The sequence below is a fragment of the Halostagnicola sp. A-GB9-2 genome (assembly GCF_030068615.1).
Lineage (GTDB): Archaea > Halobacteriota > Halobacteria > Halobacteriales > Natrialbaceae > Halostagnicola.
Genome location: NZ_JASJOC010000011.1, coordinates 57,672 through 100,721, shown reverse-complemented (window position 1 = coordinate 100,721; position 43,050 = coordinate 57,672). Strand labels below are relative to the sequence as shown.

Genomic DNA, 43,050 nt, shown 5'->3' with positions numbered 1-43,050 from the left:
ACACGGGGTGGTGCATCGGTTCGTTGCTTCGGATTAAATCAAAGCGCCGTCTCCCACTTAAGGGACACGGTTCGCGATTCAACCCGAGTCATGGATCCACAAAGGATCCAGATCGCTACTCACCCCGTGGCAGGTTACACGCTCATAGACAGCGAGCGTGATTATCGTCCCCCGCCTATCTTGCATAGGGGTTTTTGCTTCGTAACAAACCAAAACGACGGCTTCCATTTAAGGGACTCGATTCAGTTGCAGAAGGGGATTACGTACCACGGTTAAGGGTGACTGACAGCATCCGGGAGAGACCTGTTCTCTGGAACCTAATTCGATTACTCGGCTTTCCAGCTCTGAAACGGAGGCTAAGCGATTTCGGGTTCGTAGCCAGCAAACGGATCTACCACAAGAAGCCTACCTCAGACGGGGAGCTCAACTCTATACGTGTCGGCGTCGAACGTCTTCGCCCATGGGCGACGCTGCTGGCGAGCCGACTTACTACGTGATCAGCGACCTTCACATCGGCGGCGACGAACAGCTAGGAGAGATCGACTTCCTCGAGGAGCTGCTCGAGTTCCTCGAACGCCTCGAGACGACCGACGAGGACGCGGAGTTACTCATCAACGGAGATATGTTCGGGCTGTGGGAGTTCACGCAGGTCGACGGCCCTGCGAAATTCGACCTGCTAATCGAGCGCTACCCGGCGTTGTTCGAACAGTTACGTGCGACCGGAGAGTCGATCCCCATCACGCTGTTGCCTGGTAATCACGACAGCGAACTGGCGGCCTACGACGAGTACGTAAAGCGGTTAGCCGAGTACAACGTCGACCTGGTCCGATCCGAGTCGATCACCCGGCCGGTGGGGAACCGAACGATCTGGTTCGAACACGGCCATCAGCAAGATCCCAACAATCGGTTCGAAGATTTCGGCAACCCCTACGAGACGCCGCTGGGGTACTTCTACAACGCGCTCGTAACGAGTCGGGCGGGGCAACTCTCCGATCGAGGGCGGAACAACTGGTTGAAAGACGTGCAGGCGGTTACCCCGACCGATCGGGTGCCTCGCTGGCTCGTTTCGAAGTATTTGTACCGCGAAATGAATCCACTCTTGCGGTACGCCGTGATCCCGTTTCTGTTGTTGTTCAATATCAGCGCACTCATCGCGGTACTTGCCGGACTGGACGTAGCTGGCGTCTGGACGATGCCGGTCGAGCGGACGGATGCGGTTCTCGACCAGTTGGGAGTGGCCGGCGAGGCTGTTCACTTTCTCCTCGTTGTCAACACGGTGGTTACCGGCATGATCCTCCTTGTAAGCGTTCCTATCTACTTTATTCTCCGTGATGTCACGAAGACCGTCGATCGGTTCGGGATTTTCGAAACGGAACTCACCGTTGACCCCGATGAACCGTATAAAGAGGCCGCTCGAGAAGTGTTCGACGAACGGCCTGAAACAGCGGTTTTCTGCTACGGACACACCCACCGGCCGAAAGTGACCGAACTCGAGGGGAGATTGCTCGTTAACACCGGCACGTGGTTAAAACGACTGCACCGTCGGGAGGTCTTCGCCGGGATACTTCCGCCGGTCTTCTACCCGTCCTACCAGCTCTGTGCCGTTCGTATCAGCGCCGAATCCGACGGCGTGGCCGTCGAGTACGAAGAAATTCAAAAACCCGATCCCCACGGAGACGAAATTACACTCACCGAGCGACTGCTCACCCTCGGTCGCGCACCCGCACCGGATCTCCCCGAGCGATCGGTCGTCAACGACGGAATATCGGAACCAACCGATGATACAGGGGAGCAAGTGGACTGAACGGAGGCCGCCGAAAGCGGTCCGAGGCGGCATGTTTCGAACTGGTGCTCAAATTACACGGAAATTTGTATCTGTCAGAGAGGGTACCAACGGAAACAATAATATGTCGCCCCGATGGAGCGTATGCGCGAATGGGCGCAGATCATATCGACATCGAGAAGGGAGAAGAGGAAGTGGCCAGCGGAGTATCCGGAAGGCTATACACTGTATTCGCTCTCCTCTCGATGCTCGTGGCTGGGTTCGCAGCATCGATCCTCTTTGGCGTTCTCGGGTGAAACCCTGCCGTCGGCTTCGCTTGGGGGATCGGATTCGTTCTGTTCTACGGGTGAATGACCGGTTCTCGATGTCCCTGGAAATACTGGTGAACCGCCTCGAGGTCAAGTGGTTCGAGACGCAGAGTGTCTCGTCATCAAGCGAACGCTTCGCGTTCGCGGACATCGCGAATTCTGGCGGGACGAAGTCCCCGCTGACCTCGCGGGAGTTATGTTCCCGCTTCGCTCCGATCCGTTCAGTCACGGAAGAGTACCTCTTCTGTATGACCCCGAGGCACTCGGTCTACTCCGCCTGTAGAACGAACTCGTTTGAGACGCGTCTGTACTTATCCTCGCTCTTGTGAGGAGACACACCGCTGGCTCTGTTGAAATCCTCTTCTTTAGAGACTTATTTACATGAATCTACTGCACACTACATGTGTGAAGTGAGCAACGGGCTTATATCAGATAATCTCAAATAAACAGCTATGAGTCGCCTTCAGACTATCTCAGAGACACTCTCTGATGAAGTTTGGCGATATGCAATCATTGCTGGTCTCGCGTCCACTCTGTTTACAATCATCCTCTATTGGCAATCGTACCCCGACTTCAGCCACCCTGTTTCTCCTGTGTTTTTCGCAGGTTTACTCGTCGGATTCCTTGCCAATAGACGTGGGATAGAGGCCGGTCAAATTGGGAAACGAACTGGGCTTGTCGCTGCGCTGCCGGTATTATGGCCGTTCCTTGACCTACTTGTGTTCATCTCAGGATTGAGCCAGCCACTAGGATTCAGTGGTTTTCAAATCATGGCTGTTATTTTCATATCTGTCGTCAGTATTGGAGTTTCTGTACTGGTAGGGATGGTCGGTGCGATACTCGGAGATTGGCTCACTGGAAAAATAGGTGATTATCGTCTATTGAACGGACAACTCGCTACTTAGCGTGCTATATACTACCTGTACTGATCGTTAGAGGGCTCGGTCGAGATTGTGGACGATAGACGCAAGGGCGAGTTCACGAAACTGCATCCACCAGGGTCGTGAACGGACGAACGCACCGTATCTTCGCTTGAGTCGAGAGCTCACCGTTTCGCTCTGGCTCCGTTGGCCGTAGAGTTCAGTATCCAACCGAGCATTCCACGCTTTCTGAAGTGAGGACAACTCACGGTGTTTGATGAGTGGACGAATCCCGTTCTCGAGGGCCATCGCTCGAATCTGCTGATCGTCGTACCTCTTGTCTCCAAGCAAAGCTCAGATTTTAGATGGATTGCCGTTGATGAGCGATGGTGCGATCTGCGTATCGTGTTTTCGGGTCGTTGTGATGTGGAGATCAAGGATCGCGTTTGCTCTCGTATCGACTAAAAGCGCGACTTTCAGCTGCTGAATCGTCAACTTCGCCCGTTTCGTGTAGTGCTTCGAGGCGTGACTGCGGTCGAAGCCCAAGGCGTCGATCCCCGCAACATCGTTGGTCGGGAGCAGTGCAATAGAGTGATTGAGAGGCACTCACCAGACTGCCATATCGAGTCTATCGAACGCTTTGCACAGCGTTGACGGCGCAGGAAGTTCGGTGAGGTTGATCGACTCCGAATCCGAGGCATCTCAATACGTTCGTCGAGAAATGTTCGATAAGTCGTGTCCTTCCGAACGTTGAGACACAGGAGAACGATATGCTGATGGAGTGTGTAGCGTTGTTTCGAGAACTTCGATGAGTATCGAGCCACAGCACCTTGCGCTAACTGAAATGCTTCCTTGACAAACCGGAGTAACTGCGGTTTTGGGAGGGTCTGCATTACTCAAACTACCGACTGGATCCATAACTCACTAAGAATTTCAACAGAGACACACTGTTCAAATCGCAGTCCGGTCGTCGAATCGGATCCGCCTCACAGCCGTAGCGAGGCGATCGTTGTCGCCGGAAGTTCGTGCCGAAGAAGCCACGCTCGAACGCATGCGCGCTCGAGCAGGAGGGAGTTGAATCGTCGCACATCTCGACCAGCGCCAGGGAGCTCCTTTTGTACGTTCCCGTCGTGGATACCACCGTGAATGCGGGCGAACGACGACTCCTGATCTTGAATCCGGTCAGCGGGAGCGAGGATCACGTCGACACCGTCGTCGAACTGGCCGAAGACCACGGGTTCGAGGTGCGGACAACCGAGGGCGAGGGTGACGCAAAGCGGATCGCCCGCAAGGCGGCGGCGGAGACGGATCTCGTCGCCGCGGCGGGAGGAGATGGAACAGTAAACGAGGTTGTAAACGGGATGTACGCGGCTGATGCGCTTTCGACGACGACCGTCGCCGTCGTTCCAGCGGGGACGGGGAACAACTTCGCAACGAATATCGGCGTCGAGGGTATCGACCACGCCTTCGACGTCATCCGACGGGACCGCCGGCGGACGATCGACCTCGGAACGGCCGAGGAACGGGCGTTTGTCAACTCCTGTGTCGCCGGTGTTACCGCCGAGGCGAGCGGTGCGACGACATCCTCGGGAAAGCGCCAATTTGGCGTGCTCGCGTACGTGTTCCGCACGATTGAGAACGTCCGGTCGTTCGACTCTCTTCCGCTCAGGGTCGAAACTGACGCGGGGTCCGAATCGACGATCCCGCGTACGGATCCGAACGCAGAACCGCGCGACGAATCGGTGGCTCAAACCTGGGAGGGCGACGCCGCATTCGTCCTCGTCGGAAATGCCAGGCGGTTTACCAGCGCCCGAACCGCTCAGGGAAACGCGGAGGACGGGCTACTCGAAGTGACGGTAGTCGAGGACGCCTCAGCCGTCGACCTGCTCGGCGATGCGATGCTCGAGGGGATGTTCGGCCGCGACGCCGAACACATCGTCCGCCTCCGCGCGAGCGCGTTGACGATCGAGTCCCTCGACGACTCGCCGGTCACGTACAGTCTCGACGGCGAAACCCTCAAGTCCGAACGTGTGAACCTCGAGACGGATTGTGGCGCGCTTCGAGTGATCGTTGGTGATGGCTACGATCCGAACCCCGACAGCGACGAAGCGTAACGCGTTTCGACGTGGGTAGTCGCAGTCACCGTGTAGCAATCGTCTGCGAAATCGGCTCGAGACAACTGATGCGAGCGTCGACTGGCTCGAGTTCGGCGATTCTAGGCACCCGTCGTCCGGCCGAGCGTCTCGTTCAGCCAGTCGAACGTTCGCCGGTGAAACAGCGATTGGGCCATGCTCTCGCAGTGCCCGCCAGCACCTTCGGCGTCGGTGAACTCGACGTATCGCGTCGGGGCCGTAAGCATCTCCGCGAGTTCCTTCGATTGGACGGCGAGCCGATCGGACTCGTTGTCGGTAACGAGCGTGGGACACCGGATCGCATCGGTGCGCCCTTCGAGCGTGTACGCCTGCAACTCGCGGACGTACTCGCCGAGCGAATCGATGTCGTGGGCGGCCATCCGCGCCCCAAAGAATTCCAGTCCCTGTGGGTCCTCGAGCTGTTGGTCGAGCGCCTCGTCGGCGTCAAGATCTCCCTCGAGGACGGCCTCCCGTCGCTCCTCGGGGACCAGCTGTAGCGAGAGGGAGCCGAGATCGTGGATTCCGGGGTCGACGACGAGCGCGGCGAGGCGGTGTTCGCCCGTGGCCGCTCGCGCCGCGAGGTAACCTCCGAAGCTTCGTCCGACCAGCGCGACTCGAGACGAATCGACTTCCGGCCGCCGGACGGCGTAGTCGACGACGGGGGCGAGAACGGTTTCGTACTCCGGGCAGAAGAAGAGGCGTTTCTCGTACAGCGTACCTCCCTGTCCGGGTCCCTCGAAGATGAGGCAGTTGTAGCCCCGAGAGAGGGCCGCCTTCGCGAGCATCGGATAGGACTCCTCGACGGGCGAATCGTAGCCCGGAAAACCGATTATCGTGGGCCGTACTGCTCCCGTGGCGTCCGGCGCGAACAGATAGCCCGAGAGCGTCGTCCCCTCGAACGGGATATCAACGACTTCGGAAGGATGGTCGAGCAACGAAGCCGCCGCTCGGAAACACTCGCGCTGGCGACGCCAGGCCTCGTGCAGATCCGGATCGTCGAGATCGTGTCTGCGGAAGTAGTACGCCGATCGGTAGTACTCGGTCGCGCGAAGAAACGACTCTCGAGCGCTTACCAGATGGTTGTCCTCGCGCGAGCCGTGTGCGCGGTTCTCGACCGTTTCGGCCGTCGCGAACCACTCGTCGTACCAGCTGTCGTAGTCGCCCCCATCGATTCGATCGGCGGTCGCGAAACACTCGCCGACGTCCGCACAGCCGTAGTAGACTTTTCCGAGCGCACGCTCGAGTTGGCCCTCGAACTCACCCTCGAAGTAGTCGGGAGACATAGCAGTCGGACTACGACATTGACAATAAAGCCGACGTACCGACATCGGTTCCCCGTCTGGCAGTCATAACCGGGAGAGAGGTGAAGACGTTATCGCAAAATCTCGGCTCGAGCGCAGTCGTCAAACCGCGCAACGCAACTCGTGGTGGAACGTTTAAACCGTCTAAACAGTGTCCAATGAACACACAGTGGTACGTTCGGCAAAGACGGTATCGCCCTACCGGTGATTGGCGCGTATGTTCTTTCTAACGAACCGAGTTCCAACGCACTACCGAGGCCTGACGGTCGTCCCTGCAAGACTTATCAGCGAATAATGGGTATCAACGGTCGCGATAGTCCCGGTACAATCAAGTGTCGCACTTGTGGTTTCAACGTATGCCCAGTCAGCTGAGGGATATCCGGGAGAGTATCGCAACATCTCCGGATCCCTCTGATTCGTTCACCGATCTACCGCGAAACGAGTGGCGCGATCTGTTTTTCGCGCTCCCCGAAGACGTTCGGAAGAGAGTCGTTGCCGATATGAGCCGTTCGCAATTAAACACGTTTGTTACTCGGCTCGATCCGGACGAAGTGACGGATGTCCTCGAGCATGTCGATGAAGAGGCCCGCGAGACCGTACTCGCCACCCTCGATAGCGAGCGGCGCGAGAAAATCGATTTTCTGCTGTCGTTCAACCCTGAAAGTGCGGCAGGGTTGATGAACCTTGATTTCGTCACCGTCGACGGATCTCGAGAATTCGACGAAGTGACCGAGCGCGTTCGTCGCTTCGAAGATCGTACAGGTCGAGTACCGACGATTTTCATCACCGATGAGAACAAACTCCTCGGCGAACTCCCGGGCGCGGCGCTCTCGGTGGCTGACCGGGAAAGAGAGACGATTACCGACTACATTCAAGAGACACCACACATCCGGTATGACCGCGACGACGAAGCGGTGCTCGAGGTGTTCCGGGAGAACCGCGAGCGAACCGTCGCAGTCCTCGACGAGGAGGACGATATTCTCGGCGTGATCCACGCCGACGACCTGCTGATGATGATCGAAGAGGCGCGGGGCGAAACACTCTACGAGTTTTCCGGCGTCGCCGAGGAAGAGAGCGTACTCGACAGCCCCGCCGAGAAAGTGCGGAGGCGGTACAAATGGCTAATTCTCAACCTCGGTACAGCGTTTATGGCTGCAGCGGTCGTCGGGTTGTTCGAGTCGACCATCGCCGCCGTCGCCATACTGGCCGCGTACATGCCGGTCGTCGCAGGGATGGGGGGAAATGCCGGAACGCAGGCGATGGCAGTCACCGTTCGGGGGATCTCCCTGGACGAGGTTTCGCTCAACACCGGAAAGCGCGTCGTCGTCAACGAGGTTGTCGCAGGAGCCATCAACGGGCTCATTACGGGGGCGCTTGTCGCTATCATCGCTATCGCCTTCTCCTACGGAGAGTTCGGTATCCTACTCGGTGCAGTTATCGGTGTTTCGATGGTTGCAAACCTGGTGATCGCGGGCTTCTTCGGTGCGATCACCCCGCTATTACTCGACCGGATCGGGTACGATCCGGCCACTTCTGCGACGATCTTTATCACCACGGCGACTGACGTGTTGGGCTTTTTCGTATTCCTCGGATTAGCGCAGGCAATTCTGTTGTAAGCGCACAGGTCGTGGAAGCCCCAGTCGAACGCGACGCTCGCACGATCGGCCTCGACGGTGTCACCCGTGTCGTCGCGCTCTGGACCCGGATCACCGCGTTCGACGGTGCCGCACTCGACGTGGTCGATTCCGGTTTCCGAATTCGGGTCATTTATCACCACGAATCATTCGGATAAACGGACAACGTGCGAGATAGTATCGGCTCTAAGAGATTCACTCGAAGAGAACGGAGGTGGCTATAGACAGTGGAATTTGAAACGTCGAATCGAGACGGACTCGAGGTGGAAGAGCCAACTCCTGGACAAACTAACCAGTTCCGTCGAGCAATCGACGGGTGAGTGAAACGGAGGGGACGTGCGCACTGGCGCTTATGTAGCTTCCACAGGAACCCACCCCTATGACGGAGGCAACCCTGCTCAAACAGAAGGTCGATCCGAAAGAAGTCGATCAGCTAAAAGACTGGATGGAAACGGTGCGAGACCGAAGTGGAGCGGCCCTCGAAACGCTCCAAAATGAAGGAGTGTACACGGAGACGGCGTTTCTCGAGGAAACGCCCGACGGGACGTTCCTCGTGACATACATCGAGGCCGAAGACCTCGAACAGGTCTGGAAAACCTTCGAGGAATCGACCCACGAAATCGATACCAAACACAAAAAGGTCATGCGGAACTGTCTCGAGGACGGAGAGAACGCCGGTGATTTCGAACCGCTCTATCACCTGGCAAACCCGAACCGGTAGTTCGGACAAGAGAGAGTTCGTCGACGGAATTGTCCTGAACGGAGCAGGATCCGAGCAGTTCTTGATACTGTCGGCTGTCAGTCGTTCCGATTCTCGTCGCCTCGAGTGTACGAGAACCTTCATATAGTTACAGCCGGCAGTATACCACACAATCGTCCGAAACTCGTCGAATTCGAGGCCGCACCGATGACGGAAATCGACCGCCAGCCGGAAGCCGAAACGGAATACGAGGACCATTTAGCGCGCAGTGAATCCGTCTGGAACCGATGGAGTAACTGGTACGGGATGAGCGAACGCGATTTCGAGCCGATCCGCGAAGAACTGATCGCGGACCTCGAGATCAGCGAGGGAGATACCGTCCTCGAGGTCGGTTGTGGGCCGGGCGTCAATTTCGGTCTAATTCGGAACGCTATCGGCGAAGACGGCAGGCTACTGGCGATCGATTACAGCCCGGCGATGGTCGAGAAGGCGAACCGGCGAGTCCAAGAAAGCGGCTGGGAGAACGTCGAAGTGATCCACGCCGACGCGACGACCGCCGATCTGGGCGGCCCCTACGACGCGGTCGTTGCGACGCTCTCCCTGAGCGTCATGCCCGATGTCGAGCGAACGGTTCAAAACGTCTACGCGGCACTCGAACCGGGTGGAACGATGGGGGTCCTCGACCTGCAGGAGTTTCAGTCCGGACCCGCAAAAGCGCTCAATCCGTTGTTGCGACGATTCCTTCGGTGGTACGCGAATTGGAACTCGGACGAGCACGTCCCACAGGTGATAACTGACGTCTTCGGGGGATACGACCAGTTCAGTACGTACATGCACGGGACCGTGTTTACGCTCCGGGCGGAACGACCACGAACCGGTGAGGATAGTTTTATTTGAGCACCAACATATCATTGAATATGGACGCATCTTCGCTACGCCTGCAACGCCACCTGATCGGTGCTGGTATCGTCGTGCTCGTTCTCAGCGTGTTTCAGTACTGGCAGGGTGCCATCAACTGGGGCTTCATCTTCGCTGTTGCGATTCTCTATTTTATTGTCATGGTTGTTCTCGACTACGTAACATCCGATGCCGGGGATCGGTCGATATGACCGTCATCCGGACCCGACTCGAATTTCCCACGGCGGTTTCGCAACCGTCACGGTCGACATGTTCGCTCTTCGTGGAAGTGTCTATCGGTCGCGTCAGAGGCTGAATCGGCCGGTTTTCGGAACAGTCCACCGTCTTCTAACTACGGGTTTATCGCCGCCGCCGACGGATGAAAGAGCGTGGAACAAACTACCAAAGACATCGTGGATCGGTTTCTGCGGGCGATGAACAACCACGACCTCGAGACGTTGCTCTCGTGTTTCCACGAGGACTACCGGAGCGAAACGCCGGCACATCCCGAACGTTCGTTTACCGGCCGCGAACAGGTTCGAAAGAACTGGATACAGATGTTCGAGACGACCCCCGATCTGTCAGTCGAGTTTCCGCGAACGACGGTTGCTGGCGAGACGGCCTGGATCGAAATGCGGATGCAAGGGACCCAAACCGACGGCGACGAACTGAACGTCCGGGGCGTCGTTATCAAGAGTATCCCTGACGGCCGGATTCGACGGGGGAGGATCTACCTCGAGCCCGTTCAGCGATCCGCGGACGTGAGCTGGGAAGAAATTTACGCGGGTGAAGAGACTAACTAGCCGCTGGACAACCGTCAGGTGAGAAGTACGCTCCAGCGGTCCGGTTTATTTACACTACTTCCTTGATGATTTCTGCAGGATTGCCCTGAACGACGACGTTTTCGGGAACGTCCTCGGTGACGACCGCACCGGATCCTATTACTGCTCCGTCCCCGATGGTCACGCCGGGGTTGAGAACCGCTCGACCGCCGATCCAGACATTATCGCCGATCGTCACTGGTTTTCCGTATTCGGGGCCTTTCACTCGTTCGGCTGCCTCGAGTGGATGCGTCGCGGTGTAGATATGGACACCAGGACCGAGCATGCAGTCGTCCCCGATCGTAACCGGGCAGGCGTCCAAAATGACACACTCGAAATTCGTGTAGAAGTCGTCACCGACGTGAATGTTGAAGCCATAGTCACAGCGAAACGGCGGCTCGAGGTACACATCGTCCCCGACGGAGCCGAACAGTTCGTTCACAAGCGCCGTACGTTGTGCTTCGTCGGACACTGGCGTTTCATTGTATTCCTCGGTAAGCTCTCTTGTCTCCCGCCGGCGGGCAACTAATTGCGGATCATCAGGATCGTACAACTCCCCGTTCACCATTTTCTCTCGTTCACTCGCCATAGTTTCGAGAGTAGTCGCCACTCTAATACGGGTTCTGTTGCGAGCATCTCGAGTACTCCGAGGCTTTTGTGTCGCTATCAGAACCGAGGAGCAACCGTCAGCTGTCACGAAAGAATCGTACAGGTCCGGAGATTCCTGCAGTCTCGCCCGTCCGAGGGGCTAAAAATAAAAGCGACCGACACTCCAAACGTCAGGGATTACGGTTCGACGAACTCGAGCACTTCGAGCGTATCCGTCGACTCATGGTACCAGGCGAGATGAGCGCGAAGCGGTGGCACCTCGGTCGCAGATGGACTGTAGGAGAGTAATTCTCCCTCCTCAGTTAGCGCCCAGATTCGATCACCGTCGGGGCTGAGGTCGCTCCCGGAGCCGATCGTCTCCTCACCGTTCGAAATTGTCGCCGTCAGGCCGCCATCGGATTCGTCGACGATCCGTAATGTCCCAGTCTCTTCGTCGACCGAGAGTTCGTACCAGGGATGGTCGTCCGTGGGATCACTCGAGCTCGTGATCTCGCGTCGTTCGACGTTCATGATAGACCAACTGCGACCCATTGGGCGTCCGGCGCGGCGAACGAATTACTCTGGTAGACCATCCATCGGGATTCGAACCCGTGCTCCGTCACGTCGATCGCCCGGAAAATCCCGATGGTAGTGTAGCTGGTCGAGCCGATGAAGACGATTGGCGGGGCCTCGAAGGAGTCCTCGAAATTCACCGACTGCTGGTCGACTTCGTACGTGTTCCAGGTGCCGTCGTCTGCCGCACCCGGACTCTCGTGGGAGACGATTCCCCTTTTGACGTCGATATCGCCCTGTCCACGCCCCTGGCCCTGTCCATTTCCTTGTCCGTTGTTTCCGTGTCTGGCCTGAGCGCTGCCCACGCTGGCGATACCGAGCGCTGCGAGAGCGCTCGCGATCACATGACGTCGTTCGAGAGGGAGACCGAATCCCGATTCGGCTGTCGGGGCGATTGCCGAAGTCGGCGACTGGACGCCGTTCGGGGATCGGCTCTGATCGCTCGAGCCAGGCTTGCCTGTGATCTCAGCCAATCGCGGATCGAATGGAGGGCGACCTTCCGTGGCCTCCCTGAGGTCGCCAGCCGGTTGTGGTTCGTCCGTCGTCGATTCAGTGGTGGTAGTCGGACGTTCTGAGGGGGTAGCCGTATGTTCAGTGTCGTTAGTCATGGTAGTTAGCAGGTACACTCGAAATGGTCATCGTCCAGTTCGGTTTCCGATTCCTCGAGTTCGGCGGCCAGTTCTTCGGACGGGTGGAACGTCCGTTGATGTCGTTCGCCGCGTTCGGGAATCTCCTCGACCGCGGCCGGATCGACGTCGAAGACGGACTCATCGGCGGTTCGCTCGAGCATGCTCACCGCCATCTCGTAAGCGGTCCTGATGAGTTGGCCACCGGATTTCTGGCCGAACTCGTCAGTCTGGCCGCGCATCTCGATCAGCACGCAGCCGATTCCCCGTTCGCCGTAACTGTTGCGGGCGATCCCGCGAGTGTCGCCGCCGGGGAACTGGGTGAGCGTCGTGTTGCCCTGCGAGTCGACATCATCGTAGATACCACGGCAGAGCTGTTTCGAAAGGTCCTGTGCGTCGGGGTCGGCCCCCGAAGCCGTCGGCCAGTAAATCGAACCGGTGATGTTCTCGCCCTCGTCGCTGACGTAGTGGTACTGATTGTGGAAGTCGGCGACCCAGAGCGGGTCAATTGCCTCGATCGTGTCCACGAGGATCTGCGCTTCGGGGACGGGATTTTCGGGATACTCCTCAGGATAGTTCTGATACAGTTCGCTCTCGGTCCAGTCAAACCAGTGGTATCGGTTGACATCCCAGCCAACTCCCGCGCCGTCGTAATCGGTGTAGATTCCGGCTGATTCGTCCCTGGCGGGTGCGTCCGGATCGACGTTGAACCGGTGGCGAAGCTCCCCGTACTCGACGCCGTCCGGGTTCGCCCGCGGCATCACGTGGAGGGTGAGCTCCTCGAGCAGGTCACTCCACTGTCCGCCTGCGGCGAGCTCCTCGAGCAGATTCAACAAGGCCTCGCAGCCGGTCGCCTCGTCGGCGTGTTGCTCGGCGAAGAGGAAGACATCCGTGTCACCGTTGCCGACGGTCGCGAGATAAAGGTCTCGACCCTCGTTCGACTCGCCCGCTGACTCGACGGTCACCCGGCCGTTCCCCTTGCGTTCGATCCGCTCGAGTGTGCGCTCGAGTTGCTCGTAATCGTGCAGCGAGTTGATGTTCAGCTGCTGGGTTTCGGTCGGCCATGGACCGCCCGGCCTAACGTGTATCTCGCTCGCACTTGGTTCGTGACCGCGACTCTGACCGGCCTCGCCGAACGCCGCCCAGTGACCGTCGACGGCAGTCGATTCGGTGCCGTAGACCATCCACCGGGTCTCGAAGCCGGTCGCGGAGACGTTGATCGCCCGGTGGAGGCCGACCGATGTTTCTTCGGTGGGTTCGATAACGACCGCTGGCGGTTCCTCGAAGCCCCAGTCGAACGCGACCGTCGCGCTGTCCGCCTCAACGGTGTCCCACGTGTCGTCGCTCGCCGAACCCGGATCGGCGTGCTCGACGGTTCCGTACTCAACGTGATCGACTTCCGCGTCACGCTTCGAGTTATCTGTTGACATTTGCCATCATTGGATCAACACATCGATCCTCATCATGTCGTTTTCGACGAGATTCACCGAGGGAGAACAAAGGTGGATATGCACAGTGTTCGCGGCGGATCACCGTGCGCGAGGACTGCGAAGCACGAGTCGTATCGTTCGAACGGTGCCACGGAGAGCGCTCGGGACGATCAGTCTCGATCGTAACTCGCGATCCGACCCCACGTCGACTTTTTTCCCCAGAGCCCCGATCGCATGCACTCGAGTTCGACGATCTGGGAGTTGTCGACGAAGAGGTTCACCTTCGGGCCGAACTGCTTTAGGTACCACTCGAATACCTCGGGGTCGGCCGCTTCGAAGACGCAGTTTTCGACCCCGAGCCCGTCCGCGATTTCGAACGCGACATCGGTCCGCCACTCGCGGACCCGCTCGGTGATCCCCTCGGATTCGACCATGACCTTGTACGCTCCGGCCTCGAGGTGGCGTTCGCCCTCCTCGATCGCGCTCGTCGGATCGATCGCCGACTCGGACTCGAGTTCTTCGACGCTCGAGGCGCCGCCGGCTCCGAACTGCACGTTTATTTCAGGTTTGGCCTTCATCCCGTGATCCTGGACGAGTTCGGTCAGCGCGACCATGTCCTCGACGTCGATCGCGAGGAAACCGCTCGATACCTCAACGACGTCGAACCCGAGGTCTCCCGCCTCCTCGACGTACCGCTCGACCTGATCGTAATCTCGGATCAGGACGTGCTCGACGAACCCACCCGTCGAAACCAACACGTCGTGTTCGTGACAGACTTCGATCAGCTCCGTCACGGCCGTTTCGGGCATCAGCGCGAACGAACCGCCGGAGAACTTGTAGATGTCAACGTACTCTCCCATGGTCTCGAGAATGTCCCGTAGTTCGCGCGATCCCATCGGATCGTAGTACGGCCCGCGGATTTCGGTGATACCGCTCTTGCGGGGCTTTTCCTCGCGTTCGTTGACGTGCAGGAAGTCGAATGCGCGATCGGACATACGACCGGTCTCCACGAGCAGGGCCAAAATGCTAACACGCCCTCGGATTCGTTCGAGTATGGCCGACCAGCGGATCGATCCTGCGGTGGACGACCGAGAACGGGTCCTACGGCAAGGTGCTCAGCTCGTGCAACCGGTTCGGCAGGTCACGCAAGCAGGGCCGTCAGCTCCGAGACGTCGCGAGATTCGAGCGTTTCGATCGTCTCGACGAGGTCGTCGCGGCGCTCGTCCGTGAGGTTCCCGTCCGTAATCGCGTCGAACTTCTCCTCCAGATCGTCCCAACCGAGGGGATCGAGCGGATGACCCCGGAACGCCTCCTTTTCGACCCGATACGTGGTTCCGTCGTCCATCGCGACATCGATCACCGCCGGCATTTCGCCGTCTTCGAACCGGTCGGTGAGGTCCCGGTCCTCGCTCACGTCAACGATGCGCAGCAGCTGCTGGACGTCGTCGCGCCGGATGCGCTCCGGTTCGTACTGCTCGAGCGACAGTTCGCGATCGATCAGCGCCGCCGCGAGCATGTACGGGAGCGAGTGGTCCGCCTGTGCCCTATTTTCGACCTCGTACCGGTTCCCTTCGCCGCCGCCGATGATGAGCTTCGCGCCGCCGAAGGTCTCGAGTTTGATCCCCGCGACGTCGTCCGGGTCGAGATCCTCGCGCTCGGCCAGTTCGATTACCCCTTCGACGGCGGACTGGGCGTACGTCTCCGCGACGTAACGTTTGCTCATCGCGTCGTGAACGCGTTCGCCCGGCGTCAGCTCGAGGTCGAACGGTCCCGATATCACGTCCTTCCACCCCTTCTGACCCTCGAAGAGGTTTCGAGGTCCGTCCATCCCGTTTTTCGCGAGCACCGCGGCGTAAACCGCGTTTCGCGCCGCGTTCGCCGACGCTATTCCTTTCCACTCGTTGATGCCGCCCGTTCGAGTCACCCGCAGGGCGTTGTGGCCGGTCCCCGCGATACCGATTGCGTCGCGGGTCTCCTCGAGATCGAGGTCGAGGAGTTTCGCTGCGCCGGCCGCCGCCGAAACGACGGTGTGGGTGACGTGGTCGAATCCCCGGTCTCGAACGGGGGCCTTCCACGCGAGTTCGGCCTGAATCTCGTAGGCGATCGCAAGCGCGGAGAGCAACGCCTCGCCCGATCGATCGGCGTACTCCCCGGCGGCGATGACGGCTCCCAGGTTGTCGCTCGGGTGCGGGGTCTCCCTCGGCGCCAGAAACGAATCCATATAATCGAGATAGCGAACCAGCGCCGTGTTGTGCATCGCCGCCTGTACCGGCGAGGCGCTGGCGTCGCGACCCCAGAGCGTGCACTCGCCGCCCGCCTCGAGTTCCCGGACGGTTCGAAACACCACCTGCGTGGGGTTGGCGGCCTCGGCGGCGACGGCGATACCGACCGAATCGAGGACGCGACGTTTCAGCGCATCCCGCGTTTCCGCCGAGAGGTCGTCGTATTCGGTCTCCTGGACGAATTCCGCGATCTCGAGCGTCGTCATAGGAATCCGCTTCCACCGGTAGCGCCAAACGTTTTGGCGTAGTCGGTGCAACCGATCGAAGACGATTCGGACGGTGGACGTGAACCAGCGAGAGGCGAATATCCTCGAGATCCGATAGCGAGTCGGCGCCGCTTCGCGAGTCGACCGCCCGGCTACGACCCCTGCCGTCGCAGGCTGGGACCATTTCGGCCCGGTCGGTGACGACCGACACGAAGTCCCATGAGCACGGAAACGATTCAGGACCTCTTCGAGCACGGCCTCGAGGACATCTACCACGCAGAGCACGAGCTACTCGACGCACTCGAGGACCTCGAAGAACACACGGAAGACGACGAAATCGCACAGGCGTTCGCCGAGCACCGTCAGGAGACCGAAGACCAGATCGATCGTCTCGAGCAGGTCTTCGAGGAGTTCGGGGCGCCGCCGGAGAAAGAAGAATGCGAGGGGATCGAGGGACTGATCTCGGAGTACGAAGGGTTCCTCGAAACGGATCCCGACCAGAACGTCCTCGATTACCACAACATGGCCGCAGCCGAGAAGACGGAGCACTACGAAATCGCCGCTTACGGGAACCTCATTCCGTTGGCCGGTCAACTCGGGCTTGACGACGCCGCGGACATGCTCGAGGATAACCTCCGCGAGGAGCAAGACGCCCTCGAGAAACTGAAAGAACTGACCGAGAGCTACGACATGGAATCGATTCCGTCGCAGTGAGGCGTTACGATGTGCATCGTCACGTCGCCCAGGTTCGGCATCTCGAGGTTCCGTTCCTGAAGGCCGACACCGGCGTCCTCCAGGGTCGTACCGCCCCGTATCGTCGCTTCTTTGGCATCCGCGTCGTGGCTAACGATCCCTGTCATCTTCTCGAGCGAGGCGATGACATCGTCCGTCCGGACGACCGGCGTCCACGAGTGGCCCCGTCCGGCGACGCAGACGTTCTTGTTTTCCTCCCGACAGCGACGGACGATCGTCTGAAGCTCAGATTCGGTTTCGGGTGCGACGATTCAGTCCGGCTCGGCCGAGACGCTCCCCGACCAGTTCGTTCCGCCGGAACCATCTCCTCGTACGGACCGGCCGGTTCGCGATCGGTGAAATACCGTGATCTCGGCCGTCGCATCCGCTTCGCCGGTGTTCAGGATGTAGACTGTTTCGTGGCTGATCGGCTCGGGTTCGGGTCTGTGCTCTTTTCGGGGATGTGTCCCTCCGGAATGACCCACGTTTGTTTCCCGGACATCGTACTCACTCCTCAGTGATGAGCAAGAACGGGTGGATAATAGAACGGCTTGTCCCTTCAGGGGAGATCTCGTAAACCCGTATTAGCTATATCGTTTGGGGGAGTTTCCGTGCCCGAGCTGCCTGTAGTACGCTGCTGGACTAGATTCAAACGAAGCGTCTCGGCACACACCCAGAGCGTCACTGCTTTCGAACACCATGAACGACGAGGAAGTCCTCGAGACCGTTCGCCAAAATGGACCGTTCGAATCGACAGACGAGGCGCGAGCCGTAACGACCGCGACGTTGTACACGTTCGGCGATCGGATGCGTCCGAGAAGGCGATCACCGACTCGGAGAAAGAACCCACCGCGGACTACTCGTTCGACGAATTCGTCCAGCGGGCCTCCCAACGCGAGAGCGTCCCCAGAGACGTTGCTGAGATTCACACCCGGGCCGTCGGAAGCACCCTCGCCGAGAGGATGAGCGAACGCATATCGACGCGTCTCGAGAAACACAACACGGAGTTTTTCGCCACACACTGCAGTTGCACCCCAAACAACCAAGAGCCACGTTGGCGCGATACCAGACCGAGGCTCGTTATTGCTATGTCACTGAAAGCCGCCTTCGAAACCGGTGAAGATGGTGCGATGATCGGCGCCGCTACCGAACCCCCACAATGGAGGCGAATCGCCTCCGCGGCGATCGGTGGCGGGCTCGTCCTGTTCGGACTCAAAAACCGCTCAGTGACCGGGTCGATAGCCGCGATCGCCGGCGGATGGCTCGTCTACCGTGGAGTCACGGGCCGGGACCGGCCCGAGCCAAAATACGATGCCGATGCCGAGACGGATATGGAAATCGGTCACGACGCAGGGTCCGGCACCGATTCAGAAGCCCAAGCGGACTCCCAACCGGGCATCAGTTCCGAAATGCTCCCCCGCTCTAGCGTCGATACGAGTGCGATCGTCGACCGTATTCGTTCCGAGATCGACACGAATACGCCCCGAATAGAGCGGTCGATTACCATCGGGGCGTCGCCCGAGGAGCTTTACGAACTCTGGTCCGAGCCGGACACGCTCGAACAGATTGTCGGCCCCGGCGGGAAGATCGAGACCGTCGACGCAGACGAGGGGCGCTGGCGGTGGACGATCCCCGGACCACTCGAGCAGGCCGTGGCCTGGGAGACCGAACTCGTCGACGAAGAGCCCGGGGAGTACATTCGCTGGGAAACACTCGAGGGGGAACGTCTCTCGAGCGACGGATCGGTCGAGTTTCAGCAGGCACCCGCCGATCGAGGAACGGAAGTAACCCTCCAGTTGGAGTTCCATCCACCCGGCGGCCCGTTCGGAAACGCGGTGATGAACGGAATCGATATCGTTCCCGGCACGCTCGCGGAGAAAACGCTCAATCGGTTCAAAAGCCTCGCGGAGACGGGAGAAATTCCCTCGCTCGAGACGAACCCGTCCGGACGCGGGACGGGCGATCTGATGTAAGTCGGTGTGAGTCGCCGACTCGATCCCTGCGAATCGAGGTTGTTCAGACCTCTTACTTCGGGTCGTAGATCCGTTACTTCGGGTCGTTGTAGGTTCGCGGATCCGGTTCGGGGGCGGCCACCTCGCCGTCGCCCGGTTGTTCGGCGAGATAGGAGAATTCGCCCTTGCTGTCCGGTGAGGAGCCCTCCGTCCACGGCAGGTTCGGATCCTCTTGTGGATCCCTGCGCGTCGACATGAACGCGTAGTTGACGTCCTGATTTTCTTCTTTCTGGGGAAAACTCGCGGGAATCGGTATCGGATCGTCGAGCGCCTCGATCGCCTCGATCCACTGGTTCTGGTGCATGGTGTCTCGAGCGATGAGATACGAGAGCATGTCCTCCATCCCGGGATCGTCGGTCATCTCGTACAGCCGCGTCGCGAGCAGACGACCGGTCGATTCGGCCATGACGTTCGCGTAGAGGTCCGCCGCGAGGTTCCCCGAGGCGACGACGTAACCGCCGTTGAACGGAACGCCGTTGCTGTCGACGGGCATCGCCGAGAGTCCGGCCGAAAGGAAGTGCCGCGGATTCTGACCCGTCATCGCCGCGTTGACGGCCGAGGTCTGCTTCGCCTCATCGCGGAGTTCGTCGGGCGCACCCCGGAGATTTTCCGTCACCGCGGTCGCGAGCATTTCGATGTGACCCAACTCTTCCGCTGCGGTTTCCATCAACAGGTTTCGAAACTCGCTGTACTCGCGCGGGAGCGCCCACGCCTGAAACATGTACTGCATCGCGACGCGAATTTCGCCTTCAGCGCCGCCGATGGCCTGCTGGAGAAGTTTCGCGAAGTGCGGATCCGGCTCTTCGACCGTAACCTCGTACTGGAGTTCTGGTTCTTGGAAGAACATACTTCACGCTCCTGACACTGATTCGACGGATAAATATTCCACTTGCAGTAGTTGGAAATATACTCTGCAGAGAGATACCGGTGTTCGGGAAGGGATCGCCTTGGAGAAGGTCTCTTTCAGGCCTCACGAAGCTTTTTTGCGGATCGAGTGGTCCGGTTGAGAGACTGATTTCAGATGACGAGCGACAACCCCTCCACGAGCGCGGGACCGTCGCGGCGACGGCTAATAAAACACGGACTGCTCGCGACCACCGGCGTCCTTCTCGGCGGACCACACGCCGTCGGTGCGTCCGCCTCCCCCGACGAGACCGCCCAGGTTGAGGTGGAGAACGCGCGAGGAATGATGTTTCCCTATCAATTCACGCCGAACGCGCGGTTCACGATAATCGAGAGCGACCTCGACTGGCGGCCCGGACGGATAGATAGCGCCTACGAAACGCACGTTATCCAGTACGAGTACGCCCGATCGCTTCGGGCCTTTCTCTTTACCGAAGCATCTCTGCCCGCCGAGGAGAACCGAACGTTCGAATTCGGGCCCCCACAGCACGCGTTGTCGGCCGATTCCGGACGGCGCCTCGTCGGTGTGACCGCCGAATCGGACGCTCGATAATCGACTCTACTCACCACCAACAAAATTATCCCTCCCTGTGGTACGTCGGCTGATGGACGTTCGAGAATTCCCCGTGCTTACGGAGGCCGACCGGGAGCTGATCGACGTGTTCGCGATCGGTCTCGGCGACGACGCCGCCCGAGTGCTCGCCTACCTCCAGCGTCGGCGCGAGGACGACGAGTTTTCGGACACGTCGACGGAAACGGCGGTTCACGTCGGAACGAACGTTAGCAAGAGCGCCGCCAAACGCTCTCTCACCGAACTGACCTCGGCGGCGATCATCGAAGAAACCACGGTGCAAACGACCGATCCCGGTCGCCCGCCCAAAGCGTGGCGCGCGGTCTCGACTCGAGACGAGACAGCTCGTCGGCTGTACGCACACCACGCGAAGCGGTTGCTCGAGCAAAGCAAGCGCGTCGAAGCTCGGTTGCCGGAGACTCGAGCCGCCGACGGGACGGGCGGTGACGATTCGGACGATGAAGCGGATCGCTTGGCCCGGCCGGACCTGGTTTCGATCGGTCTCAACTGGCAGCCAAACGGACTTCACCTCCCGCTGTTTGCCGCTCGGGCGAGCGACGATTCCCGCTCTTCGGTCGAGTTCGCGTTTCGAGAATACACCGGGTCCCGACGAGTGATCGACGGCGTGGAATCGGGCGAGAGCGACGTCGGAATCGCGGGCGCGGCGACGGTCGTTCGAGAACGGGAACGAGGGCGGCCGATCGTCCCGATCGCCGTCCTCTTCCAGCGCTCGACGGTCGTGCTTTTTACGACGCGTGAGCAATTTGGCGGATCGTTCGACTCGCTCGAGTGTCTTCGCGGGCGACGAGTTGGAATGCCGACCGGCACGGAGACGGGGTTGCTCGGTCGGTTGCTCCTCGAGCAGGCGGGGATTCGCGAGGCCGTCGAAGTCGTCGACGTCGAGGGGGAAGAGCGTGACGCGCTCGAATCGGGTTCGGTCGACGTCGTGACGGGAATGGGACCGGATCCCCATCGTGTCGAGTCGTCGACGCGGACGGTCGAGGTTCTCACGATGACCGACCAGTTCCCCGTCTACGGACCCGTCGTTATCGCGAACGAATCGACGCTCGAGACCCGACCGACGATGCTCGAAGGGGTGTTGGCGGCGATCGTCGACGGTTGGGCGAGCGCGGTCGAAGATCCCGAGCCTGCGGCGGCCGATATCGCCGCCGACTCCGACGAATCCGCCGACCGGATCGTCAACACGTTCGAACGGGCGCGGGAGGCGTTTGGAACCAGCGACGCCGTGCGAAAACACGGTTGGGGGTGGCACGCACCGAAGCCGTGGAGTAACCTCCGCGCGGCGCTCGCGGAGGGTGGAGCGTTCGACGAAAGTCGGGGAGGCACGCAGAATGGAGTATCCAACGATGATTGAAGTCGACGGGGTGACGGTCGCCTTCGACAATGGTATGGCGGTCGAAGACGTCGACATTTCGATCGATTCCGGCGAGTTCGTCACGATCAGCGGTCCGTCCGGTTGCGGGAAGACCACGCTGTTGCGTGCGATCTGCGACCTGCAAGAACCCACGAGCGGACGGGTGTTGGTCGACGGGGACGATCCGTCGGCTGCGCGAGCGGCGGCGAACCTAGGGTGCGTCTTTCAGCAGCTCAGCCTCTTTCCCCCGGAAGACAGCGCTTCAGAACGTCACCTTCCTCCGGCGGGTCGCGGGGAAGACGCCGCGGCCCGAACGGACATGAAACCTACCCAACGTGTTCGGGTCCGGCTGCGTGGCAGAAAAGTCCGACCCCTGTCCCCGTTCGACCTCGTCGACCGAGATACCGTGGTCCTCGTAGAACCCCTGATCGCGGGCAACGTAGTACGGCACGTGCAGCCCGCCGAGCTGCCAGTTCAACACCAAATCGACGCTACCCGTATCCGGCTCGAGCGTTTCACCCGGACCCTCGTCGCCGAAACACCCCGCCAGAGCGCTCAGTGCAGTCCCGCCCGCCGCTGCGAGGTATGCTCTCCGCGTGCGAACCATATTGGGGCGTTCCAGAAGCGAGGGTGAAAAACGGTTCCAGGAAATGTGTTAATAGCCTTCGTTCACCATCAATGGTATCTCAAGACGGTTACCTTTCAAAACGTTCATCCAGGTAGACAGGTAGCTTATCGACGAGAAACACCGCTACCGACTATCGGTCAGGTCCCAAATGATGCGCGGCCGACGGAGCGACTGAAACGGGAGTTATCGGTGGGAAATGGCCGAGAGCTACCGCGGAGAACCGGACGAGAGTTATCGGATCGAGAGTCCCTTCCCGCCGCTGTCTTCGGAAAACTCGAGTTCGATTTCGAGTTCGCGTTCACGTTGCTTCGTGAACTCGATTTCGACCTCGATCGGGTCTCGGTACTCGAAGGGGATTTCCCAATCAGAGCCCGCGACCGTGATCGATGTGTCGGCCTCGAGCTGGTCGGCGAGATCCCGAAGGAATGCGGCCGTCTCGTTTCGGGAGAGGTACACCTCCCGTTCGAAAAAGCCGTCGGTGATCGTACGCAGTTCTCGGTCTCGATCCTCAGGCAACGTGACCCGGTCGCTCATAGGTCAGCGTACGACGATCCACGTGATAAAGTCGGGACCAACGTTCAGCGTATCCGAAACGTAGGTGCATCGTACCTGCGAAATCCTTCTTGTGCCGGCCGTCGAAGATGTACGTATGTCACTCATCGACGTACTCGGGAACGGGACGCGCCTCGAGATTCTGCGCGAACTCTCCCGGGAACCGATGTACGTCTCCGAGCTCGCAGAGGCGACCGGAATGGACGGGAAAACGGCGGTGCATCACCTCTCGACGCTCGAAGAAGCGGAACTGGTCGAGTGGTACATGCGGGGGAACCGGAAGTACTACGTGCTCCGTCAGTCCCTCGAGTTGCGTATCGCCCCGCCGCCGGAACGGACGTTCGTCCTCCAGACCGAAGAAATCGAGACGGAGACGGAAACGGCGGGCCAGTGAACGAAACGGACGGCGAGAGCGGTTACGCTCGAGGACAGACGGCTATCGCTTGAGAGGGATTTCGGACACAGTTATTCGCGCGCCGATTCAAACGTCGGTAACTTGTGCGAGGCGCTGATCGTCACCGCAACCGGCGTCCCGGGTTCGAGCCACTCCTCGTGGGAGTGTCGGCTCTCGAGGACGGTACCGTTCTCGAGTTCGATCCGGTACCGAACCGTCGGCCCGTTGAACTTCCGGTTGACGATCCACCCGTCCGCGTCGTCGGCCGACCGCGGCATGACGGCGATATCGTCCGGACGGAGCAGGACCTCGAGCGGTTCCGACGGCCGGTCCCCCGACGTCACGAGTTTGTCGAACTCGACAGGACCGATCGGGGTTTCGAGCCCACCGTCAGCGGGACGACCCGTGAGGTAACTCGCCCGGCCGAGGAAGTCGGCGACCATTCTCGACGCGGGCCGCATGAAGAGCCGTCGAGGCGGCGCGATCTGTTCGATCGATCCTCCGTTCATGACGGCGGTTCGATCGCCGACCGAGAGCGCCTCCTCCTGGTTGTGCGTGACCCAGACGGCGGTCACGTCGACGGCGTTGAGAATCTCGGCGACGGTTTCGCGCATCCGGACGCGAAGCCCGGCGTCGAGGTTCGACAGCGGTTCGTCGAGCAACAGAAGGTCGGGTTCGGGAGCGAGCGAGCGTGCGAGGGCGATCCGCTGTTTCTGTCCGCCCGACAGCTCGTCCGGATACCGTTCTCGGTACTGTGCGAGGCCGACCAACTCGAGTACCTCCTCGACGAGTTCGTCCCGTTCCGTCTCCGTCTTGGATTCGAGCCCGAAGCCGACGTTCTCCGCGACCGTCTTGTGGGGAAAGAGCGCGAAGTCCTGAAATACGATCCCCACGTCGCGCTTCTCGGACGGGACGAACTCGGCCTCGCCGGCGATGGCTCGACCGTGGAACCGGACGATACCCGTATCGGGACGGTCCAATCCTGCGATGAGCCGGAGCGTCGTCGTCTTTCCACAACCGGACGGGCCGAGGAGCGTAAGGAGTTCGCCCTCGCGAACCGTAAGCGAGAGGGCGTCGACGGCGGCTTCCCCGGAGAACGCCTTTGTCACCGTCTCGAGTTCGAGCACGACATCCTCGTCCGCGGTAGCCTCCCCGTATTCGTCCGGGGGAACGATAGCAGAACCGGATTCGGCGGGAACTCTCGAGTAGCCGCCGTCCGGCGCGCTTCGAGTTCGGTCCGTAGGGTTCGTAATACCCTTCGGTTGAGCGGGAATCCCGGAGCGGTCGTGGTCCCGTTCAGTACGGAAGTCCTCGCTCGCGCGGCCGGAACCACCGTCAGCCGGATTTTCTTGGTCTCCATTCGTCCCTTCGCCGCCGGTTCCCGTATCCGAATCGTCGGTGAAACCGGTGCCGCGGCGAAGGGACGACCAGTACTTGCGCCCGTCTCCGGGGAGAGCACCGAGGATCGCGATGCCGGAAACGCAGACGAGAACGAGCGCAGGCACCGCCGCGTAGCTGTAGTAGGCGTTTCGCTCGGCCATCCAGATGAACGTGGCGAGGGACTCGAAGCCGGTGGGCCGAAGCAACAGCGTCGCCGGGAGTTCCTTCATAGCGTGGAGAAAGACGAGCGCGCCGCCGGCGACGATTCCGGGAACCACCAGCGGGAGCGTTATCCGTCGAAATGCCTGCGTCGGGGTACACCCCAGCGTCCGAGCGGCCTCGACGAAATGAGGGGTGACGTATACGAACGACGTGCGCGCCGCTCCGACGGCCAGCGGAAGGTAGAGCACAACGTACGCGAAGACGAGAATCGGGAGCGTCTGGTACAGCGCCGGCAGGTACGACGATCCGAAGTAGACGAGACTCAGCCCGATGACGACGCCAGGGATTGCAAACCCGACGTAGGTCGCACGCTCGAGGACCGTCGAAACGGGCGACCGATGATTGGCGGCCAGATACGCAACCGGTAGCGCGAGCACTGCGGCAGCGAGTGCGGCGAGCAGAGAGACGAACATCGAGTTGATCGCGTACTCCGGCCGAAATCCGAAGGCCCCGACGTACGTCTCGGGGCCGCGAACGAGCCACGACAGCAGAAAGGCGATCGGGAGCACGATTGCGAGGAGAACGACCAGCGAACAGGCGGCGAGGGCGGGCCATTTCAAACGCCCGAGGGAAATCGTGTACGAGCGCGATCCCCCGCGTGCACCGCCGTGGACGGACTGGTGGTCGCGAACGTGGTACTCGATCGCGAGGATAACGAGCGCGATCGCGACGAGGTGTAAGGACAGAAGCGCGGCGTAATCGTGGGCCAGCGCGTTGTACTCGACATAGATCTGGCGCGTGAAGACGTTCAGCCGCAACATCGCCGGCACGCCGAAGTCGCCGGCCGTCTCGAGGGCCGCGAGCAGCGCCCCCGCGGCGATCGCGGGTTTCGCCATCGGGAGCACGACGCGTCTGAAGACCGAGAGCAGATCCGTCTCGAGCGTGCGCGCGGCGTCGAGGTACGTTTTGTCGAACGAGCGCAATCCCGCGACCGTTGTAATGTAGACGAACGGGTAGTTATACAGCGTGAGGATGAACACCGTTCCGGGCATCCCGTATATCTCGGGAAGCGATGCGACGCCAAACGGGTCGAGCAGGGACTGGACCAGACCGTGCGGGCCCCAGACGGATATGTAGGCGTACGCGCTGGTGTAACTCGGAATCACCAGCGGCAGGGAAAGCGCTACCATCCAGAACCGGCTGTAGGGGAGATCAGTCAGAACGGTCAGTACCGCCAGCGGGACGCCGATGAGCACGGAGAACGTCGTGACGAGTGTAATGAGCAAGAGCGTGTTCGACAGCACCTCGAGGGTCGTCGGTCGAACGACGATCGAAAGCGTCCGTTCGGGGTCGACGCTCAGCGCGAGAAAGCCGATCCAGAGCACCGGAACGACGACCACCGCTGCGACGGCGGCGGCGAGCAACGTGAGTCCGGCCGGAAGCGCCGACTCGCGCTCGTCGTCGCGGACGTGATCGTCCGCGTCGGGGCTCCTCTCGTCGACTTCGAACGGGTCAGTGACTGGCATTCTGAATCTCCGTAATCGACCGTCTCCGGGTGTCCCACCGGGGTTCGAAACCGGTTATTTCCCGCTGGCGACTACAGCACGTCCTCCGATCGGAGCAGTTCGAGCGTCGGTTCGGGATCGGCCAGTTCGTTTAGGTCGAAATCGGGCGGATCGAACTCGTCGGTTCCGGGCAGTTCCTCGAGCGGTTCGACACCGTCTATCGTGGGATACTCCCAGGTTGTCGTCGCGAAGTACTCCTGAGCCTCCGCCGAGACGAGGTGGCGGACGAAGTCGGCGGCAGTTTCCTGCTCGTCGCTGTCGGCCATAACCGCGCCGCCGGTGACGTTGTACATCGAACCCGCGTCATCGTTCGTAAACGCCAGGTCGATCGAATCGCCGCCGTGATCGCGGACGACGTAGTGATTGGTCAACCCGACGCCGACCTCGCCGTCGCCCACGGCTTGTGCCAACGCGCTGTCGCCCCCGGGAGATGCGACGACATCCTGCTCGTCGACCATCGCACGAAGCCAGTCCCGAGTCCCCTCTTCCCCCTCGAGCAGTCGCATCACCGTGATGAATGCCTGGAACGAGCCCTGGTCGGGAGGCCACATCAGCGTCCCCCGGAAGCGTTCGTCCTCCGCGTACGCGAAAATGTCGTCGGGGAGTTCGTCCGCGTCGAAGCTGTCGGTGTTGTACGCTATCGCCCGGAACCGCCGGGTAAACCCCGTCCAGTAGCCGTCCGGATCCACGGAGTCCTCACCCGCCAGCTCGAGGACATCGTTGGGAAGCGAGACAGTGTATCCTTCGTCTTTGAGGTGAGTCATCGACTGGGTCTCGCTCCCGTAGAACACGTCCGCCGGCGTTTCGTCCTCCGTTTCGATGGCGCTGATGAGGTCCGCCGTATCGTCGTACCGAACCTCGAGGGAGAAATCGTCGTACAGATTCTCGACGTACTCCATCAGTTCGCCGATTCGGGGTTGGCTGCGCCCCGAGTATACCGTCAGCGATCCGTTCAGGTCCGGCATCTCTTCCATCGAAACCCCTCCCGGATCGGGTCGATCTTCCGCGTACTCGGGATCCCCGAGAACATCCGACCCGTCGTCGGCGTCGAGACACCCGCCCAAGAGACTCGCCGAGAGCGCGCCCGTCGCAAGGAGGTACGTCCGTCGATTCGAGAGTCCGTTCGACTCGAGCATATCACTGACTCAGGGGACGCGAGTATAAACCTCGGTATTTGGAGAGGATCTTCCCTTGGAAACGTATACACGCAATGTCCTCGTGAGGAAATTGCACGGACCCAAAGGATGTATTTCCACAGCCGCAGGGCTGTTCGTAACTGGGCGGAACAATCAAATATCTGTTATGGTGTCGAAAATCGATCGTTTCCAGTTCCTGATCGAGTGCTGAAGCGAGGTTGCGGGAAATATGACCGGTAGTAGGATACTTACGGACAGGTTCGGTGGAGGGTTCCCGATGGTCTAGTTTACCCGATGAACGACGTTGAAGACCGTCGGTGCGAGTATCGCCCTCCCGACCATGGCAACGACCGCGACAACCCAAGAGACCCTCGATATTCGCCAGCGACGAGATCAGGTTTCGATCGACGCCCTAGTCGCACGCTTCGGTGAAAAATCGGATTACTGTGGAAAATTCGACGTTTTGGCCGAGGGTTTTGGCTAAGATCGTGTTGTGAGGAGAACGATCGGCCCCGCTTATTGAACGCGACTTACTCTTTCTACCACCAGTGGGCGATAGCAATTGGGAGTTGTTACGGCGCGACAGGGAGATAGTGAGCGATCATACGCCAACAATGTCAGGAAATCAGAACTACCCCGTTTCACGACGAACCGTACTACAATCGACCGCAGTGGGCTCGGCAACGATTTTCGGAGCGACGGTCGCCGTCGGTCAGGAGAACGAGGTCGACGATGAGATCGAACTCGAGGGCCGAACGAGCGGCTGGATCGGCGAATCGCCCGACGAAATCGAAGGTGAGCGAAATCCGACCCTCGAACTGGTCGAGGGCGAAGAGTACACCCTCACTTGGGAGAACGGGGACGGAGCCGGACACAATTTCGTCATCGAAGACGAGGAGGGAGAAGAGGAGTTCGTCCAGACCGACGTGGTCTCCGGGACGGGCGAGACTCAAGCGGTCGAGTTCACGGCCGAGGAGGGCATGGCCGAGTACTTTTGCGGACCTCATCCCCAATCGATGCGCGGCGAGATCGAGTTCGGCGGCGAGGACGAAGAACCAGAAGAGGAAATCGAAGACGACCCGGACGAGATCATCGGCGACGGACCGACCGTGGGCCTCGAGACTGTCGCAGACGGCCTAAGTGCTCCGGTCAGCCTTCAGGTCGCGAACGAGGAGGAGGATCGGCGGTTCGTCGTCGACCAAACCGGACAAATACACGTCCTCGGTGAGGACGGCGTCGAAGACGAACCGTTCCTCGACATCGAGGATCGGATGGTGGATCTCGACGAGGGATTCGACGAGCGCGGCCTCCTCGGGCTGGCGTTCCACCCCGAGTTCGAAGAGAACGGCAGATTTTTCGTCCGTTACAGCGCGCCGCCAGACGAGGAAGAGATTCCCGAAGACGACGTTCCCGAAGCGTTCGACCACACGGACGTGCTGGCCGAATTCGAGGCGGGCGGCGGGCTCGAGGAGGGCGACCCGGACTCCGAGCGGATCATCCTTCGAATCCCCCAACCCCAGTTCAATCACAACGCGGGGCCGATCGCGTTCGGGCCCAACGACGGCTACCTCTACGTGGCGACCGGCGACGGCGGCGGCCAGAACGACGACGATCCGGGCCACGTCGAGGACTGGTACGACGAGAACGAGGGCGGCAACGGACAGGACACCGAGGAAAATCTCCTGGGCGGGATCCTTCGAATTGATGTCGATGACGGTGCAGATGAGGAAACCAACGAAAACGGGACGGGAGCGGACGACGAAGATGGGGACGAAGGGAACGAAGCGGACGGAGAAACCGACGCAAACGACGAGAACAACGCGAACGACGAGAACGGAGGAGAAGCGGCCGACGACGAAACGAACGACGACCGAGCGTACGGTATCCCCGACGACAACCCCTTCGCCGAAGGGCAGGACCTCGAGGGAGAAGGTCTCGAGGAGTACTACGCGTGGGGAATGCGCAACCCCTGGGGGATGTCGTTCACCGAAGACGGCGAACTCCTGGCCGCGGACGTCGCCCAGAACAACTTCAACCAGATCAACCACGTCGAGAGCGGTGGCAACTACGGCTGGAACGTTCGCGAAGGACGGCACTGTTTCAGTACGGACTCACCCGAGGACCCTCCGGAGGAGTGCCCTCTCGAGACGCCCGAAGACGTCCGTGGCGGCGAATCGTTGCTCGAGCCGGTGATAGAGTATCCCCAGCATCCGGACGATCTGGCCTACGACGAGGACGTCGACCGCGACGAGGAAGAAGCGGACGAGCGCATCGGAACCGCCGTCGTCGGCGGGTACACGTACGAAGGCGACGAGGTGACTGACCTCGAGGACACGTACGTCTTCGGCGACTGGAGTCAAGACGGCGAAGGGCCGGGAACGCTCTTTCTGGCGCGCCAACCCGACGACTGGCCCGAAGACGTCGACGACGAGGCGGACGAACTCGAGGACATGTTCGTCGATCCGCCGGACGAAGACGAGGACGACGAAGATGACGAGGACGACGAAGACGAACTCGAGGACATGTTCGTCGACCCGCCGGACGAAGACGACGAAGACGACGATGAAGCGGATGAGGAAGACGAAGAGGAGGAACTCGGCGTGTGGCAGATCGAAGAGCTCTCCGTCGAGGGAGACGGCGACGTCGTCGAGGACGGCGAACTGAACCACCTCGTCTACGGCTTCGGTCGGGACGACGACGGCGAAGTGTACGTTCTCACCTCCGACACGTCGACGATCGAAGGTGAGGGGCAGGTTCACCGGATCGTCCCCGGCGAGGACGACGAAGAAACGGAAGATGACGAGGATCAGGACGAAGCGGAAGCCGAGACGGACAACGGCGAGGACGACGCGGATACCGACGAAAACGCACCCAGCGAAACCGGAGACGACGGAAACGAATCAGACTGACGACTTTTGCTTTTCCGTACGAGTTGAAAATCGAAAGCGGCGGTTGCCGTTGTTCGACTCGAGGGCGGCCGACTACTCCTCGAGCGAGAAGACGGCGAGCGTGTTTCCGTCTTCGGCGTCGGTGTGGGTTCCGCCGCCGCCGGTGATCGCGACGAACTGTTTTCCTTCGCCGGGATCGTACCAGCTGATCGGTGCGCCGTCGACGCCGTGAGGGCCCACTTCGAGCTGGGCTAGCTGGTCGCCTGTCTCGGTATCGTAGGCGATCATAAGGCCGGTCGCGATACCCGCGAAGGTGACCCCGGTCGGCGTGGTCAACGCGCCGCCTCGCGGTGGCGGATCACCCGGAGCGGTCCACTCGCGCCACTTCAACTCGCCGGTGAGTGGATCGATCCCGGCGATCGCACCCGGGTGGCCGTTCCACTCCTCGGGCGGTTCCGTGAGCTCTTCGTCGGCTTCTTCCTCTTCATCTTCGTCGTCCTCGTCTTCGCCGGCTTCCTCCTCCTCGTCAGCCCCTTCGTCGTCGGGATCTTCCACGACCTCTCCCTCGTGGACCGGATCGTCTGGCTCCTCGACATCGGCGTCGCCCGGCAGTTCTGCCCGTATTGTGTCCATGCCGATGTAATTCTCGCCGGGTTCGTACTCGACCTCGAACCACGAGAATCGCATCGGTCGATTGAACCCTTTGACAACCATTGTCCGCGTCACCGGATCGTACGCGGGCGGATACGGATTGGTCCCGCCGGCCAGTTCGGGCATGATCCACGGCGAGGACTCGAGGTCGTCGTAGGGCGGCAGGGAAAACGTGTTCAGGTGCTGGACATACTCCTCGCTTCGCTGGTGGAGCTGTCCGGTCTCCATGTTGACCGTGAAGACCCAGCCGGTCTTTGACGGCCACGTCGCAAACTGCGTCGTCTCGCCGTCGAGTTCTTCCTCGAAAACCAGCGGCGGGGCCGAGGAGTCGTAGTCCCACCAGTCGTGAGGTGCGTCCTGATAGTGCCACTCGTGTTCGCCGGTCTCGATGTTGATCGCGACCTTCCCTGCTGTGTACGGATTGAATCCGGGCCGAACGGTGCCGTACCAGGGTCCGGGGTTCGCCGACGGGACGATGATCGTCCCTTCGTCGGGTTCGATGGCCCCGAGCGGCCACGCGGTACCGCCACCGTGCATCCAGGAATCGCCGACCCACTCATGCTCCGGTGTCATGTTGACTCGCCACTCGGGGTTACCCTCGAGATCGATCGCGTCGAAGAAGCCGGAAACCCCGAACTCGCCGCCGAAGCTACCCTTCATCAACAGGCCGTCGTAGATCAGCGGCGGCCACGAGGACGTCGTCCCCCGCGAACGCTCCCACTGGAGCTCCTCGTGCATCAGGTTATCCGCGACCTCGCCGCGGTAGACCGCCGCGCCGTTGTAGTACCACTCCTCTTCGCCGGTGTGCCGATCGATCGCGAGGACGCCGAGATCTAACGTGCTCTTGTAGATGGTGTCTCCGAGCACTACCGGCCCCCGTTCGGCCGAGGGCGTTTCGTCCGATGCACCGACGTACGGTTCGTAAAAGTGCGTCCAGAGGAGGTCCCCGGTACGCGCGTTTATCGCGTACAGCATATCCGGTCCGATCGTGAAGTACATGATCGGCGGATCGCCGTGGATGATCAGCGGCGATCCCTGGAAGTCATTGGTCTCATCGCCGGGCTCGAGTCGGTACTCGAGTTCGAGATCCTCGACGTTGTCCCGCGTGATGATGTCGGCCGTCACGTGCCGGCGGTTCTGATAGTCGTTTCCGTAGAGCAACCAGTTTTCGGGGTTCTCCCGCGACTCGCGGAGATCCTCTTCGGTGATGTCGACTTCTGGAATCTGGTCGGTGTCGTACTGTTCGACCTCCGATTCGCCCGGCTTTTCGTCCCACGGTGCATCCTCCGGTAGGTCTTCGAGGTGTGATTCGAACGTCATTGGTATCACCCGGACACCGCTATCGAGGCACGTTTGTCGTCGGTAATGCGGATCACGTCGTCGATCAGGAACTCCTGTCCGATGATCATGATCGCCGAACTGCCGCTGATCAGCGTCGAGAGGTGCTCGTCGGCTATCGATCCCTCGGCGAGGTCTCGAGCGGCGGCACCCATCAGATAGTAGCCACCGAGCATCGACTTGACGTCCCACAGACCGCGATCGATCATCTGTTCGGTCAACAGCACCTCGTTCTGCCAGAGGAAGTTGTCCAGTCCGTCGATCCACAGGAGAGAGCCTTCGGCGGATCGCTGGTGGAGCGGTGCGACGTACTCGTGGACGACACCTTCCTCGGCGACCTCGGCCGACGGATAGTCGACCGTCGGCATCCACCACGAGAGCTGCTCTCGAGTGTTTACGATGTTGACGACGAGCGCCGTCTGTTCGGGTTCGGTGAAGCCGACTTCCGAGAGCGTGGCCGGCAGCGTCTCGATGTTCAACAGCTGGCGCGTCGTCGTCTCGATGTGTTCCGGTTCGAACGCCGGCAGGTTCTGTTCGGCACTGGCGAAGAAACTGACGTCCGCCAGGTGCTCGTTGATCGCCCACGCCGGCTCTGTCAGCTCCGCGTAGGCCGACGATCCCGCCTCGGGAACGCCCATCGCCTCGAGTTCGGGGAGCTTCTCGAATCGCTCCGCGAGCGCTGACAGTTCGCTGTTCAAAAGCGCCGCGTCGAGCGACCCCGTCATTCCGGCGCGGATCGCCTCGCCCATCTCGGCGAGTTCTCCGGTGGCCCCGCTCGAGACTTCGGCGCGAAGGTCGGTCAGCGTCGCACCGACGGCGCCCGCACCGGCGACGACACCGAGCGCTTTCAAAAATTCGCGTCGGTCTTCACTACTCACCTCGCCGTAACTGTATCGTTCTCCGGGATTGGTGCCGTATGCCATGATACGGTGAACGGACCTCGAGCCGTGCATTAATGGTATCCACAAGTCGGATAGTACGGAACGTGATTTTCCGCGATCGATCCGCCCCTGTATTTACGAGTCGTCGAACAGAGAGAAATGGAAAGCGATACTACCGGTTGTCGGTTACTGAGTTGCCGTCTCGGAGACGACGTTAGCTATCCGTCTCGGCAACGATGTCACCTGTTCGTTTCGACAACAGTATTCGATAGACAGCCGTACCGAGGCGGAGCTCACTTCGGCTGGTATGTACAGGAAGTGTCGATGAGGAAAATCTCCGACGGTATTCGGTAAGAATAGTTTTTTGTCCACACAACAAGAAGGTGGACTAATGCGTCGGAACCGGCTTCTTCCACTTGGTACCACGCTTCTCGCGGTTCTCGTCTTGGCGACCGCCGCTCCCGTTCTCGAGTCGACGGCGATCTCCGCTCCGTACGACGTATCGGCCGACGCAGACGCCGGCGCTGACGGACTCTCGCTGATGGGCGTCTTGTTCCTGTTCGTGTCCGCGTTCGTCGAATTGGTTTTCGGCGTCGAACTCGATCAGATCGGACTCTCTGGCGCGTCCGGCGCTTCGGGCGGGCTGGTCCTGGTCATCGTGCCCCTTCTGACGGTCGGTCTCGTCGTCGGGGCGTTTTATCTTGCCGCACGTCGGTTTTCAGTCTCCTCGACGGACGTACTCACTTCCCGGTTGCTGGGTCAGTCTCGCTCGGAGCAGTCGCTCACCCGATCGTCGACGGACGAGAACTGGCCACCGATCGATCCCGAGTCCGACGTCGACAAAGCGTGGGCGAAAATGACGACGGCGATCGACGTCGATCGTCCGACCGCCAGAACGCCGGCGGAGTGGGGCGACGCAGCGATCGACGCCGGGCTCGACGCCGATGCCGTAAACGAGCTCACGCGTACCTTTCGAGACCGGCAGTACGGGGAAATCGACGAAACCGCCGAGCATCGCCGACGAGCACGCCGCGCCCTGCATCAGCTCGAAGATGATATAGAATGACGGGAGTGGCCACGAGGGTTCGTCTGCTGTTGTTAGCCGCGGGTTCACTTTCACTCGGTATCGGCCTCGTCGTCCTGGCACACCCGACAATCGAGTGGACGGCCGGATGGCCGTGGGCCGACGACACGCTCTTGGTCGGGTTCTTCACCGTCGCGTTCGTGCTGGCTACCGTTATCGGGTCGTTCGAACTCCTCACGCGAGAACCGAGCGGGGAGCCGGCGAAGGGCCCCGAACGCGTCGCGTCGAAATCCGCGCCAGGCCACGACCTCGAGCGAGTTCTCGACCGTCGCTGGTGGGCGCTATCGCCCCCAGCGGCTCACCGTCAGCGTCTCCGAGAGGAGTTTCAACGGACGGCGATCAGAACGATCGTCCGGACTGACGGCTGCTCGGCAGAGATCGCTCAAGAGCGGATCGATCAGGGAACGTGGACCGACGATCCGGTAGCTTCGGCGTTCCTCCGCCCCAACGCTGAGCCGTCGCTTTCCTCCCGAGTACGCGTCCGGCTTCGCTTTCATCATGACGCACGTCGGACGGCGAGGGCGATACTCGCGAGACGCGAGGGGAGAACGGATCGATGGTGAGAACCCGATCCGCAACGCGGTGGAACGTCGCGCTCGCTACAGCGATGCTCGCGAGCGCGACGGGCGTCCTGTTCGAAGAGCCGGTTTTACTACTGAGTTCGATTCCGCCCCTCGTCCTCGCGGGATACTCCCGCGCGACGGCGGCGCCCGACCCCGAAATCGAACTCGAGCGCTCGCTGAGCGAAACCGCTCCCGATCACGGACAGGAAGTCGACGTCACGGTCACGGTTCGAAACGCGAGCGAGCGAGCGCTCTTCGACGTCAGAATCATCGACGGCGTCGCACCGATGCTCCCGGTCCTGAAGGGATCGGCTCGACACGCGGCGACGCTTGGCCCACGCCGAGAAACGTCCTTCTCCTACACGGTTGTCGTCACGCGCGGCGTCCACCGCTTCGAGCCCGCGTCGGTGGTCTGCAGGGACCCAAGTGCCAGCACCGCCGTCGAAACCACCGCTCGGGCGAAAACGGAACTCGCTTGTCACACTCCAGTTCGCACCCTTCCGTTTCCCCGGTCGCCGCGACGCACGGGTGGCACGGACACGAGCCCCGGCGAAAGCGGGATCGAATTCTCGCAAGTCCGCACGTATCGTCCCGGCGATCCGCCGGGGCGTATCGATTGGAACCGCTACGCTCGAGACCGCGAACTGACGACCGTTACCTTCCACGAGGACCGACTCCGAACGGTCGTCCTCTGTCTCGACGCGCGGGCGTGTTGCTACCGGTCCGCCGGTCCAGACGAACCCCACGCCGTGTTCTACGAACGCGCCGCGGCTCGAGAACTGCTCGAGGCCGTCTCGGGGACGAACGGACGGATCGGTCTCGGAATCCTCGGACCCAACACAACGTGGCTCCCCCCACGGAACGGGGGCCACCACGCGGAGACCCTCCGCCGAACGCTCGCCGATCCCGATGCGCTCCCGCTCACGCCACCCGAGGGAGTACGTGGCGAAAGCGGGGGCGGAAACGAGCACGCCTCTGTCCTCCGATCCCGGCTTGAGCGCGGCACGGATGTCGTTTACGTTTCCCCCCTGCTCGACCGGGAGTCGATCGAAACCGCACGAACGATGCGAGGTTCGGGCCATCAGGTCACCGTTCTGTCACCGGACGTAACCGCAACGGGGTCGTTTGGCCGATTGATGGCCCGACTCGAGCGAGAGAATCGAATCGACGCCCTCCGCCGATCGGACGTGACCGTCGTCGACTGGGACCCCGAAACGCCCCTCGAGGCCGCGATACAACGGGAAATGCGAAAATGAACGGAACCGGCCTACCGGGTAACCCGACGAATCAACGGCCGCCGACGCTCAGCGGCGTTCTCGCGCTCGGCGCGGGAATCGGAGCGTGTTTCGTCGGATCCGTGGGACCGCTACAGAGCGCGCCATTGGCCCTCGAGACGGTCGGCCTCGTCATTCTTTCGGTCGGCGTCGTGATCAGTCGACGAGGTCGCCAGTTGGCCGGTCGGAGCTTGGCGATTGCGGGGCTCGCCGTTGCGATGTCGACGTTCGTCGCCGCGCTGGCGTTCGGGTTGTCGACCGCGCTACTGATCGCGTTCCTGTCGTGCGGCGTCGGACTCGTTGCGGTAGCGATCGGCGTCTACTTCCTGTCCGGGACGGCGGCGCGGACGGTCGTCCTCGTCGGGTTGACCCTGGTACTCGCCGGCGTGCTCGCGAACGCCGTCATCGTCGAACCGACGGTCTGGCGGTCGGCGATCGCGGTGACGCTGACGGTACTGGCGTGGGACATCTCCGAACGAGCGATCGGACTCGGTACCGAAGTCGGAACCGCTGCCGATACGGCGTCGGTCGAACTGGTCGGGGCGGGAGCGAGCGGGCTCGTCGGAGCCGTCGGAATCGGGACGGTGATCGTCGTAACCCGAATCCCGATCACCGTCTCGTCGGTTATCGGGTTGGCACTGCTGCTCGTTTCGGCGATCGCGTTCCTGCTGGCGCTCTCAAACCTGCCGAATCTCCCGGACGTGCAGGAATGAAATACGGATACGGACGGTCCACACGAGCGGAGATAATCGGAAAACGCCAACCCGTCAGCGTGGGTTCGGATCGTCCGTTTGCTCGGCGGCCGGCGAACACAAAAAGCGGATCGAGAACCCAACGAGCGGATCAAGAAACCAGCAGTCGACAGGTGTTGAAAAACCAGCTATCGACAGGTGTCGAGAAAACGGTGGTCGCCAACTGTGAATTTTACACAGCCAGCTTCAGTCACACGTCGGGAATCGACTACCAGTTCCGTTTAGCAACAGAAGAGCATGTATCCGCTGACATAGAACCCGTACCCGGGGACACCTGGTTGTCCGGGGCAGGCTTCAGTTTGTTCACAGCTCTGGGGCTCGACATCCCGACTGTCGCCGTCGCTGAAGGTCTCGATGTGACCTCCATCCGGAGAGACGTCCGATTCGGTGTCTTCTCTCACCGCCGCGATGGATCCGGTCCCGTCGGTGTCTACGAAGAGGGCCAACAGCCCATCGTCGATTTCTTTGCGAACGATATACGCGTCGTCGCCGCCGTCGGTCACTCGTTCGACGCCTTCATCGTCGAATGCAGTAGTGGACTCGTCAATCGGAAGTTCATCGACGGACCGGCGGACAACACGCCGCTTTCGGCCAGTTGCTCGAGCAAATCGCCGGCGTGCGCTTCGATCGCTTCTCTGACCTCGGTTTCGTCTTCTACTTTTTCACCGGCCACGCTCCCGATGGCGCTGGTCCCTATCGCACCCGCAACGCCAGCAGCCGCGGTACTCCGCAATACCGTTCGCCTTGTCACGGTTTCGGTTTTTCTTCGGCCACGTATTCTATTTATGTCTCATCGGTATACGATTATTCTAGATTGTATGAATATATCAGAATGTGAGCCACCGCTGCGAGCTATCACGCCTATCAGGGAGTTGCGCCAGTCCCGCTTCAGGTATTGATGGGGTGGAGCGATCTCGCCACCGCCCAGAAATACATCCGAATTTCTGGAACAGCGACCGAAGATGCACTCCGGCAAGCGCATCATCGATAACTAACAGGCACCTCACTACTCTTGCAGCCGCTGATGAATAGAGGGCGCATCTCTCACATGGAACCACCTGCAAATTCAACCAGGTTGGATCGATCGATACAGAGTGTACAAATAGCGTCAGCTCAGACGTGTAACCTGCTGAAAAATCGAGATTGTTGTCTGTCGCTGTGAACGACAGTTGTGTCTCGGTATTACTGTCGGACGACGTTCGCCGCGCGAGGCCCCTTGGGAGAGGACTCAATGTCGAACTCGACCTCAGTACCTTCCGTGAGGTCTTCGCCGCCGACATCCTCCATATGGAAGAACACGTCTTCGTCGTCGTCGAGGTCGCCGTCGTCAGTCGAAATGAAACCGTAGCCGCCAGTGTCGTTGAAGAAATCAACCTTACCGTTTGCCATTACAAACAAACAGAGGGTTGGATGAGGGATAACCCTTCCGAGGGTCGAGGTACCACGATTCATACAACTACTAAAATAACAAAGCCCCACGTTCTTCTCCGTTCGAGTTCCACCGAGTATCCGAACAAACCTTGAGTCCAACTTATCCACAAGGATACGGCAGTAGATTTCCCGCACTCATTCGTGCGTATACGGCACTTCTTCGAAAGGCTCTGTCGGGAAGCGAAATGTAAATTCGGCAGTTGGGACGGACGAATCAAGATACTTCAGCAAGTAGATGATTTTCTCGAGCGCTTTCAGATGAACCCGGATGGCCGACATCGCGGACGAACGCGAGCGACCCTGACGGCATCGAGGAGACGAGTTCACCGGCTTCGAACCGCTTACTAAACCGCATCCCTTTCACCAAGCCAACCGTCGCATACTTTCCGAAGAGGACTCGAGTCCGATCTGAAGGACAAGAAGAACGCCGGGATTCCACGGAATACCGGCTGCACCGCATCCGGCCTCCCTCGAGACATAGATCCGATCTCTCTCGAGAACGCTACCTACTCTCCCAACTCGCCGACCTCGGCTTCATCGTCCGCACCCTCACTGCCGCGCTGGCCGAGTTCCTGATCGATCATCAGGAGGCCGGGGCCGTCATCTCCGACGTGTTTCAGTTTGTCGAGGATGGCCTGTGCGGTCGCCTCCTCCTCGACTTGCTCTGCGACGAACCACTGGAGCATGTTTTCCGTCGCATTGTCGTTTGCTTCTCGAGCGAGCGCGACGAGGTCGTCGATCATTTCGGTGATTTCGACCTCGTGTTCGTAGGCCGTCTCGAAGGCATCGGCCGGGCTGGACCACTCCGTCGGTGGACTATCGATTCCAGAAAGCGTAACCCGCCCGTCTCGATCGTGGACGAATTCGTAAAGACGCATCGCGTGTTCGTGTTCCTCGTCAGACTGAGAACGCATCCACGACGCGAAGCCGGGGAGGCCTTCGCCCTCGTAGTAGGCCGCCATGGAGAGGTAGACGTACGACGAGTAGAGTTCGGCGTTGATCTGTTCGTTCAGCGCGTCTTCAACTGACTCTTTGAGCATACCGTCTAGGCGAACTCTCGGGCATATCATTATACTTAGGATCGAACCGGACGATCCGGCAAGCGTTCTGAACTGGCGTGGGCAACCAGATACGCAGTACCCAGGTCCGATTCGATGGGGTCACACGAAACCTAACTGCCGTCGTGTTCGGTTGCGGCCTTGACGCGGTGTTCGGTAAGATCCCTACCAGAACGGAGATCTACACGAGATAGCAACCGATCCGCCGCTCGAGGCGATTCGGTTCGTCGGGTTCCAACTCCGGGGAGCAGACGAATAGCTCGAGTCTCTATCGACGCTGGGCGATTTTCGCGTACTGTCAGAACAGATCGGAGACGAAACGCCGCGTGGCACACCGAAAATGCCGGCTTCGGTCGATTACGCCGACTGCGTGAGTTCGCCGTAGTCGAACTCCTCGCCGAGCTCCGAGAGGGTGTCGAGTTCGTCCTGTTCTTCCCGGAGGTTCTCCTCGAGTAGATCCGCGGCTTCGTCGAGACCGATCTGGTCGGCCATCGGGATGAGGTTCCCGTAGACGGCTATCTCGTAGTGTTCGGATTTCTGGCCGGCGGCGATGTTGAACCGATCCAGCGCGTCATCGCTCGGATCCTTCTCGAGGAACTCCTCGTGGGCTTCGATCATACCTTCGGCGACGGGGTCTTCCGCTCCCTCGGGCGATTCTCCCGCCTGATCGAACACTTGCTCGAGCCGGTCGATGTGATTTTCCGTCTCGGATTGGTGCTCGGCAAATCCCGACTTCAGTTCCTCCCGCGTCGAGGTGCTCTCCAGTTCCTCGAGCGCGTCGACGAGGCGCTGTTCGGTGTAGTAGGCGTGTTTCAGTCCGCTCAGGAACAGGTCTTTCGTTGAATCAACACTCATTGGTCCTCTGTATTGGTCGAGGCCATTCCGTTCGATAAGCAACAAGCTTGCAGGTGAGAGCGTGAACCGGCAGAGTCGCTCCACAGTTTGGAGTTTCGGTCGACCCACAGCGCGAACACCCCTCACGTTGTACAAGCTCTATGCGTTCTACACGTTCACACGTTCTGAGAGTTTTACAAATTCTATACTGTGCAAACATTGTACACAGTGTAGACTGTGCCACGTTTTTTAACGGTGTGAACTACCGGATCTCCGGCGCGTCCGGGCTGTGGTCACGAAATCCGGTCGCGAGAACGACGCATTTCGATTCGATCGTCGCGTGAGCGGCCCCGAGACGGAACGGGTACTCGCTCTCACCTCCCCCTTATCGATGTGTTCGACGACGTCGAAGTAGATGTCCCCGCCGTGGGTTTCGACATCCTCGAGGGCGTGATCTGCCAGTTCCCGGCCGGAGACATCCTCCGAAATCCCCAGCACGTTGTGAACGTGGCCGACCGCCGCGTGTCGGCCCCTTCCCTTTCGAAGACGGCGGTTCGATGGCTCAGACGCGTGGTATACTGCGCTGTGGTGAGTCCGGCTGGCCCGCCGCCGACCACGGCGACCTCGTACCACGGACAGTCGGTATCTGATATTCGAACGATCCTACTACTGCGGGTGTTGATCGTACGGCGTGAATTTGCGGCCATCCGAGCACAGGTACCGTCAGCGGTCAGTCCCGATCCGTTTCCAGACCATGAGACGGCCAATAACTCCAGACGACTTCGTCCATCGTCTCCGAATCCCGCTCGATACCGGGGAGGGCATCGAACACGTCCGAGAGAAAGACTGTCCAATCGTCGCTTGAGTCGTACCCCGCCGGATAGTCGCCGTACACTCGTTCGGCTAGCTCGGCCGCGGTTACCGTCTCTCGATCAAATAGAACCGTGAACGCGACTCGAGCCGCCGTTCGTTCGGCGTCGCTCATCTCGATTTTCTCGATCCCGTGACGAACGCTTCCGAACGACATGGGCCCCGGCTGGGGGTCGGGAACGTCGCGTCCATCTACGTCATCGGGAGTTTCGACGACGGGTACATTCTCGTACCGCCACAGCATCTCGTCCAGATCTGGCGAATCGATCGATTCGGATCGCGGGGGTTCGACGAGCGAGAGCCCGCGGAGTCGTTTTTCGACGCAGTCTCCCCACCACCGCTTGGCCGTGTCGTAATCGGCGGGCGACTCGCTGTAACAGCCGTCGATAAGTTCGGCCGTCGTCGCATCACCCCAGTACTGAAGGAACGAAAACGCCTTTCGGACGGCGTCCTCCCTGTCCGGAGGGAGTGAAAAGCCCTCAAGTGACGCCTCTACCGCCGCAGGGATATCGATACGGTCGTCGCGCTTTCCCACGGACGTCGCGCGAAGGACGCGGCGGCCGTTATCGGTCAACTCGTATCGGCCGCCGTCTCCCTGTCGAACCAGCGCGTTGTCGACCAGTTGCGATAAGCGCTCCTCGAGCGTCTCTCGAGAGGTCTCGAACGCGGCCTCGAGCGTGTCAGCGGTCAATTGTTCGTCCTCGAGCGTCTCGAGGATGGCCCGGCCAAACGAGTCGAGCGTGTTCGAACTCACGGTAGACTCGAGGACGACAACGTACTTAATTCGAACACGGAAATCCGACCAAGCTAGCGCGACATTCACAGGTAGTAATAGAACTGTGGCTGTGTGGGAACTTCCGTATCGAATCGTACGAGTGCACTACGTTCGACTACGATGGCCCTCCGTGCCGATCCCACCAAGCGGTGGGGTGGTCTGCGGTAGTCGGCACGGGTCTGCTCGGCACGGGTCTGCAGGGGTCGGCCGTAGTCTGCGCTCGGTCGTTAGGAGGAGAGTTCGTCGAACTTGTCGACGCCGACCTCCGCGACGTCCATGTCCTGTTCGACGGCGCCGCCGCTGACGCCGATGGTGCCGACGATTTCGCCGTCTCGCATCAGCGGGTAGCCGCCACCGAAGATGACGATCCGGCCCTGATTGGTGTTCTGAAGGCCGTACAGCGATTCACCCGGCTTGGACGGTTCGGCTAACTCGTGTGTGGGCATATCCAGCGACGCCGCGGTGAAGGCCTTGTTTCGCGAGATGTCGACCGAGGCGAGCCACGCATCGTCCATCCGGTGCTGGGCGATGAGGTTTCCTTCAGAGTTAGCGACGGTTATCACCATCGGGTTGTCAATCTCTTCTGCGCGCTGTTCGGCCGCGTCGATGACTTCCTTTGCCGTCTCGAGACTGATTGTGTCCACCATGCGAATTCTCCCCACACCGTAGAGGACCATAAAACAGCCCCGTGGTAATCGTCACAGATAGTATCGCCAGGCTAACTTGACCGGCCTTGAGACCAACCGACCCTCGAGACGACCGGAATCGCTCGGACACGGCCGAGTGTCAACAGAGCAGTGAGAATCTGTCGGATACCCCACATGAATCGTCGTGTTACAGACAGTAGGCATCGCCTCGAGCGAACCGTGCGAAGCGGAGACCGGGTTATGTTGCCGTTTTCGACCGTACGCGCGACGAACGAGAAGTTCTATCCCCCCGACATCGGGATTTCGGCTGAAATCGATTCTCGAGCATCGGTAATGAGTTCCGGCATCGAACGACGAACGGCGTGGGACCGATTGGTCAACACACCGGCAAAACCTCGACAGTGATGGCAGGTATCGAACACCTAGCCTGTCCTGTAGTACACGAATACTTCG

General features: G+C 60.4%; 43 protein-coding genes and 4 pseudogenes. 19 read left to right on the top strand and 28 right to left on the bottom strand.

Features of this window, described 5'->3' with window-relative positions:
* Window positions 1–460: 460 nt before the first annotated feature.
* The 3 genes from QNM96_RS19250 (at window position 461) to QNM96_RS19240 (ending at window position 2,996) form a co-directional block, all read left to right on the top strand.
* The gene (locus QNM96_RS19250; RefSeq protein WP_283838399.1) at window positions 461–1,804 is read left to right on the top strand and encodes a metallophosphoesterase; all 1,344 of its coding nucleotides are present in this window, start codon (window positions 461–463) and stop codon (window positions 1,802–1,804) included.
* 131 nt (window positions 1,805–1,935) lie between these two features.
* Window positions 1,936–2,079, top strand: a complete 144-nt coding sequence (locus QNM96_RS19245; protein WP_283838397.1) for a hypothetical protein — start codon at window positions 1,936–1,938, stop codon at window positions 2,077–2,079.
* A 464-nt stretch (window positions 2,080–2,543) separates the two neighbouring features.
* Complete coding sequence (locus QNM96_RS19240; RefSeq protein WP_283838396.1) at window positions 2,544–2,996, top strand: DUF5518 domain-containing protein; 453 nt, start codon at window positions 2,544–2,546, stop codon at window positions 2,994–2,996.
* 27 nt (window positions 2,997–3,023) lie between these two features.
* On the opposite strand, the pseudogene QNM96_RS19235 reads toward QNM96_RS19240, so the two are convergent.
* Window positions 3,024–3,844 (bottom strand): annotated as a pseudogene (locus QNM96_RS19235) (IS5 family transposase).
* Window positions 3,845–4,081: 237 nt separating this feature from the next.
* Here QNM96_RS19235 and QNM96_RS19230 point away from each other — a divergent pair.
* The gene (locus QNM96_RS19230) at window positions 4,082–5,065 is read left to right on the top strand and encodes a diacylglycerol kinase family protein (protein ID WP_283838405.1); all 984 of its coding nucleotides are present in this window, start codon (window positions 4,082–4,084) and stop codon (window positions 5,063–5,065) included.
* Window positions 5,066–5,166: 101 nt separating this feature from the next.
* On the opposite strand, the gene QNM96_RS19225 is transcribed toward QNM96_RS19230, so the two are convergent.
* Window positions 5,167–6,366 (bottom strand): alpha/beta hydrolase, encoded by a 1,200-nt coding sequence (locus tag QNM96_RS19225; protein ID WP_283838395.1) that lies wholly within the window; start codon window positions 6,364–6,366, stop codon window positions 5,167–5,169.
* 374 nt (window positions 6,367–6,740) lie between these two features.
* Between QNM96_RS19225 and QNM96_RS19220 the strand changes: the two genes are divergently transcribed.
* From QNM96_RS19220 to QNM96_RS19200, 5 genes are all read left to right on the top strand, one after another.
* Complete coding sequence (locus QNM96_RS19220) at window positions 6,741–8,000, top strand: magnesium transporter (protein WP_283838394.1); 1,260 nt, start codon at window positions 6,741–6,743, stop codon at window positions 7,998–8,000.
* Between the two features lie 397 nt (window positions 8,001–8,397).
* Window positions 8,398–8,739: a DUF6176 family protein gene (locus QNM96_RS19215; RefSeq protein WP_283838393.1), complete on the top strand. Its 342-nt coding sequence runs from the start codon at window positions 8,398–8,400 to the stop codon at window positions 8,737–8,739.
* Between the two features lie 186 nt (window positions 8,740–8,925).
* Window positions 8,926–9,615, top strand: coding sequence for a class I SAM-dependent methyltransferase (locus QNM96_RS19210; protein ID WP_283838391.1), 690 nt, complete (start codon window positions 8,926–8,928; stop codon window positions 9,613–9,615).
* A 20-nt stretch (window positions 9,616–9,635) separates the two neighbouring features.
* On the top strand, window positions 9,636–9,827 hold the full coding sequence (locus QNM96_RS19205) for a hypothetical protein (protein WP_283838390.1): 192 nt from the start codon (window positions 9,636–9,638) through the stop codon (window positions 9,825–9,827).
* Window positions 9,828–10,004: 177 nt separating this feature from the next.
* A complete protein-coding gene (locus QNM96_RS19200) occupies window positions 10,005–10,418 on the top strand; it encodes a nuclear transport factor 2 family protein (protein WP_283838388.1) in 414 nt (137 codons plus the stop codon).
* 49 nt (window positions 10,419–10,467) lie between these two features.
* Here the strand turns inward: QNM96_RS19200 and QNM96_RS19195 are convergent, their stop codons facing one another.
* From QNM96_RS19195 to QNM96_RS19170, 6 genes are all read right to left on the bottom strand, one after another.
* Window positions 10,468–11,025, bottom strand: coding sequence for a sugar O-acetyltransferase (locus QNM96_RS19195; protein ID WP_283838386.1), 558 nt, complete (start codon window positions 11,023–11,025; stop codon window positions 10,468–10,470).
* 197 nt (window positions 11,026–11,222) lie between these two features.
* A complete protein-coding gene (locus QNM96_RS19190) occupies window positions 11,223–11,555 on the bottom strand; it encodes a hypothetical protein (protein ID WP_283838385.1) in 333 nt (110 codons plus the stop codon).
* Complete coding sequence (locus QNM96_RS19185; protein ID WP_283838384.1) at window positions 11,552–12,205, bottom strand: hypothetical protein; 654 nt, start codon at window positions 12,203–12,205, stop codon at window positions 11,552–11,554. Before QNM96_RS19185 ends, QNM96_RS19190 begins: the two co-directional genes overlap by 4 nt.
* A gap of 5 nt (window positions 12,206–12,210) precedes the next feature.
* Entirely contained in the window at window positions 12,211–13,653 is a 1,443-nt protein-coding gene (locus QNM96_RS19180; protein ID WP_283838383.1) for a M14 family zinc carboxypeptidase, read from the bottom strand.
* Between the two features lie 170 nt (window positions 13,654–13,823).
* The gene (locus QNM96_RS19175; protein ID WP_283838381.1) at window positions 13,824–14,648 is read right to left on the bottom strand and encodes a phosphosulfolactate synthase; all 825 of its coding nucleotides are present in this window, start codon (window positions 14,646–14,648) and stop codon (window positions 13,824–13,826) included.
* A gap of 146 nt (window positions 14,649–14,794) precedes the next feature.
* Window positions 14,795–16,141, bottom strand: a complete 1,347-nt coding sequence (locus QNM96_RS19170) for an MmgE/PrpD family protein (RefSeq protein ID WP_283838380.1) — start codon at window positions 16,139–16,141, stop codon at window positions 14,795–14,797.
* Between the two features lie 219 nt (window positions 16,142–16,360).
* Here QNM96_RS19170 and QNM96_RS19165 point away from each other — a divergent pair, with 219 nt between their 5' ends.
* A complete protein-coding gene (locus tag QNM96_RS19165; RefSeq protein ID WP_283838378.1) occupies window positions 16,361–16,855 on the top strand; it encodes a ferritin-like domain-containing protein in 495 nt (164 codons plus the stop codon).
* On the opposite strand, the gene QNM96_RS19160 is transcribed toward QNM96_RS19165, so the two are convergent.
* Both QNM96_RS19160 and QNM96_RS19155 read right to left on the bottom strand, forming a co-directional pair.
* Complete coding sequence (locus tag QNM96_RS19160) at window positions 16,825–17,109, bottom strand: FAD-binding protein (RefSeq protein ID WP_283838403.1); 285 nt, start codon at window positions 17,107–17,109, stop codon at window positions 16,825–16,827. The genes QNM96_RS19165 and QNM96_RS19160 overlap by 31 nt on opposite strands.
* A gap of 68 nt (window positions 17,110–17,177) precedes the next feature.
* Window positions 17,178–17,375: pseudogene (locus tag QNM96_RS19155) on the bottom strand (sensory rhodopsin transducer); the annotation flags it as partial.
* 586 nt (window positions 17,376–17,961) lie between these two features.
* Here QNM96_RS19155 and QNM96_RS19150 point away from each other — a divergent pair.
* Window positions 17,962–18,846, top strand: coding sequence for an SRPBCC family protein (locus QNM96_RS19150; RefSeq protein ID WP_283838375.1), 885 nt, complete (start codon window positions 17,962–17,964; stop codon window positions 18,844–18,846).
* A gap of 73 nt (window positions 18,847–18,919) precedes the next feature.
* On the opposite strand, the gene QNM96_RS19145 is transcribed toward QNM96_RS19150, so the two are convergent.
* Complete coding sequence (locus tag QNM96_RS19145) at window positions 18,920–19,732, bottom strand: manganese catalase family protein (protein WP_283838374.1); 813 nt, start codon at window positions 19,730–19,732, stop codon at window positions 18,920–18,922.
* Between the two features lie 174 nt (window positions 19,733–19,906).
* Between QNM96_RS19145 and QNM96_RS19140 the strand changes: the two genes are divergently transcribed.
* Together QNM96_RS19140 and QNM96_RS19135 are read left to right on the top strand one after the other, a co-directional pair.
* The gene (locus QNM96_RS19140; protein ID WP_283838372.1) at window positions 19,907–20,341 is read left to right on the top strand and encodes a hypothetical protein; all 435 of its coding nucleotides are present in this window, start codon (window positions 19,907–19,909) and stop codon (window positions 20,339–20,341) included.
* A gap of 52 nt (window positions 20,342–20,393) precedes the next feature.
* Window positions 20,394–21,734, top strand: coding sequence for an ABC transporter substrate-binding protein (locus QNM96_RS19135; RefSeq protein ID WP_283838370.1), 1,341 nt, complete (start codon window positions 20,394–20,396; stop codon window positions 21,732–21,734).
* Window positions 21,735–21,996: 262 nt separating this feature from the next.
* Here the strand turns inward: QNM96_RS19135 and QNM96_RS19125 are convergent, their stop codons facing one another.
* Complete coding sequence (locus QNM96_RS19125) at window positions 21,997–22,341, bottom strand: ABC transporter substrate-binding protein (RefSeq protein WP_283838368.1); 345 nt, start codon at window positions 22,339–22,341, stop codon at window positions 21,997–21,999.
* 252 nt (window positions 22,342–22,593) lie between these two features.
* Window positions 22,594–22,896 (bottom strand): amphi-Trp domain-containing protein, encoded by a 303-nt coding sequence (locus QNM96_RS19120; RefSeq protein WP_283838367.1) that lies wholly within the window; start codon window positions 22,894–22,896, stop codon window positions 22,594–22,596.
* A gap of 115 nt (window positions 22,897–23,011) precedes the next feature.
* Between QNM96_RS19120 and QNM96_RS19115 the strand changes: the two genes are divergently transcribed.
* Complete coding sequence (locus QNM96_RS19115) at window positions 23,012–23,308, top strand: winged helix-turn-helix domain-containing protein (protein ID WP_283838366.1); 297 nt, start codon at window positions 23,012–23,014, stop codon at window positions 23,306–23,308.
* 71 nt (window positions 23,309–23,379) lie between these two features.
* Here QNM96_RS19115 and QNM96_RS22970 read toward each other — a convergent pair whose 3' ends face one another.
* The 4 genes and pseudogenes from QNM96_RS22970 to QNM96_RS19105 form a co-directional block, all read right to left on the bottom strand.
* Window positions 23,380–23,751: a TOBE domain-containing protein gene (locus tag QNM96_RS22970; protein ID WP_345782547.1), complete on the bottom strand. Its 372-nt coding sequence runs from the start codon at window positions 23,749–23,751 to the stop codon at window positions 23,380–23,382.
* 213 nt (window positions 23,752–23,964) lie between these two features.
* A pseudogene (locus QNM96_RS22965) lies at window positions 23,965–24,372 on the bottom strand (ATP-binding cassette domain-containing protein); the annotation flags it as partial.
* A gap of 396 nt (window positions 24,373–24,768) precedes the next feature.
* Window positions 24,769–26,274: pseudogene (locus tag QNM96_RS22960) on the bottom strand (iron ABC transporter permease); the annotation flags it as partial.
* A 173-nt stretch (window positions 26,275–26,447) separates the two neighbouring features.
* Entirely contained in the window at window positions 26,448–27,551 is a 1,104-nt protein-coding gene (locus QNM96_RS19105) for an extracellular solute-binding protein (protein WP_283838362.1), read from the bottom strand.
* A 614-nt stretch (window positions 27,552–28,165) separates the two neighbouring features.
* Between QNM96_RS19105 and QNM96_RS19100 the strand changes: the two genes are divergently transcribed.
* On the top strand, window positions 28,166–30,460 hold the full coding sequence (locus QNM96_RS19100) for a PQQ-dependent sugar dehydrogenase (RefSeq protein ID WP_283838360.1): 2,295 nt from the start codon (window positions 28,166–28,168) through the stop codon (window positions 30,458–30,460).
* 72 nt (window positions 30,461–30,532) lie between these two features.
* On the opposite strand, the gene QNM96_RS19095 is transcribed toward QNM96_RS19100, so the two are convergent.
* Window positions 30,533–32,410, bottom strand: coding sequence for a PQQ-binding-like beta-propeller repeat protein (locus tag QNM96_RS19095; protein ID WP_283838358.1), 1,878 nt, complete (start codon window positions 32,408–32,410; stop codon window positions 30,533–30,535).
* Between the two features lie 5 nt (window positions 32,411–32,415).
* Entirely contained in the window at window positions 32,416–33,351 is a 936-nt protein-coding gene (locus QNM96_RS19090) for a twin-arginine translocation signal domain-containing protein (RefSeq protein WP_283838356.1), read from the bottom strand.
* Window positions 33,352–33,700: 349 nt separating this feature from the next.
* On the opposite strand from QNM96_RS19090, the gene QNM96_RS19085 reads away from it, so the two are divergent.
* The 4 genes from QNM96_RS19085 to QNM96_RS19070 are packed head-to-tail and all read left to right on the top strand — an operon-like array spanning window position 33,701 to window position 36,943.
* Entirely contained in the window at window positions 33,701–34,375 is a 675-nt protein-coding gene (locus QNM96_RS19085) for a DUF4129 domain-containing protein (RefSeq protein ID WP_283838354.1), read from the top strand.
* A complete protein-coding gene (locus QNM96_RS19080; protein WP_283838352.1) occupies window positions 34,372–34,956 on the top strand; it encodes a hypothetical protein in 585 nt (194 codons plus the stop codon). Before QNM96_RS19085 ends, QNM96_RS19080 begins: the two co-directional genes overlap by 4 nt.
* Window positions 34,950–36,212 carry a DUF58 domain-containing protein gene (locus tag QNM96_RS19075; RefSeq protein WP_283838351.1) on the top strand — a complete coding sequence of 421 codons (1,263 nt, stop codon included), beginning with the start codon at window positions 34,950–34,952 and terminating at the stop codon, window positions 36,210–36,212. Before QNM96_RS19080 ends, QNM96_RS19075 begins: the two co-directional genes overlap by 7 nt.
* Window positions 36,209–36,943 carry a hypothetical protein gene (locus tag QNM96_RS19070; RefSeq protein WP_283838349.1) on the top strand — a complete coding sequence of 245 codons (735 nt, stop codon included), beginning with the start codon at window positions 36,209–36,211 and terminating at the stop codon, window positions 36,941–36,943. Before QNM96_RS19075 ends, QNM96_RS19070 begins: the two co-directional genes overlap by 4 nt.
* A 260-nt stretch (window positions 36,944–37,203) precedes the next feature.
* On the opposite strand, the gene QNM96_RS19065 is transcribed toward QNM96_RS19070, so the two are convergent.
* The 9 genes from QNM96_RS19065 to QNM96_RS19025 all read right to left on the bottom strand — a co-directional run bounded on the left by QNM96_RS19065 (window position 37,204) and on the right by QNM96_RS19025 (window position 42,597).
* Window positions 37,204–37,485: a hypothetical protein gene (locus QNM96_RS19065; RefSeq protein WP_283838347.1), complete on the bottom strand. Its 282-nt coding sequence runs from the start codon at window positions 37,483–37,485 to the stop codon at window positions 37,204–37,206.
* Window positions 37,482–37,733 (bottom strand): hypothetical protein, encoded by a 252-nt coding sequence (locus tag QNM96_RS19060; protein ID WP_283838346.1) that lies wholly within the window; start codon window positions 37,731–37,733, stop codon window positions 37,482–37,484. Before QNM96_RS19060 ends, QNM96_RS19065 begins: the two co-directional genes overlap by 4 nt.
* A 431-nt stretch (window positions 37,734–38,164) precedes the next feature.
* Entirely contained in the window at window positions 38,165–38,371 is a 207-nt protein-coding gene (locus tag QNM96_RS19055; protein WP_008418277.1) for a cold shock domain-containing protein, read from the bottom strand.
* A gap of 256 nt (window positions 38,372–38,627) precedes the next feature.
* Window positions 38,628–38,768, bottom strand: a complete 141-nt coding sequence (locus QNM96_RS19050) for a hypothetical protein (protein ID WP_283838342.1) — start codon at window positions 38,766–38,768, stop codon at window positions 38,628–38,630.
* 151 nt (window positions 38,769–38,919) lie between these two features.
* Entirely contained in the window at window positions 38,920–39,453 is a 534-nt protein-coding gene (locus QNM96_RS19045) for a ferritin (RefSeq protein WP_283838341.1), read from the bottom strand.
* A 375-nt stretch (window positions 39,454–39,828) separates the two neighbouring features.
* Window positions 39,829–40,326 carry a DUF892 family protein gene (locus QNM96_RS19040; RefSeq protein WP_283838340.1) on the bottom strand — a complete coding sequence of 166 codons (498 nt, stop codon included), beginning with the start codon at window positions 40,324–40,326 and terminating at the stop codon, window positions 39,829–39,831.
* 353 nt (window positions 40,327–40,679) lie between these two features.
* Window positions 40,680–41,012 (bottom strand): NAD(P)-binding protein, encoded by a 333-nt coding sequence (locus QNM96_RS22955; RefSeq protein WP_345782546.1) that lies wholly within the window; start codon window positions 41,010–41,012, stop codon window positions 40,680–40,682.
* Window positions 41,013–41,035: 23 nt separating this feature from the next.
* A complete protein-coding gene (locus QNM96_RS19030) occupies window positions 41,036–41,929 on the bottom strand; it encodes a hypothetical protein (protein ID WP_283838338.1) in 894 nt (297 codons plus the stop codon).
* Between the two features lie 248 nt (window positions 41,930–42,177).
* On the bottom strand, window positions 42,178–42,597 hold the full coding sequence (locus QNM96_RS19025; RefSeq protein WP_283838337.1) for a heme-binding protein: 420 nt from the start codon (window positions 42,595–42,597) through the stop codon (window positions 42,178–42,180).
* Window positions 42,598–43,050 lie beyond the last annotated feature (453 nt).

What these genes read in the sequence shown, in the direction of transcription:
- QNM96_RS19250 (WP_283838399.1), top strand. Translation starts at nt 461, where the DNA reads ATGGGCGACGCTGCTGGCGAGCCGACTTACTACGTGATCAGCGACCTT.
- QNM96_RS19245 (WP_283838397.1), top strand. Translation starts at nt 1,936, where the DNA reads ATGGGCGCAGATCATATCGACATCGAGAAGGGAGAAGAGGAAGTGGCC.
- QNM96_RS19240 (WP_283838396.1), top strand. Translation starts at nt 2,544, where the DNA reads ATGAGTCGCCTTCAGACTATCTCAGAGACACTCTCTGATGAAGTTTGG.
- QNM96_RS19225 (WP_283838395.1), bottom strand. Translation starts at nt 6,366, where the DNA reads ATGTCTCCCGACTACTTCGAGGGTGAGTTCGAGGGCCAACTCGAGCGT.
- QNM96_RS19220 (WP_283838394.1), top strand. Translation starts at nt 6,741, where the DNA reads ATGCCCAGTCAGCTGAGGGATATCCGGGAGAGTATCGCAACATCTCCG.
- QNM96_RS19215 (WP_283838393.1), top strand. Translation starts at nt 8,398, where the DNA reads ATGACGGAGGCAACCCTGCTCAAACAGAAGGTCGATCCGAAAGAAGTC.
- QNM96_RS19210 (WP_283838391.1), top strand. Translation starts at nt 8,926, where the DNA reads ATGACGGAAATCGACCGCCAGCCGGAAGCCGAAACGGAATACGAGGAC.
- QNM96_RS19205 (WP_283838390.1), top strand. Translation starts at nt 9,636, where the DNA reads ATGGACGCATCTTCGCTACGCCTGCAACGCCACCTGATCGGTGCTGGT.
- QNM96_RS19195 (WP_283838386.1), bottom strand. Translation starts at nt 11,025, where the DNA reads ATGGCGAGTGAACGAGAGAAAATGGTGAACGGGGAGTTGTACGATCCT.
- QNM96_RS19190 (WP_283838385.1), bottom strand. Translation starts at nt 11,555, where the DNA reads ATGAACGTCGAACGACGCGAGATCACGAGCTCGAGTGATCCCACGGAC.
- QNM96_RS19185 (WP_283838384.1), bottom strand. Translation starts at nt 12,205, where the DNA reads ATGACTAACGACACTGAACATACGGCTACCCCCTCAGAACGTCCGACT.
- QNM96_RS19180 (WP_283838383.1), bottom strand. Translation starts at nt 13,653, where the DNA reads ATGTCAACAGATAACTCGAAGCGTGACGCGGAAGTCGATCACGTTGAG.
- QNM96_RS19175 (WP_283838381.1), bottom strand. Translation starts at nt 14,648, where the DNA reads ATGTCCGATCGCGCATTCGACTTCCTGCACGTCAACGAACGCGAGGAA.
- QNM96_RS19170 (WP_283838380.1), bottom strand. Translation starts at nt 16,141, where the DNA reads ATGACGACGCTCGAGATCGCGGAATTCGTCCAGGAGACCGAATACGAC.
- QNM96_RS19165 (WP_283838378.1), top strand. Translation starts at nt 16,361, where the DNA reads ATGAGCACGGAAACGATTCAGGACCTCTTCGAGCACGGCCTCGAGGAC.
- QNM96_RS19150 (WP_283838375.1), top strand. Translation starts at nt 17,962, where the DNA reads ATGTCACTGAAAGCCGCCTTCGAAACCGGTGAAGATGGTGCGATGATC.
- QNM96_RS19145 (WP_283838374.1), bottom strand. Translation starts at nt 19,732, where the DNA reads ATGTTCTTCCAAGAACCAGAACTCCAGTACGAGGTTACGGTCGAAGAG.
- QNM96_RS19140 (WP_283838372.1), top strand. Translation starts at nt 19,907, where the DNA reads ATGACGAGCGACAACCCCTCCACGAGCGCGGGACCGTCGCGGCGACGG.
- QNM96_RS19135 (WP_283838370.1), top strand. Translation starts at nt 20,394, where the DNA reads ATGGACGTTCGAGAATTCCCCGTGCTTACGGAGGCCGACCGGGAGCTG.
- QNM96_RS19125 (WP_283838368.1), bottom strand. Translation starts at nt 22,341, where the DNA reads ATGGTTCGCACGCGGAGAGCATACCTCGCAGCGGCGGGCGGGACTGCA.
- QNM96_RS19120 (WP_283838367.1), bottom strand. Translation starts at nt 22,896, where the DNA reads ATGAGCGACCGGGTCACGTTGCCTGAGGATCGAGACCGAGAACTGCGT.
- QNM96_RS19115 (WP_283838366.1), top strand. Translation starts at nt 23,012, where the DNA reads ATGTCACTCATCGACGTACTCGGGAACGGGACGCGCCTCGAGATTCTG.
- QNM96_RS22970 (WP_345782547.1), bottom strand. Translation starts at nt 23,751, where the DNA reads ATGGTCGCCGACTTCCTCGGCCGGGCGAGTTACCTCACGGGTCGTCCC.
- QNM96_RS19105 (WP_283838362.1), bottom strand. Translation starts at nt 27,551, where the DNA reads ATGCTCGAGTCGAACGGACTCTCGAATCGACGGACGTACCTCCTTGCG.
- QNM96_RS19100 (WP_283838360.1), top strand. Translation starts at nt 28,166, where the DNA reads ATGTCAGGAAATCAGAACTACCCCGTTTCACGACGAACCGTACTACAA.
- QNM96_RS19095 (WP_283838358.1), bottom strand. Translation starts at nt 32,410, where the DNA reads ATGACGTTCGAATCACACCTCGAAGACCTACCGGAGGATGCACCGTGG.
- QNM96_RS19090 (WP_283838356.1), bottom strand. Translation starts at nt 33,351, where the DNA reads ATGGCATACGGCACCAATCCCGGAGAACGATACAGTTACGGCGAGGTG.
- QNM96_RS19085 (WP_283838354.1), top strand. Translation starts at nt 33,701, where the DNA reads ATGCGTCGGAACCGGCTTCTTCCACTTGGTACCACGCTTCTCGCGGTT.
- QNM96_RS19080 (WP_283838352.1), top strand. Translation starts at nt 34,372, where the DNA reads ATGACGGGAGTGGCCACGAGGGTTCGTCTGCTGTTGTTAGCCGCGGGT.
- QNM96_RS19075 (WP_283838351.1), top strand. Translation starts at nt 34,950, where the DNA reads ATGGTGAGAACCCGATCCGCAACGCGGTGGAACGTCGCGCTCGCTACA.
- QNM96_RS19070 (WP_283838349.1), top strand. Translation starts at nt 36,209, where the DNA reads ATGAACGGAACCGGCCTACCGGGTAACCCGACGAATCAACGGCCGCCG.
- QNM96_RS19055 (WP_008418277.1), bottom strand. Translation starts at nt 38,371, where the DNA reads ATGGCAAACGGTAAGGTTGATTTCTTCAACGACACTGGCGGCTACGGT.
- QNM96_RS19050 (WP_283838342.1), bottom strand. Translation starts at nt 38,768, where the DNA reads ATGCGGTTTAGTAAGCGGTTCGAAGCCGGTGAACTCGTCTCCTCGATG.
- QNM96_RS19045 (WP_283838341.1), bottom strand. Translation starts at nt 39,453, where the DNA reads ATGCTCAAAGAGTCAGTTGAAGACGCGCTGAACGAACAGATCAACGCC.
- QNM96_RS19040 (WP_283838340.1), bottom strand. Translation starts at nt 40,326, where the DNA reads ATGAGTGTTGATTCAACGAAAGACCTGTTCCTGAGCGGACTGAAACAC.
- QNM96_RS22955 (WP_345782546.1), bottom strand. Translation starts at nt 41,012, where the DNA reads ATGGCCGCAAATTCACGCCGTACGATCAACACCCGCAGTAGTAGGATC.
- QNM96_RS19025 (WP_283838337.1), bottom strand. Translation starts at nt 42,597, where the DNA reads ATGGTGGACACAATCAGTCTCGAGACGGCAAAGGAAGTCATCGACGCG.